At 66.1% G+C, this 55567-nt stretch carries 60 protein-coding genes and 3 tRNA genes (1 of these 63 cut by a window edge); 27 read left to right on the top strand and 36 right to left on the bottom strand.

The window, feature by feature from the left end; translation table 11 throughout:
• The 3 genes in view from hflX to VAE53_RS07190 are tightly spaced (at most 32 nt apart) and all read left to right on the top strand, a layout consistent with a single transcriptional unit that may run on beyond the window.
• Positions 1 to 782, top strand: the 3' portion of a protein-coding gene (gene hflX, locus VAE53_RS07200) for a GTPase HflX (RefSeq protein WP_322818687.1). It extends 412 nt beyond the left edge of the window; 782 of the gene's 1194 nt are visible here — the last part of the coding sequence; its start codon lies off the left edge, out of view; it ends in the stop codon at positions 780 to 782.
• 32 nt (positions 783 to 814) lie between these two features.
• A complete protein-coding gene (locus tag VAE53_RS07195; RefSeq protein WP_322818686.1) occupies positions 815 to 2098 on the top strand; it encodes a CoA transferase in 1284 nt (427 codons plus the stop codon).
• A gap of 2 nt (positions 2099 to 2100) precedes the next feature.
• Positions 2101 to 3405: a CoA transferase gene (locus VAE53_RS07190; RefSeq protein WP_322818685.1), complete on the top strand. Its 1305-nt coding sequence runs from the start codon at positions 2101 to 2103 to the stop codon at positions 3403 to 3405.
• Between the two features lie 81 nt (positions 3406 to 3486).
• On the opposite strand, the gene VAE53_RS07185 is transcribed toward VAE53_RS07190, so the two are convergent.
• From VAE53_RS07185 to VAE53_RS07130, 12 genes are all read right to left on the bottom strand, one after another.
• Positions 3487 to 4590: a cupredoxin domain-containing protein gene (locus VAE53_RS07185; protein ID WP_322818684.1), complete on the bottom strand. Its 1104-nt coding sequence runs from the start codon at positions 4588 to 4590 to the stop codon at positions 3487 to 3489.
• 38 nt (positions 4591 to 4628) lie between these two features.
• Positions 4629 to 5240: a heme-copper oxidase subunit III gene (locus VAE53_RS07180; protein ID WP_322818683.1), complete on the bottom strand. Its 612-nt coding sequence runs from the start codon at positions 5238 to 5240 to the stop codon at positions 4629 to 4631.
• Positions 5241 to 5296: 56 nt separating this feature from the next.
• A complete protein-coding gene (ctaD, locus tag VAE53_RS07175; RefSeq protein WP_322818682.1) occupies positions 5297 to 6907 on the bottom strand; it encodes a cytochrome c oxidase subunit I in 1611 nt (536 codons plus the stop codon).
• Positions 6908 to 6983: 76 nt separating this feature from the next.
• The gene (gene coxB / locus VAE53_RS07170; RefSeq protein ID WP_322818681.1) at positions 6984 to 7787 is read right to left on the bottom strand and encodes a cytochrome c oxidase subunit II; all 804 of its coding nucleotides are present in this window, start codon (positions 7785 to 7787) and stop codon (positions 6984 to 6986) included.
• A gap of 251 nt (positions 7788 to 8038) precedes the next feature.
• Entirely contained in the window at positions 8039 to 8935 is an 897-nt protein-coding gene (locus VAE53_RS07165; protein ID WP_322818680.1) for a heme o synthase, read from the bottom strand.
• Positions 8932 to 9876 carry a COX15/CtaA family protein gene (locus VAE53_RS07160; RefSeq protein WP_322818679.1) on the bottom strand — a complete coding sequence of 315 codons (945 nt, stop codon included), beginning with the start codon at positions 9874 to 9876 and terminating at the stop codon, positions 8932 to 8934. The genes VAE53_RS07165 and VAE53_RS07160 overlap by 4 nt, the downstream gene beginning before the upstream one ends.
• Before the next feature lie 171 nt (positions 9877 to 10047).
• On the bottom strand, positions 10048 to 11010 hold the full coding sequence (locus VAE53_RS07155; protein WP_322818678.1) for a M23 family metallopeptidase: 963 nt from the start codon (positions 11008 to 11010) through the stop codon (positions 10048 to 10050).
• A gap of 56 nt (positions 11011 to 11066) precedes the next feature.
• On the bottom strand, positions 11067 to 11627 hold the full coding sequence (locus VAE53_RS07150) for a hypothetical protein (protein WP_322818677.1): 561 nt from the start codon (positions 11625 to 11627) through the stop codon (positions 11067 to 11069).
• Between the two features lie 12 nt (positions 11628 to 11639).
• Positions 11640 to 12119, bottom strand: a complete 480-nt coding sequence (locus tag VAE53_RS07145) for a MaoC family dehydratase (protein WP_322818676.1) — start codon at positions 12117 to 12119, stop codon at positions 11640 to 11642.
• 64 nt (positions 12120 to 12183) lie between these two features.
• The gene (locus VAE53_RS07140; protein ID WP_322818675.1) at positions 12184 to 13356 is read right to left on the bottom strand and encodes an acyl-CoA dehydrogenase family protein; all 1173 of its coding nucleotides are present in this window, start codon (positions 13354 to 13356) and stop codon (positions 12184 to 12186) included.
• Positions 13357 to 13579: 223 nt separating this feature from the next.
• A complete protein-coding gene (gene ccrA / locus VAE53_RS07135; RefSeq protein WP_322818674.1) occupies positions 13580 to 14842 on the bottom strand; it encodes a crotonyl-CoA carboxylase/reductase in 1263 nt (420 codons plus the stop codon).
• Between the two features lie 150 nt (positions 14843 to 14992).
• Positions 14993 to 16066, bottom strand: coding sequence for a Gfo/Idh/MocA family oxidoreductase (locus VAE53_RS07130; RefSeq protein WP_322818673.1), 1074 nt, complete (start codon positions 16064 to 16066; stop codon positions 14993 to 14995).
• A gap of 250 nt (positions 16067 to 16316) precedes the next feature.
• Here VAE53_RS07130 and VAE53_RS07125 point away from each other — a divergent pair.
• Positions 16317 to 16391: transfer RNA gene (locus VAE53_RS07125), tRNA-Asn, on the top strand.
• A gap of 21 nt (positions 16392 to 16412) precedes the next feature.
• Here the strand turns inward: VAE53_RS07125 and VAE53_RS07120 are convergent.
• On the bottom strand, positions 16413 to 17018 hold the full coding sequence (locus tag VAE53_RS07120; protein WP_322818672.1) for a TetR/AcrR family transcriptional regulator: 606 nt from the start codon (positions 17016 to 17018) through the stop codon (positions 16413 to 16415).
• An 88-nt stretch (positions 17019 to 17106) separates the two neighbouring features.
• On the opposite strand from VAE53_RS07120, the gene VAE53_RS07115 reads away from it, so the two are divergent.
• Both VAE53_RS07115 and VAE53_RS07110 read left to right on the top strand, forming a co-directional pair.
• A complete protein-coding gene (locus VAE53_RS07115; protein ID WP_322818671.1) occupies positions 17107 to 17466 on the top strand; it encodes a cupin domain-containing protein in 360 nt (119 codons plus the stop codon).
• A gap of 23 nt (positions 17467 to 17489) precedes the next feature.
• Positions 17490 to 18422, top strand: coding sequence for a pyridoxamine 5'-phosphate oxidase family protein (locus VAE53_RS07110; protein WP_322818670.1), 933 nt, complete (start codon positions 17490 to 17492; stop codon positions 18420 to 18422).
• A 296-nt stretch (positions 18423 to 18718) separates the two neighbouring features.
• On the opposite strand, the gene VAE53_RS07105 is transcribed toward VAE53_RS07110, so the two are convergent.
• Entirely contained in the window at positions 18719 to 18967 is a 249-nt protein-coding gene (locus VAE53_RS07105; protein ID WP_322818669.1) for a hypothetical protein, read from the bottom strand.
• Positions 18968 to 19445: 478 nt separating this feature from the next.
• A tRNA-Phe gene (locus VAE53_RS07100) sits at positions 19446 to 19521 on the bottom strand.
• A 77-nt stretch (positions 19522 to 19598) separates the two neighbouring features.
• On the opposite strand from VAE53_RS07100, the gene VAE53_RS07095 reads away from it, so the two are divergent.
• Entirely contained in the window at positions 19599 to 20735 is a 1137-nt protein-coding gene (locus tag VAE53_RS07095) for an epoxide hydrolase (RefSeq protein ID WP_322818668.1), read from the top strand.
• A gap of 7 nt (positions 20736 to 20742) precedes the next feature.
• Here the strand turns inward: VAE53_RS07095 and VAE53_RS07090 are convergent, their stop codons facing one another.
• Genes VAE53_RS07090 through VAE53_RS07080 form a run of 3 tightly spaced genes read right to left on the bottom strand, consistent with a single transcriptional unit; the run spans position 20743 to position 22506 of the window.
• On the bottom strand, positions 20743 to 21096 hold the full coding sequence (locus VAE53_RS07090) for a nuclear transport factor 2 family protein (RefSeq protein ID WP_322818667.1): 354 nt from the start codon (positions 21094 to 21096) through the stop codon (positions 20743 to 20745).
• A 54-nt stretch (positions 21097 to 21150) separates the two neighbouring features.
• Positions 21151 to 21705, bottom strand: a complete 555-nt coding sequence (locus VAE53_RS07085; RefSeq protein ID WP_322818666.1) for a hypothetical protein — start codon at positions 21703 to 21705, stop codon at positions 21151 to 21153.
• A gap of 45 nt (positions 21706 to 21750) precedes the next feature.
• Positions 21751 to 22506 (bottom strand): response regulator transcription factor, encoded by a 756-nt coding sequence (locus tag VAE53_RS07080; RefSeq protein WP_322818665.1) that lies wholly within the window; start codon positions 22504 to 22506, stop codon positions 21751 to 21753.
• A gap of 214 nt (positions 22507 to 22720) precedes the next feature.
• Between VAE53_RS07080 and VAE53_RS07075 the strand changes: the two genes are divergently transcribed.
• The 13 genes from VAE53_RS07075 to tilS all read left to right on the top strand — a co-directional run bounded on the left by VAE53_RS07075 (position 22721) and on the right by tilS (position 31473).
• On the top strand, positions 22721 to 22867 hold the full coding sequence (locus VAE53_RS07075) for a hypothetical protein (protein WP_322818664.1): 147 nt from the start codon (positions 22721 to 22723) through the stop codon (positions 22865 to 22867).
• A gap of 107 nt (positions 22868 to 22974) precedes the next feature.
• Positions 22975 to 24630: a methylmalonyl-CoA mutase family protein gene (locus VAE53_RS07070; protein ID WP_322818663.1), complete on the top strand. Its 1656-nt coding sequence runs from the start codon at positions 22975 to 22977 to the stop codon at positions 24628 to 24630.
• Positions 24630 to 25163, top strand: coding sequence for a maleylpyruvate isomerase N-terminal domain-containing protein (locus tag VAE53_RS07065; protein WP_322818662.1), 534 nt, complete (start codon positions 24630 to 24632; stop codon positions 25161 to 25163). Before VAE53_RS07070 ends, VAE53_RS07065 begins: the two co-directional genes overlap by 1 nt.
• Before the next feature lie 18 nt (positions 25164 to 25181).
• Positions 25182 to 25598 carry a methylmalonyl-CoA epimerase gene (gene mce / locus VAE53_RS07060; protein ID WP_322818661.1) on the top strand — a complete coding sequence of 139 codons (417 nt, stop codon included), beginning with the start codon at positions 25182 to 25184 and terminating at the stop codon, positions 25596 to 25598.
• 1 nt (position 25599) lies between these two features.
• Positions 25600 to 26025: a VOC family protein gene (locus tag VAE53_RS07055; RefSeq protein ID WP_322818660.1), complete on the top strand. Its 426-nt coding sequence runs from the start codon at positions 25600 to 25602 to the stop codon at positions 26023 to 26025.
• Complete coding sequence (locus VAE53_RS07050; RefSeq protein ID WP_322818659.1) at positions 26022 to 26417, top strand: VOC family protein; 396 nt, start codon at positions 26022 to 26024, stop codon at positions 26415 to 26417. The genes VAE53_RS07055 and VAE53_RS07050 overlap by 4 nt, the downstream gene beginning before the upstream one ends.
• Positions 26418 to 26464: 47 nt before the next feature.
• Entirely contained in the window at positions 26465 to 26875 is a 411-nt protein-coding gene (locus tag VAE53_RS07045; protein ID WP_297676836.1) for a cobalamin B12-binding domain-containing protein, read from the top strand.
• A gap of 2 nt (positions 26876 to 26877) precedes the next feature.
• A complete protein-coding gene (meaB, locus tag VAE53_RS07040) occupies positions 26878 to 27819 on the top strand; it encodes a methylmalonyl Co-A mutase-associated GTPase MeaB (protein WP_322818658.1) in 942 nt (313 codons plus the stop codon).
• Positions 27820 to 27845: 26 nt separating this feature from the next.
• Positions 27846 to 28538 carry a TIGR03936 family radical SAM-associated protein gene (locus VAE53_RS07035; protein WP_322818657.1) on the top strand — a complete coding sequence of 231 codons (693 nt, stop codon included), beginning with the start codon at positions 27846 to 27848 and terminating at the stop codon, positions 28536 to 28538.
• Complete coding sequence (locus VAE53_RS07030; protein WP_322818656.1) at positions 28511 to 29038, top strand: GNAT family N-acetyltransferase; 528 nt, start codon at positions 28511 to 28513, stop codon at positions 29036 to 29038. The genes VAE53_RS07035 and VAE53_RS07030 overlap by 28 nt, the downstream gene beginning before the upstream one ends.
• Positions 29035 to 29682 (top strand): histidine phosphatase family protein, encoded by a 648-nt coding sequence (locus VAE53_RS07025; protein WP_322818655.1) that lies wholly within the window; start codon positions 29035 to 29037, stop codon positions 29680 to 29682. Before VAE53_RS07030 ends, VAE53_RS07025 begins: the two co-directional genes overlap by 4 nt.
• A gap of 2 nt (positions 29683 to 29684) precedes the next feature.
• On the top strand, positions 29685 to 30026 hold the full coding sequence (locus VAE53_RS07020; protein WP_322818654.1) for a septum formation initiator family protein: 342 nt from the start codon (positions 29685 to 29687) through the stop codon (positions 30024 to 30026).
• Between the two features lies 1 nt (position 30027).
• Entirely contained in the window at positions 30028 to 31473 is a 1446-nt protein-coding gene (gene tilS, locus VAE53_RS07015) for a tRNA lysidine(34) synthetase TilS (RefSeq protein ID WP_322818653.1), read from the top strand.
• Here tilS and VAE53_RS07010 read toward each other — a convergent pair.
• The 4 genes from VAE53_RS07010 to VAE53_RS06995 all read right to left on the bottom strand — a co-directional run bounded on the left by VAE53_RS07010 (position 31448) and on the right by VAE53_RS06995 (position 35663).
• A complete protein-coding gene (locus VAE53_RS07010) occupies positions 31448 to 32398 on the bottom strand; it encodes an LLM class flavin-dependent oxidoreductase (RefSeq protein WP_322818652.1) in 951 nt (316 codons plus the stop codon). The two genes, tilS and VAE53_RS07010, sit on opposite strands and share 26 nt — an antisense overlap.
• A gap of 16 nt (positions 32399 to 32414) precedes the next feature.
• A complete protein-coding gene (locus VAE53_RS07005) occupies positions 32415 to 33182 on the bottom strand; it encodes an inositol monophosphatase family protein (protein WP_322818651.1) in 768 nt (255 codons plus the stop codon).
• A gap of 34 nt (positions 33183 to 33216) precedes the next feature.
• Positions 33217 to 34122 carry an LLM class flavin-dependent oxidoreductase gene (locus VAE53_RS07000; protein ID WP_322818650.1) on the bottom strand — a complete coding sequence of 302 codons (906 nt, stop codon included), beginning with the start codon at positions 34120 to 34122 and terminating at the stop codon, positions 33217 to 33219.
• A 71-nt stretch (positions 34123 to 34193) separates the two neighbouring features.
• The gene (locus VAE53_RS06995; protein WP_322818649.1) at positions 34194 to 35663 is read right to left on the bottom strand and encodes a D-aminoacylase; all 1470 of its coding nucleotides are present in this window, start codon (positions 35661 to 35663) and stop codon (positions 34194 to 34196) included.
• 71 nt (positions 35664 to 35734) lie between these two features.
• On the opposite strand from VAE53_RS06995, the gene VAE53_RS06990 reads away from it, so the two are divergent.
• Complete coding sequence (locus VAE53_RS06990) at positions 35735 to 37807, top strand: thioredoxin domain-containing protein (protein ID WP_322818648.1); 2073 nt, start codon at positions 35735 to 35737, stop codon at positions 37805 to 37807.
• Here the strand turns inward: VAE53_RS06990 and VAE53_RS06985 are convergent.
• From VAE53_RS06985 to VAE53_RS06970, 4 genes are all read right to left on the bottom strand, one after another.
• The gene (locus VAE53_RS06985) at positions 37804 to 38550 is read right to left on the bottom strand and encodes an acetoacetate decarboxylase family protein (protein ID WP_322818647.1); all 747 of its coding nucleotides are present in this window, start codon (positions 38548 to 38550) and stop codon (positions 37804 to 37806) included. The genes VAE53_RS06990 and VAE53_RS06985 overlap by 4 nt on opposite strands.
• Before the next feature lies 1 nt (position 38551).
• Complete coding sequence (locus VAE53_RS06980; RefSeq protein ID WP_322818646.1) at positions 38552 to 39661, bottom strand: LLM class flavin-dependent oxidoreductase; 1110 nt, start codon at positions 39659 to 39661, stop codon at positions 38552 to 38554.
• A 90-nt stretch (positions 39662 to 39751) separates the two neighbouring features.
• On the bottom strand, positions 39752 to 40441 hold the full coding sequence (locus VAE53_RS06975; RefSeq protein ID WP_322818645.1) for a hypothetical protein: 690 nt from the start codon (positions 40439 to 40441) through the stop codon (positions 39752 to 39754).
• Positions 40442 to 40445: 4 nt separating this feature from the next.
• Positions 40446 to 41297: a DegV family protein gene (locus VAE53_RS06970; protein WP_322818706.1), complete on the bottom strand. Its 852-nt coding sequence runs from the start codon at positions 41295 to 41297 to the stop codon at positions 40446 to 40448.
• Between the two features lie 89 nt (positions 41298 to 41386).
• On the opposite strand from VAE53_RS06970, the gene VAE53_RS06965 reads away from it, so the two are divergent.
• Positions 41387 to 42544 carry an LLM class flavin-dependent oxidoreductase gene (locus tag VAE53_RS06965; protein ID WP_322818644.1) on the top strand — a complete coding sequence of 386 codons (1158 nt, stop codon included), beginning with the start codon at positions 41387 to 41389 and terminating at the stop codon, positions 42542 to 42544.
• A 16-nt stretch (positions 42545 to 42560) separates the two neighbouring features.
• Here the strand turns inward: VAE53_RS06965 and VAE53_RS06960 are convergent, their stop codons facing one another.
• From VAE53_RS06960 to VAE53_RS06935, 6 genes are all read right to left on the bottom strand, one after another.
• Positions 42561 to 42965: a DUF6285 domain-containing protein gene (locus VAE53_RS06960; protein WP_322818643.1), complete on the bottom strand. Its 405-nt coding sequence runs from the start codon at positions 42963 to 42965 to the stop codon at positions 42561 to 42563.
• Complete coding sequence (locus VAE53_RS06955) at positions 42965 to 43975, bottom strand: phosphotransferase family protein (protein WP_322818642.1); 1011 nt, start codon at positions 43973 to 43975, stop codon at positions 42965 to 42967. The genes VAE53_RS06960 and VAE53_RS06955 overlap by 1 nt, the downstream gene beginning before the upstream one ends.
• Positions 43976 to 43978: 3 nt before the next feature.
• The gene (locus VAE53_RS06950; RefSeq protein ID WP_322818641.1) at positions 43979 to 44932 is read right to left on the bottom strand and encodes a hypothetical protein; all 954 of its coding nucleotides are present in this window, start codon (positions 44930 to 44932) and stop codon (positions 43979 to 43981) included.
• A gap of 89 nt (positions 44933 to 45021) precedes the next feature.
• Positions 45022 to 47196, bottom strand: coding sequence for a copper resistance protein CopC (locus VAE53_RS06945; RefSeq protein ID WP_322818640.1), 2175 nt, complete (start codon positions 47194 to 47196; stop codon positions 45022 to 45024).
• Positions 47193 to 47768 (bottom strand): copper resistance protein CopC, encoded by a 576-nt coding sequence (locus VAE53_RS06940; protein ID WP_322818639.1) that lies wholly within the window; start codon positions 47766 to 47768, stop codon positions 47193 to 47195. Before VAE53_RS06940 ends, VAE53_RS06945 begins: the two co-directional genes overlap by 4 nt.
• A gap of 140 nt (positions 47769 to 47908) precedes the next feature.
• Positions 47909 to 49081 (bottom strand): acyl-CoA dehydrogenase family protein, encoded by a 1173-nt coding sequence (locus VAE53_RS06935; protein ID WP_322818638.1) that lies wholly within the window; start codon positions 49079 to 49081, stop codon positions 47909 to 47911.
• Between the two features lie 160 nt (positions 49082 to 49241).
• Here VAE53_RS06935 and VAE53_RS06930 point away from each other — a divergent pair, with 160 nt between their 5' ends.
• The 3 genes from VAE53_RS06930 to VAE53_RS06920 are packed head-to-tail and all read left to right on the top strand — an operon-like array spanning position 49242 to position 52431.
• Positions 49242 to 50336: a TIGR03617 family F420-dependent LLM class oxidoreductase gene (locus tag VAE53_RS06930; protein ID WP_322818637.1), complete on the top strand. Its 1095-nt coding sequence runs from the start codon at positions 49242 to 49244 to the stop codon at positions 50334 to 50336.
• A gap of 23 nt (positions 50337 to 50359) precedes the next feature.
• Positions 50360 to 52039: an alkaline phosphatase D family protein gene (locus VAE53_RS06925; RefSeq protein ID WP_322818636.1), complete on the top strand. Its 1680-nt coding sequence runs from the start codon at positions 50360 to 50362 to the stop codon at positions 52037 to 52039.
• Positions 52040 to 52071: 32 nt separating this feature from the next.
• On the top strand, positions 52072 to 52431 hold the full coding sequence (locus VAE53_RS06920; protein ID WP_322818635.1) for a DUF192 domain-containing protein: 360 nt from the start codon (positions 52072 to 52074) through the stop codon (positions 52429 to 52431).
• Positions 52432 to 52647: 216 nt separating this feature from the next.
• Here VAE53_RS06920 and VAE53_RS06915 read toward each other — a convergent pair.
• The 4 genes from VAE53_RS06915 to VAE53_RS06900 form a co-directional block, all read right to left on the bottom strand.
• Positions 52648 to 52724, bottom strand: a tRNA-Met gene (locus tag VAE53_RS06915).
• A 43-nt stretch (positions 52725 to 52767) separates the two neighbouring features.
• Positions 52768 to 53526, bottom strand: a complete 759-nt coding sequence (locus VAE53_RS06910; protein WP_322818634.1) for a metallophosphoesterase — start codon at positions 53524 to 53526, stop codon at positions 52768 to 52770.
• Entirely contained in the window at positions 53519 to 54052 is a 534-nt protein-coding gene (locus tag VAE53_RS06905; protein WP_322818633.1) for a DinB family protein, read from the bottom strand. The genes VAE53_RS06910 and VAE53_RS06905 overlap by 8 nt, the downstream gene beginning before the upstream one ends.
• On the bottom strand, positions 54049 to 54717 hold the full coding sequence (locus tag VAE53_RS06900) for a class I SAM-dependent methyltransferase (RefSeq protein WP_322818632.1): 669 nt from the start codon (positions 54715 to 54717) through the stop codon (positions 54049 to 54051). The genes VAE53_RS06905 and VAE53_RS06900 overlap by 4 nt, the downstream gene beginning before the upstream one ends.
• Positions 54718 to 54844: 127 nt before the next feature.
• On the opposite strand from VAE53_RS06900, the gene VAE53_RS06895 reads away from it, so the two are divergent.
• On the top strand, positions 54845 to 55147 hold the full coding sequence (locus VAE53_RS06895; protein WP_322818631.1) for a putative quinol monooxygenase: 303 nt from the start codon (positions 54845 to 54847) through the stop codon (positions 55145 to 55147).
• A gap of 56 nt (positions 55148 to 55203) precedes the next feature.
• A partial coding sequence (locus VAE53_RS06890; protein WP_322818630.1) for an undecaprenyl-diphosphate phosphatase occupies positions 55204 to 55567 on the top strand: 364 nt, incomplete at its 3' end.

Here is a 55567-nt window from a genome sequence, read left to right as displayed (position 1 = left end):
TTCTGCCTCGCCTTGCCGGCCAATGGTCCCACCTCGAGCGCCTGGAAGGCGCCATCGGAACACGCGGCCCAGGCGAAACCCAAATCGAAACCGACCGCCGCCTCGTCCGCAACCGCATCGCAAAAATCCGGCGCGACCTCGAAGAAGTTCGCACCCAGCGCGAACTCTACCGCCGCCGCCGAGCCCGCAACAACGCAGCCGTCGTCGCCCTCGTCGGCTACACCAACGCCGGCAAATCCACCCTCATGCGCGCCCTGAGCGGAGCCGACGTCCTGGCCGAAGACAAGCTCTTCGCCACCCTCGACCCCGTCACCCGCCGCATCGCCCTCCCCTCCGGCCAAATCGCCCTCCTCACCGATACCGTCGGCTTCATCCAAAAGCTCCCAACCCAGCTCGTCGCCGCCTTCCGCGCCACCCTCGAAGAGCTCGAAGACGCCGACCTCCTCCTCCACGTCGTCGACATCTCCCACCCCAACGCCTACCAGCACGCGCAAACCGTCGAAGCCACCCTCCGCGACCTCGGGGTCCATCGAAAACCCCAGCTCGTCGCCCTCAACAAAGTCGACCTCCTCCACCACCAAGATGGCCGGCCAGTCGCCGACTTCGACGAAGCTCGCGCCATCATCCTCGGCGCCGGCGCCCCACCACGAAACGTCGCCATCATCTCGGCCACCAAACGGTGGGGCCTCGATCTCCTCCGCCAGCGCATCGAAGAAGGCCTCGATGGCGAGTTCGCCGCCAGCGAATTCGAGCTACCAGCCCTACTCTCCGCCGCAGTTTGAACAGGCCTCCGCGACCCGGTACAACACCGGCTATGAACCCCGAACGGCCGCCAGCCCCGCTTCCCCATCCCGCCGGACCGCTCGCCGGCTACCGCGTCCTCGACCTCGCCGACGAAAAAGGACAGCTCGGCGCCCGGCTCCTCGCCGAACTCGGCGCCGATGTCATCAAGGTCGAACCCCCGCGCGAAGGCGACCCTGCCCGCCAGCATGCCCCCTTCTACCGCAACGAAGCCGGCACCGAGACCAGCCTCTACTGGTGGGTGATGAACGCCGGCAAACGCTCCATCACCCTCCAACTCAAGCTCGAACAGGGGCGCGACCTCTTCCACCGTCTCGTCGCCATTTCCGATATCGTCATCGAAACCACCATGCCCGGCGAGGCCGCCGCGCTCGGCCTCGATTACCCCACCATCGAGCGGGTCAACCCCTCCGCCATCCTCGTTTCCATCACCGGATTCGGCCAGGACGGCCCCTACGCCCGCTGGCACGCCACCGACATCGTCGGCGCCGCCATGGGCGGGCTCATGCACCTCAACGGCGATCCCGAACGTGGCCCCGTTCGCACCACCGTCCCTCAGGCATACACCCAAGTCAACGTCCAGGCCATGGTCGGTGCACTCACCGCCCTCTACGCCCGAGCCATCAACAACGGCATCGGTCAGCACGTCGACGTCTCCATGCAAGAAGCCGTCGCCAACGCCATGGACAACGCCCAGCAGACCTGGGACATCCGCCGCGTCAACACCTCCGGCCCCGGCCTGTACCGGAACAGCGCCGGCGTGCGAGCCGCCCGCTACCTCTTCGAAACAGCCGACGGATGGGTCGCTGCCCTCCAGGCCGGCGGGCTGATCGGCCTGCAAGCCAACGCCATCATCGATTGGCTCGCCGAGCACGGCGAAGCGCGAGGCCTCGATGCACCCGAATGGCGCCAAAAGCTCACCAGCCTCCAGCCGCTCACCCCCGAGGAGCGCCAGTACGTCGAAGAAACCATGGCTGCCTTCTGCCGCACCCGCCGCAAACAAGAGCTCGTCGCCGAAGCACAACGCCGCGGCGCCGGCTGGGCACCCGTCTTCGGACCTCGCGAAATCGTCGAATGCGAGCAACTCGCCGCTCGCGACTACTGGGTTCGCGTCCACCACGAAGACATCGGCGAATCGTTCACCTACCCGGGAGCACCGTTCCGCCTCTCTGCCACCCCCTGGAAGCAGCGCGGCCGCGCTCCCCACCTCGGCGAACATAACGAAGAGGTCTACTGCGGACTCTTGGGGCTCGAACCCCAAGACCTCCGCAAGCTCCGACTCAGGATGGTGATCTGACCATGTCCGAACCCCCCGAACTCCCGCCGCTCCAAAAGCCGTTCACCGGCATCCGCGTCGCCGATTTCGCCTGGGTCGGCGTCGGCCCACTCGTCTCGAAATACCTCGCCGACCATGGCGCCGAAGTCATCCGTATCGAAAGTACCACCTACCCCGAAGCGCTCCGCCGCGTCGGCCCATTCGTCGGCGATACCCCCCACATCGACGGATCCGGCTACTTCGCCAACTTCAACAGCTCCAAACTCGGCATCTCCGTCAACTTCAAGCACCCGAAGGCCCCCGACCTGGTTCGCCGCCTCCTCGCCAAATGCGACGTCGTCACCGAATCGTTCACGCCCGGCACGATGGCTCGCTTCGGCTTCGATTACGAAACCGTCCGCCAAATCCGACCGGACATCGTCATGATCTCGATGCCCCTCTACGGACAGACAGGCCCTTGGGCCCACTACTCGGGCTATGGGCACGTGCTCCAGGCCGCCGCCGGCTACAACCATTTCACCGGATGGGAAGATGGCCCCCCCATCGGCACCGGTGTCGCCTATACCGATTTCCTCGTCCCCCATTTCGCTGCCATCGCCCTCATCGCGGCCCTCGACTACCGACGCCGCACCGGTCAAGGCCAATACATCGACTTCTCCCAATTCGAAGCCGCTATCCACGGGCTCTGGACGGCCATCCTCGACTGGACCGTCAACGGACACGAGCAAACCCGCCTCGGCAACCACGACCTCGAAGCCGCCCCGCACAACGCCTACCGCTGCCGCGACGGCCGCTGGGTCGTCATCGCCTGCGAGACCGAAAAGCACTGGGAGGGCCTCAAAGCCGCCCTCGGGCGTCCCGAGTGGTGCGACATGGAGCGCATGCGCCGACGCTGGCAGCGCATCCATGAGCAGAAAGAGATCGACCGCCACCTCACCTTCTGGTTCGAAGACTTCACCCGCCTGCCCGAAGAAGCCGCCCTCCAAGCCGAAGAAGGCATCGAGGGCCCCCCCGTCCGCAAGTACACCACCGAAGAAGTCGTCCAGCTCTTCCAGTCGTTCGGAGTCCCCTGTGGCATCGTCCAATCGCCCGAAGAGATGCACCGCGACCCCCAGTTGGCCCATCGTCGCCACTACTGGAAACTCCACCACCCTGTCATGGGCGAACGAACCTACGATTCCCCCGCCTTCGAGCTCTCCAAAACTCCGGCCGAGCTCACTCGCCCCGCTCCCCTACTCGGAGAACACAACGAATACGTCTTTCGCGAGGTCGTCGGGCTCGCCGAGGAAGAATACGTCGAACTCCTCGCCGAAGGCGTTTTCGAATAACCAAACCATTCTCCCGCCAAGCCGAGAGGCCGCCCCTTGCCGGACGGCCTCTTTCGTCTCGAGCACGCGGCGCCTGGCCGCCTAGCCGGTCATGCCGCCCGCTGCTGGCGTGCCCCCGGATGGAGCTGCCGGAGCCTCCCCCGTGCCCGTCGGCCCCCCTTCCACCACCCGGAACGTGCCGAACATCTGGTCGGGGTGAAGGTCGCAGAGGAAGTAGTACTCGCCAGGACCGGGCGTAGTGAACGTCAGCGTCGTCGTCGTGCCGCCGCCATCGATGATCTCTCCTTCGGCACCCGGCGCCAGCGTCTGCCCACCCTTCTGCGTCAGGAAGTGAATGTTGTGCTTCGCGCGCCCGTTGTTCACGAGCGTGATCGTGATCTCCGCGTTCGGCCCCGCGACGATCTCCTTCTTGTCGAATCGGTTGTCCGTCGCGACCACCCGGAACGGGTTCGCCGGCACCGTCGGCTGCGGCGCACCGCCACCCGTACCAGTCGACTCGCTCGCGAAGAGATTCAGCCCGGCGCCAATCATGAAACCGCCCAGCATCAGACCGGCGATGACCGTGAAGGCCGCACCCGTACCGAACCGGAACGTCACGTCCTTCGTGTCCCGGATGACCTCCATGTCGAACACTTGGACCGTCCCCGGAACCACCTCGTCGGTATGTCGCGCGATGATGTCCAGCATCGTCTGGCGCGTCTCCTCGTAGGTCGCGAGCCCTTCCCGGTCCGACCACGTCGTCTCCACGAGCACCTGCGAAGGCCCAGTCGCCGCTGGCGACACGATGATGCGCAAATCCTGGAACCCATCGAGATCCCGAAGCTGGTTGTCGCTGCTCTCCAGGTCGTGGATGATGCCGCTCTCTCGCGCCTGCTGCAGCTTCCCCTCGGCCAACGCGAACGTCACTACCTGCGTGTAGCGCGTCGGTTTCGCCTGGCCGTGGCCACCTTCCGCCGCCTTCTTCCGCATCTGGCCATCCTCGTATGCCCACCCGAAAACGGCGATCAGCGTCGAAACGATTGCCGCCCCCAGTAGCGGACCGGCGAACGTCTGGTCATCGACGCGCGACCAGTAGATCAGCGCAGCGCCGAGAAAGAGCGCGGCGACCCCGACGACGAGCGGCCAGATGCTCGGATCCGGCAGGTGGACGTCGTGGTCGCCGTGTGCGTTCGCCTGATGGTCCATTCGGTGCTAACTCCCCGTAGTTTTCGCGCCTGTGGGCGTTACGGAATGATGTAGAGCGTGGTGAAGAGGGCAATCCACACCACATCCACGAAGTGCCAATAGAACGAGCACGCCTCTACCGCTTCGTGGTTCGCTGCCGTGAACTGGCCCGCCAGCGAGCGGGCCAGGATGATGCCCATGAAGACCACGCCCCCTGCCACGTGCAGCCCGTGGAAGCCCGTCAGCGTGTAGAACGTCGTCCCGTAAATGGTGTCGCCGACCCCGAAATGCAGCTGGCTGTAGTCGTACATCTGCATCACGAGGAAGACCAGCCCCAGCACGATCGAGATGAACGTCCAGCGGATGAGCCCCGAACGGTTGCCCCGCTGGATGCTGAAGACCGCAGCCTGAATCGTCACCGAGCTCGTGACCAGCAGGATCGTCGCGATGAACGGCAGCCAGAACTCCACCTCGAGCTTCACGCCCGAGGCGATCTGTTCCGGCGTCAACAGGTACTCCGGCGGCCACTCGTTCGCGTCCGCACGGGCGATGAAGTACGCCGCGAACAGCCCGCCGAAGAACATCACCTCCGACGCGAGGAAGAGGATGAAACCGAGCATCCCATTGCTCAGGCCCTGCTTGTGCTGCGTCGCGACCGCGTGCGATGCCATGGACTCCTCCAGTCTCCCCTGCTAAGCCCGTGTGAGCGATGGACCTTCGGCCCGGATCAATGGGCCGTCTTGCCGTGGCGTACGTCCCAGAGCGGTCGCTCCGAGTGCACCTCGGGCAGGCTATCGAAGTTGTGCACAGGAGGCGGCGACGTGGTCCACCACTCGAGCGTGTTCGCCTCCCACGGGTCGTTCGGCTGATCCTTCGGTCGCAGGAACGCCATCACCACATTGATGATGAACGGAATCATCGCCACCCCGATCAGGAACGCACCGATCGTCGAGAGCAGATTCAACGTCTCCCATCCACTGCTCTCGGAATAGGTCGCGATGCGCCGCGGCATGCCATCGAGGCCGAGGAGGTGCATCGGGAAGAACGCCAGGTTGAATCCGATGAACTGCAGCGCAAAGTGAATCCGAGCGAGACGCTCGTCCAGCCGCCGGCCCCAGATCTTCGGGAACCAGTAGTACAGCCCCGCGAACACCGCGAACACCGCGCCGCCGAAGAGCACGTAGTGGATGTGCGCCACCACGAAGTACGTGTCGTGGATAGCGAAGTCGACCGGCACGGCAGCCGAGAACGTCCCGTTGATGCCCCCGATAAGGAACATGCTCAAAAAGCCCAGGGCGAACAACATGGGTGCCTCGAAGGTGATCGATCCCCGCCACAACGTCCCGAGCCAGTTGAACATCTTCACCCCGGTCGGTACCCCGATCATGAACGTCATGAACCCGAACCAAGGCTTCAGTACCGCACCCGTCGTGAACATGTGGTGCGCCCAGACGCTGAAGCCCAAACCGCCGATACCCATCGTGGCGAAGACGAACGCCTTGTAGCCGAACAGCGGCTTTCGTGCGAAGACCGGCAGAATCTCCGAGATGATCCCCATCCCCGGCAGAATCATGATGTACACCGCCGGGTGAGAGTAGAACCAGAAGATGTTCTGCCAGAGGATCGCGTTACCGCCGCCATTCGGGTCGAAGAACGACCCCCCGAAATTCCGGTCGATGTACAGCATCGCCAGGCCCGACGCCAGAACCGGCGTCGCCAGCAACTGCAGCACGGCAGTCACGAGCATCGTCCAGCAGAAGATCGGCATCCGGAACATCGTCATTCCCGGCGCCCGCATCCGGAACATCGTCACCATGAAGTTCGCCGCGCCGATGGTCGAAGAGACCCCGAGGATGATGACCGCAATGATCCAGAGGTCCAGCCCAACACCCGAGCTGCGAGCCAGCGGGCTATAGGCCGTCCATCCCACATCGGAAGCGCCGCCGAAAAGGAAGCCGGCGAACATCAACAAACCGGCCGGCGGAATCAGCCAGAACGACAGCGCATTGATTCGCGGGAAGGCCATGTCGGCAGCCCCGATCTGCAGCGGCACGATGTAGTTTCCGAAGCCTGCCCAGACCGGAATGATGAAGAGGAAGAGCATGGCCGATGCGTGCATCGTGAAAATCTGGTTGTACGCGTCGTTGTTCACGAAGGTGTTGTCGGCTACCGCCAGCTGGGCACGCACGAGCAACGCGAGGATCCCGCCCACGGCGAAGAAGAACATCGTCGTGTAGAGGTAGAGGATCCCGAGCTTCTTGTGGTCGACGGTCGTCAACCAGTCGAGGATCCAGGGCCGTTCGGCGTATGCCGGTCGTGGAATTGCGATGCTCGTCATGCGTCCTCCCGGGCCTCCTTGCCCTTAGCGTTGCTAACTAGCCGGCAGAGCCTCCGGCGTCGAGCGCCAACCATCGTTACGGCTCGCGAACCGCTTTCGCGGCCGCCTGCTCAGCTACCCACCGGTCGAACTCGCTTCGCTCCACGACTCGCAGGTGGAACCGCATCAATGCGTGATTCAACCCGCACAGCTCCGCGCACTGGCCGGTGAACTCACCCGTCTCCTTCGCCGTGATGACGAAACGGTTGTCCCGCCCCGGCACCACGTCCAGCTTGTAGTGGAAATTCGGGATGTAGAACGAATGAATCACATCGTTCGACTTGAGGCGGAACTCGACCGGCTCGCCGACCGGAATGACGAACGTCGGCTCGTTCGCGGCAGTCCCAATGATCGAGAACGTCCCTTCCTTCGCGGGTGGCGGCGTCTCGGTTCGACCAAGATCCGCCAGGTTGTACCCGAACTCCCACGAGAATTGGAAGCCGGTCACATCCACGGTCAAGGCATCGCCCGGAGCTTTCTTCTCCACGTCGCGAAGCACGATGAACGAATACGAGAACAGCGTGATCACGATCAGGACCGGGATCGCCGTCCAGACGATCTCCAGCGCCGTGCTCCCGTGCGTCTGCTTCGGCATGGCGTCGTTCCGCTTCCGGAAGCGCACGATGGCGTAAATCAGCGCCCCTTCGACCGCGAAAAACACCGCCAGCGCGATGATCAGGGTGAACACCCAGAGGTCCTGGATCCGCTGCGCTTGGTCCGTGATCGGCGTCGGCATTCCCCAGTCCGCCAGCGCGGAGGGTACGGTAGCAATGGCCAGGAGGGCCGCGAAAATCAGCAGGTTGACCCGGCGGATGACTCGCAGTTTCCCGGTACGCGGCATACTCCTGGCTCCCCTCCCGACCCGTGAAGTCCCTCGGCTGCGGGCACACTCCGCGCCAGGGTTTCGGTTGTGAACGGCGTCGCAAACTGGTTATAGACCCGCCCCCCAGCGGTGTCAAGGAACGGAAACTCGGCCGCTTACCAACGCCCCGTTCGGCCCTTCACGAATCTCAGCCAGGCCACGGCAACGGCGGCCAGCGCCCTCATCCGTACCGGATGGAGCGCCCCCGCAGGCCATCGCCGAAGCGCGATTCACAGCGCCGCGTCAATCCCCATCGCGATGAACAACAGCCCCAGATACAGCAGGGAAAACTTGTAGACACGCAACGGCGGCACCGCTTCCGGACTCCGCCACAAACGCCACGCCATCCACGCGAACGCCCCACCCAGAACCGTCGCCGCTGATACGTAGATCGCGCCGAGGCCGGCTGCCGGAGCGAGCAACAGCGTCACCGGAATCAGCATCAGCGTGTAACGCAAAATCTGCGCCCGCGTGTAGGCCGCGCCGCTCGTAACCGGGAGCATCGGAACTCCCGCCCGCGCGTAGTCACCCTCGAGCCGCAGCGAGAGCGCCCAGAAGTGCGGCGGCGTCCAGAAAAACACGATCGCGAACATTACCCACGCCGCCAGCGGCGCATCTCCCGTCACAGCCGCCCAACCAACCACCGGGGGAAAGGCGCCAGCGGCCCCGCCGATCACGATGTTCTGGGGCGTGCGTCGCTTCAGCCACATCGTGTACACCAGGACATAAAAAAGGAGCGCCGTCAGCGCCAGTACCGCCGCTGCCAACGTTGTTGTCACCCAGAGGAACAAGAACGCGCCGCCACCCAGCACAACTCCGAACGCCAGCGCGTGCCCCGGCGGTACCTCCCCCGTCACGGTCGGCCTCACGGCCGTTCGACGCATCATCGCGTCGATATCCCGGTCGTACCAGCAGTTGATGACGTTCGCCCCCGCAGCCGAAGCGGTGCCGCCGATGAGCGTCGCCAGCACGAGCCACGTCCCCGGCCATCCCCCTGCCGCAACCACCATCGCTGGCACGGTCGTCACCAGCAACAGCGAAATTACCCGCGGCTTCGTGAGGACGACGTAATTGCGGACCGTCGCCAGCAACGAACCTCGCGTCGAAAACGCGAGCTCCGCCGTCATGCCGGCGCCTCGAGGCGCGTCGCGGCCCGAGTTCCGGCAACCGCCCGGAACGGTTCGTAGAATCCGAGGGCAGCCCCAACGCTCAGCACCCCCCAAATGCTACCAGCGACCGCGGTGTGCGTGACGGTCAGCGGGTCTGGAAAGGTGAACCATACGTTGAGCGCGCCTACCAGGACTTGGGCCGCATACAGCCCCCCCAGCACCATGACGTACACCTTCGCCCACGGCAGCACCTCCCGCCGCCGCCATGCCACCGCCACTGCAGGCACGACGATGAACACGAACCCACCCGCGAGATAGCGGTGGACCATGTGGGTGATCTCCTGGTCGTCCGCCCCCGGCAAAACACCACCGTTGCAAAGCGGCCAGCCCGAGCAGGCCGTCGACGCCCCGCTTTCCGCCATGTAGGCGCCAACCCAAAACGTCACCGCCAACCACGCCAGCCCAGCAATCGCCCACTTCCCCGGCAGCCGCCCGTGGCCGCGCGTCCGCTCGAAAAAGCCACGATGACGCTCGTCCTCCATCCACATCCCCACGGCCACGAACACGACACAGGAGAGCACGAGCATCGCCGTCACGAGATGCGTCGCCACCACTTCCGGCGGCAGCTCCCGGACCACCGTGATCGCCCCGAGGAGCCCCTGGAACCCCACCAGCGGAACGGTCGCCGTCGCTACCCACGTGATCAACGGCACGTGCCGATAGTACTTCCACGCGGCCGCCGCAACTGCGATGACCAGCAGACCGACGAGCGATGCCACGAAACGGTGCGAAAACTCGATCACCGCCTCCCGATGTGCCGGCGGAACCGCCTGGCCGTGGCACAGCGGCCAATCGGGGCACCCAAGCCCCGAGCCTGTCGCCCTGACGAATGCACCCAAACCAATGAGGAAGACCGTGAGAATAGCCGTGAGAATCGCGAGCCGCTGAGCGACAATCATGCCTGCTGAGTACCCTTTCCTGGCAGCATCGCCAGCCCCGGGCTCTGCTTCCTGCAGGCGGTCCCGCGCCTGCGTTCCCCGGCTCTCAGCGTGCCATCCTCGGCTACTCCCGCGCAAGCGACCCGGTCAAGCTGGGGCCTTCAGGTCCCCAATCGGGAGCCCGAACGGGCCTCAAAACCCCTGAGTCCCATCCAGCCAGCGCAGCCCGTCGACCAACACCCCCGCCACACTCAGCTCCCAGTGCAAATGCGGCCCGCTCGAAAGCCCCGTCGAGCCCACCTTCCCTACCACATCACCGCGCCGAACCTGCTCGCCAACCGCCACCGTCCGCTCCGAGAGGTGCCCGTAGCACGAGAGAATCCCGCCACCGTGGTCCACCACCACCAGATTGCCCCGGACGAGGGTCAGCTCCGACATCACCACCGTCCCGTGGTTCGTGGCCCGGACCGCAGTCCCAATCGGTGCAGCGATATCCGTGCCGCCGTGATGGCCCGTCCGCGGCCCCCCGTTGAACGACCGCTGTTCCCCGAAGTACCCACTCACCCACACCTCCCCGCCAAGCTCTATCGGAATCACGAACGGCAGCTCCCACCGCCGGGGCGAGACCGTCGCGTACAGCGCATCGAGGCGCGGCTGCTCCGGTTCCAGCGGCGGCCCGGGCGGCGAATTCGGGTCCGGGGGCGGCAGCCAAATGTCATCGTACGTCCACCTCGTCGCCCGAACCGCGATCGGCTCCACGAACCGGAACGTGCCGCCGACCGCATCGGTCACCGCCAGATCGAGCGCCGTTGGCCCCGGTGGGTCGGCAACCGCCACACCGACGAATCCTTCCACCCCGCCTGCCCCTTGGCTGAGCACCGCCGCCCGCCCGAACAGCTTCGCGACCCCCGCTTCGGCATGGTCGACCCGGACGTAAATCGCGCCGCCCTGGTATGGCTCTCGCTGAGAGAGGATCGCCACGGGCCGCGGCCCATCCGTCCCGACGCCGGGCAGCACCGCCCGGAAGGGCAGCGCCGATTGCCTCTCCGCTCCTGTTTCGGAGCGCCCCGCGCCCCGACTCCTCCCCCGGAACACGAGCCACGGCGCCGCGATCCCGAAGCCCACCCCGGCGATGAACTGCCGCCGCGTCGCCATGCCGTCAGGCTACCCCGCCCGCGATCCGCCGTCATCACCCCTCCGCAAAACCGGCGTCAACCAACGACGTTCGGCGAACCCAACGCCCGCCGAGCCGCGTCCCGAGCGCCATCCACCACCGCCAGCAGCCGGGCTGGCTGCGGCACCCCAGCCAGCACGAAGTTCTGAAGCGCCCCGGCGGTCTGGCACTGGACATCGCCGAAGTCGAACACCGTCTCGAGGAGCCCGTGCCGCTCGACCCGGAGGTCCTCCACGTCCACCAAGTCCGTCGAGGCCATCCGATGGTGAAACCAGTGCCGCTTCAGCGAATCCACCAGCCGCTGATTCGTCACCACCCAAATGTCGTTCTGATAGCGATACCAGGTGAAGTACCCACGCACCAGCCAGTACGCCGCCCAGGCCGCCACCACCACCCCGGCCGCCCGCCCCGGCCACCCAGAGAACCCCACCGTCAACCCCACTGCCACCAGAGCCAGCGCCGTGCCTCCGACGCCCGCGACCAGAATCCCCACCATCCTCAGGGAAAAATAGAGCCAGTGCCGACGCACCAAGGCCACCACCACTTCGCCGGCCTGGAGCGCGAACGGAAGTTTCGAGGGTCGGACATCCGCGGCCATGCGGCCGCCATCCTACCCCGCCGTGGGCCGCTTCGGCACCATCACCTTCCGGCGGAAATAACAGACCTCCTCGCCACGCTGGTTGAATCCGCGCGTCTCCACCGTCACGATGCCGCGCGTCCCGTCCGAGGTCTCCTTCTTCTCCAGTACCGTCGTTTCCGCGCGGATCGTGTCTCCGTGGAACGTCGGCTTCAGGTGTTTCAGGCTTTCGATTTCAAGATTCGCGATCGCCTTGCCAGAGACGTCGGGCACACTCATCCCCAGCACCAGCGAATACACCAGGTTCCCCACCACTACGTTCTGCTTGAAGTGCGTCTCCTCCTCCGCATACCAGCGATCGCTGTGGAGCGGATGATGGTTCATCGTTATATCGCAGAAGAGATGATCCATCGCCTCGGTGATCGTCTTCCCGGGCCAGTGCTTGTACACATCGCCCACTTCGAAGTCCTCGAAGTACCGCCCGAACTTGTCGCGTCCATCGTAAACCGTCATGCTTCGCTCCTCCTTTCACGAGCTCCACGAGCGTTCCACGGTCGATTCCTTCCTGCTACGCGCGCTAGACCGGGTACTCCTTCACGATGTTCCGCGCGATCACGATCTTCTGGATGTCGCTCGTGCCCTCCGCAATGACCATCAAAGGTGCATCCCGGTAGTACCGCTCCAGTGGAAGCTCCTTGCTGTAGCCAACGCCGCCGTGGATGCGCATCGCGTCGAGCACACACTCCTGTGCAATCTCCGTCGCGAAGAGCTTCGCCATCCCCGCATCGAGATCGCTCCGGGCACCTGAATCCTTCTTCCGAGCAGCATCCAGCGTCAGGAGGCGCGCCGCGCGAATCTTCGTGATCATCTCCGCCAGCCGCAGCTGCTGCGCCTGGTGTTCGAAGATCGGCTTGCCGAACGCCACACGCTGCTGGGCGTAACGAATCGCATCGTCGAACGCCGCCTGCGCCACGCCCACGCCGCGCGCCGCCACATTGATCCGCCCAACCTCCAACGCGCTCATCACGTGCTGGAAGCCCTGTCCTTCCTTACCGCCCAGAACCTGCGTCGCCGGTACCCGCGCATCGTCGAAGGTCAGCTCTGTCGTCTCCACGCCCTTGTAGCCCAGCTTCTCCAGCTTCCGGCCCGGTGTGAAACCCGGCGTGCCCGCATCGACCAGGAAAGCCGTGATTCCCCGGTGTCGCGGCTGGGCCTCTGGGTCCGTCTTCGTCAGCACCAGGTAGACGCCGGCCCGCTGACCGTTCGTCACCCACATCTTCTGGCCATTGATGACGTAGTCGTCGCCATCCCGGCGCGCAGTCGTCTTGATCGCCTGCGCATCCGAGCCGGCGTCCGGCTCGGTAATGCTCAACGCGCAGCGAATCTCCGGCTCCACCATCCGCGGCAGATACTTCTGCTTCTGCTCCTCGGTGCCGTACTCGCTGATTGCGTACCCAACCAGCACGTGCGTGTTGATGATGCCAGCGAGGCTCATCCACCCCCGCGCCAGCTCCATGCACACCCCGGCATAGCACTCGAAGCTCAGGTCGAGCCCGCCGTATTTCTCCGGAATCTTGATCCCGAACAGCCCCATCCCCGACATCCCCTTCACCAGCGGCTCCGGGAACTCGTCTGCATGTTCATAGTGGCTCGCGACGGGCTTCACCTCGCGATCCACCCAAACCCCCACGTTCGTCACGATCTCGCGGGCGATAGGGTCGGCGATGTCGGCTGCGTAGTCCCTGACCATGCGACAGTCCTGTTCGAATTGATGTGTCCGAAGTATCCCCTAGCGTGCGCCTAAGGACGATGTGCGCGCACACCCTCCCGCCGGATCCTCCGCCCTTCCCAACCGTCGAAGTGGAAGCGCCGGAATCGCCATGACCGCGACTCCGGGGGCGCCTAACGTACGTGCCCGGCCAAGCCTGGCCGGGCACGTACGACGTCGGTGTCCGTACGAATCGTCGCGCGCCTCAGGACGCCTTCAGCGTCTTGAGACCTTCCTGCCGCGCGCCCACCAGGATCGCCATGTTCCCGTCCGGGTGGCGGTTCTCGTACATCAGCTGATGGCAGAGACCCGTGTCCTCGAACCGGAATACCTTCGAAAGGCAGGGATCGATCTTCCCCTCGACGACGAGGTCGTTGAACGCGTAGGCCTGCTCGTCGTTCGCGAAGTGCGAACCTTGCAGCCGCTTCTGCCGCATCCACAGGTAACGCAGATCCACATCCGCGTTGTACCCCGTCGTTCCCGCGCAAATCACCACCATCCCGCCCGTATCGCATACGAAGATCGACGTCGGAATGGTGTCCTGACCCGGGTGTTCGAACACGATCCGCGGGTTCTTCCGCTCGCCGACGATATCCCAAATCGCCTTACCGAACGCCCGCGCGCCCGCCGTGAATCTCGCCATCGCCTCGTTGTCCTGCCAGTCCGGCAGCCGGCCCCAATGATCGAATGCCTTCCGATTGATGCAGCCGACTGCACCCAGCTTCATGCAGAAGTCGTACTTGGACTCGCTCGACACCACCGCGACCGGTTTCGCACCCACCTGCGCCGCCAACTGAATCGCCATCGAGCCGAGGCCGCCCGCACCTCCCCACACCAACACCACGTCCCCCTCCTTTACGACATGCGGCTCCCAGCCGAACAGCATCCGGTAGGCCGTTGCCCCAACCAGGGTCGGAGCGGCCGCCTCCTCCCACGTCAGGTGCGGCGCCTTCGGCATGCATTGGTGCGCCTGCACCTTCGTGAATTGAGCGAACGACCCCCACGTCGTCTCGTAGCCCCAAATGCGGTAGCTCGGGTGATACATCGGATCGAGCCCCGCCTTGATCTCCGGCGCGTGGACATCCCACGTCCCACAGTGGATCACTACCTCGTCGCCGACCTTCCAGTTCGTGACATTCGAGCCGACCTTCCAGATGATCCCCGAGGCATCAGAACCGCCGATATGGTGGTCCCACGGCTGCCCTTCCTTTTGGCGCGCAGCGATCACATCGATCGGCACGCCCAGGCCAGCCCAGACATTGTTGTAGTTCACCCCCGCCGCCATCACGTACACCAATACATCGTCCGGACCGATTTCCGGGACGTCGATGACCTCGACCTGGAACGCCTGGGTCGGCTGCCCGAATCGCGATTGCCGAATCACCTGCGCATACATCTTCTTCGGCACGTGGCCGAGCGGCGGCATCTCGCCGACTTCGTAGAGGTCCTTCAGCGTTTCCGTCGTCATTCCTTGCTCCTCGGGCGGGCACTCGGCCCGTCCCTTCGCGGGTCTGGCACCGATACGGGCCGAATCCGGCCTATCGTAGCCGATCGGTATCGATGGGTAAACGGTCATTCGCTCCAACCCATAGCCAAGACCGATAGCTGACGAGTCCGGCTATGCGAGCGCCACCTCGCGAGCTTCCCTCGCGCTCACGTAACACGCATCCACCACCCGATGCGCTACCAGTGCCGTGCGAAAATCGGGGAACGCCGGCGCCCTCGTCGCCGCGCACCGCAAAAACGCCACATCCTCCATCATCCCCACCCTCGCCAGCTCCGCCGAGCCCGCGTCCAACCCGGCGAGCTCCACGTACCGTTCGAAAACCTCCTCCGCGCCCAGCTCGCGCACCGGCCCGCTGCGGCCCTGCACACGGATCGGGCCCAGAAAATCGTGCTCCGTCGCGAAATACCCCCCTTCGAAGAACACCTCCAGAAAGCGCGTCGAAGGACGGTCGTCGAGCCCATGCCACACCGAAGTCAGCGTCGTCTGGTGGCCGCCCACATGCTGAAACGTCACCAGAGCCACGTCCTCGACTCCCGGGTGCCCCGGCGTCGCCTCCCTCGTATGACACCGCACGGCAGCGATATCCCCGAACAGCCATCGGAACACATCCACGTCGTGGATCGAATGCTCGATCAACGTGCCGCCGCCAGCACGCTCGAAGCTTCCCCGCCAAGTGCTGCGGTAGTGCCCGCGCACCGGAAAAAACTGATCGTCGCGCAGATGCGCCGTCAGCAATGGGCCGAGGCTCGGGTCGCGCATCAAATCCGCGAGAACCGTCAGGACCGGCGAATACCGCAACACCAGCCCCACCTGATTGACGATCCCCGCTCGCTCGACCGCCTCCACCATCCGCTCCACCTCCTCGAGCGTCCGTGCCAGCGGCTTCTCGCAAAAGACGTCGAGCCCTCGCGCAGCCGCGGCCTCCACCAGGCGCGGGTGCTCCGCAGTCTCCGTGCAGATGTACACCGCCGTCAGCCCCGGGAAGGAGAGCAACTCCTCCGGCTCGTCCGTCACGAACTCGGCGCCCGTGATCGCCGCGAATGCTTCGGCCCGTGCCCGGTCCCGGTCGCACACCGCTGGATAACGCGCCTCCACGACGCCCGCGCGAATCGCCCCCCGCAGATTGCGCGAATGGAACCGTCCAATATGGCCACAGCCGATGAGCCCGACGACAGGTACTGGCACGAAGGGGACCGCCTTGGGGAGTTTTCCGGCATTTTACGGCCGCCTTGCCCAAACCCGGTGAAAAGCTTCGCCGGTCCCAGCACACTCCAACCACGGCCGCCGGCGGGGGGATCCACCTGGGGGCGCAAGTGACTCCCCGCCGGCGGTCGTTCCATCCTCCCGCCGAGCCATCGATGTCTGGGCGCTCTTCGCAAGCCACTGGGGAAAAACCGGTTGCGCATCCCGCTCCGCCGTCAGAAACTCACCCTGTTCCCCGGTAGCTCAACGGTAGAGCGCGCGGCTGTTAACCGCTAGGTTCGAGGTTCGAATCCTCGCCGGGGAGCCATCACAAAACATATGTTCCAGCCTAGGACTCCACAGGGGTCGTCTTGGCGAGGCTCATCAGCAACTGGGCTGCTGCGGTCCTGAAGCGCCTAACCTCGCCATAGGGTCGCGCGACGAGCATTGCGCCTTCAAGAGCACCCATGACCATTCGCGCAGCGTCGGCTGCGGAGCCGGTGAAGCGCACTGTACCCTGTTTCTGTCCCAGCCCCAGGACTTGGATAAGCCAGGCTTCGTTCTGGTCAAAGAACTCGATGACCGCCTCGCGCATTGGCTTCGGTAGGGTCTCGTATTCGGCCGCCAGCATGCCGCAAAGGCAGAAGCGCTGCTCTTGCAGGATGGCGGCGTAGAGGTTGGCATAAGCCTCCAACCGGGCGCGAGCGTCAGGAAAACGGGCATCGATGCTGGCCAGCTCGTCCATGAAGCGCCCAGTGTACCGCGCGATAAGTGCCCGCCCCAGCTCTGCCTTGCCGGCAAAGTGGTAGTGGAGGGTGGCGGTGGTGATGCCAAGCTGGGCAGCGATGTCTGCGTAGCTGAACCCGTTGAAGCCCCGACGCTGAACCAGCCTTTCGGCGATGTCGAGGATCCGCGTGCGTGTATTGGAGCGTGACTGCTGCGGCTTTCTTGCCATACAAGTCAAATTTTACATGGGAGCCCACTTGACATCTACCTACTAGTAGATTAGCGTCCCTCGAAAGCGCGAGAGGAGGAAGAGCACCGTGCAAGAGACGCAGCACAAGGCCTTTCAGACCCCGGATGAGGTCAGGGAGTTTCCAAATGGCCGGGCTGAGATCCTGAACCTCGGGGGCGGCCAGGTGGGCCGGCTGATCTTCCAGCCTGGCTGGCGTTGGTCGAACGACGTGAAGCCCATCGCCGGCACGGCTAGCTGTGAAGCGCCGCACTTCCAATATCACATCAGCGGCAGGCTTGCGATCCGGATGGACGACGGCACGGAGTTCATCGCCGGGCCTGGGGACGTGACTTCCCTGCCTAAGGGCCACGACGCTTGGGTCGTCGGCGACGAACCAGTCGTCGTGGTCGACTGGTATGGCGCCAGCAAATACGCCAAGGGCGGGTAGGCCCTGACCGAGGAGCAGCTTCCATGCCACCCCTCAGATATCACGCGGGCCAGCGGTCCATCCAGGAGGAGGCGAAGACGACGCATGTCGCCGAGAAGCTAGCCCACTGGGTGGGCCCGGTCGCCGAGTTCGCCCACGATGCTGATCTCATTCTCCTGGCGACCCTTGTCGAGGCGGAGACGCTACGCTTCTCAGTGCTCTCGGGCGCGCCCCCGCTTGTGGAAGTCGTCGATGGCCCGGATGTGAGACTTCGGTTCCCTGCCGCCATATCGGATCGTCTTCCGCTGGGCCGATGTGGGGGGCTGGCCATCAGCATGGCCCGGGCGCGAAGGGCACGGCTCAACGGCGTCATGGCCAGGCAGGGCAGTACCAACGAGTTGACGGCGTCAGAAACGTTCACCCTCTGCCGCAAGTACATCGCTCCATCCCTATCTCTGGGAGAACCGCCCCAGCTGGGACCTGAGTCACGCCACCGGATAGCCCTCGATGACCCGTGGCTGACCGATCTGCTGGCGCGGGCAGAAACCTCATTCCTAGCCAGCATCAGTCCCGATGGCGGGCCGGATGTCGCCCATCGCGGAGGGCCAGCAGGGTTCCTCACGCTGAACCCAGCTACCGGTGTGCTCTCGTGGCCGGAGTATGTGGGAGACGGGATCTTCAAGAGCGCGGGGAACGTGCGCGCGACAGGCAAGTTCACGCTCCTGGTACCGGATCTGGAGTCGGGAGATGGCGTGGAGCTGGTGGGTGCCGGCAAGTACACCAACACCAGGCCGGAGCGGAAGCTCAGACTGGACCCCCTCGTGCAGCATAGGGAGCCGTTCCCTATGCAAGGGTTCATTGAAGGGCATGTGTCGGACGTGTTTCGACTCCAGCGCGTCCTCCGTCCGCGGCGCCGTATCGAAAAGGCGCTCCGGATTACGTCTTGCTCCGCGGTCGGTGAGCAGGCGCCTCAGTAGGAGCTTCACTGGCAAGCCCGGTATGCTCCAGTAGCTGCCTCTCGCATCGCTGGGGAAGCCGTGCTTGGCCGTTGGGCATCGGGCACGGTGCCCTACGCTTACGCTCCCGCCTGAATCACCGCCCGCCAGCGGGCACGGCGCTTGCGACGGTCAGCCGTGGCGAGGACGCTAAACGTCAGAAATGTTCGGGTCTTCCCCCGGTGCCGGGAGCCATTCGTTCCAATCTTCGAACCGCTGGGGGTTCGACAACCCGCACCAGACCTCCACAGTTCGTCGATCCAGGACCAGCACCTTCTTCACCATTTGGCTGACGATGTGCTTCGTTGGGGGGCCGGGTCGTCGGATAGCACCCTCTCGAAGTTCTTCACCAGCGCCGCGAACGTCTCCCGGTCGAGGGCCCGCAGCTCCTGTCGCTCGGGCCGGGCCTCGAGGTCCCGCTTCCCGGCTTCCAGCTCCTCCAGGCGGGTGCGAATGTCGCGTTTCTTCTCGTTGCAGAGCTCGGCCTGGAACGTCCCCGCCTCGAAGGCCTCGAAGTAGCGGTCCATCGCCGCTTGTGTTTTGCGGCCTGCGCCTCGATCTTCCCGATCTGCTTCTCCAGGGCCGGCTTCTCACTTCCGAGCCGCTTGTTCGCCTCCACCCAGGTGCGGGACATGAACGGCTCCTCCCGGAACATGGCTTCGATGCCCTCGGTGACCGCCGCTTCTTGACAGGGTGGATGGTCACCATGGATGAGGCTGGTGTTGAGGTCGGCGGGACCAAGCGGCAGTTGGATTTGGAGAAGACCAGTAAGGACGCTGAACGGGAATTCTTTTGCGGATGCTGCGCACGAGGCTGCAGCATGCACACGCCGCGCTCTTGGGTGCAGAATCGCTTACCGTCGCCGCGGCAATCGCGTCGTCCGCGCGGGTATGGACTGATTCCGGCCCGGGAGAGATCAGGCGCCGCTCCCCGTTCGCCCAAGCGAGGCCTCGTCCACCAACGCGACAGGCCCGGCACACTGCCGGGCCCGCGTCCACGACTCACTGGTGCTGAGGCTCGGGATCGAACCGAGGACACCGGCATTTTCAGTGCCGTGCTCTACCAACTGAGCTACCTCAGCGCTGGCTCCTCATGCTAGGTTCACTCTCGCAGACTGGTCAAGGCATCCCGCCTCACCGGGCAGTATCATTCCCCGCCATGAGCATCCGCCCCTTCACCATCCACGTCTCCGACGAAGTCCTTCATGACCTTCGTGATCGCCTCCGACGCACCCGCTGGCCCGAGCAGTTCGAAGACGCAGGGTGGGACTACGGCGCCAACCTCACCTACATCCGCCAGCTCTGCGACTACTGGGCCGAAAGCTACGACTGGCGCCTCCACGAAGGCCACCTGAACCGTCATCCCGGCTTCCTCGCCGAAATCGACGGCGTCGATATCCACTTCTGGCACATTCGCAGCGGCAAACCCGCCGCCCTCCCCCTCCTCCTCATCCACGGCTGGCCCGGCTCCATCTTCGAGTTCTACTTCATCATCGACCGCCTCGTGAACCCCGCAGCCCACGGCCACACCGACGCCGACGCGTTCGACCTCGTCATCCCCTCCCTTCCCGGATTCGGCTTCGGCGGCAAACCCCGCCAGCGCGGCTGGGGCATCTCGCGCATCGCCGCAGCCTTCCACACCCTCATGACCCGCGAGCTCGGCTACCACCAGTACGGCGTCCAAGGCGGGGACTGGTGCGGTATCGTCTCCGCCAAAATGGCCTCCGCCTACCCCCAACACGTCGTCGGCGCCCACCTCAACTTCCTCTTTGTCCAGCCACCCGCCAATCCCACCGACGACGACCGCCGGCGCATCGCCGATCGCGAAGCCTTCCAGGCCAACGAAACCGGCTACTCCCTCGTACAGGGCACCAAGCCCGATTCCCTCACCCTCGCCCAGTCGGATTCCCCCGCCGGACTCGCCGCCTGGATCATCGAAAAGTTCCACACCTGGGCCGACATCGGCGAGCACATCGAAAAAACATTCCCCAAAGACGTCCTCATCACCAACCTCATGTTCTACTGGGCCCCCAACAGCATCGCCAGCGCAGCGCGCATCTACTACGAAGCCCGCCGCGACCCGGCCGGCTTCGTCTACCCGCGCGTCGAAGTCCCGACCGGCGTCGCCGTCTTCCCCCGCGAGCCATGGCGAGTCCCGCGTCACTGGGCCGAACAGCGGTTCAACATCGTCCACTGGACCGAAATGCCGCGCGGTGGCCACTTCGCAGCCCTCGAACAACCTGCCCTCCTCGCCGCCGACGTCATCACCTTCTTCCGGCAGCTCAGGCAGGGCTGAATCGCCGCTACGGCAACGCGTGCGTGTACACCTCGTTGAACACGATCCGGTCGCCGTCGAGCACCACCAGGTCGAAACCCCGCATCCGCTTCTTCGAGCCGTCCGGCAAGGAGATCGTACAATACCAGCGACCGCAGTAGCCCCCCGGAAGCGGCCACACCTCGTCCGGTTCGTACGCCATCGGCGGCGTCGCCGCGAATAGCCCCTCCAGATACCCCCTCAGCGCCGCCAAACCCTTCAGTCCCATCGGCACCTGCGAATCCCGGTACTCCACATCCGGGGCGTAGAACTCCAGCAACCGCGGCACGTCCTTCTCCGTCCACGCCCGAAGCCACTCCGCATTGAACCGTTCGATATCCATCCGGGCCTCCGTCCGGCCGCAGCCGGGACGCGGCAGAGTCTACCCGAGCGCCAGCTACACCGTCCGCTCCAGCTCCACGATCAACGTCGCCCGCTCGTTATCGATGGCGTTGATCGAGACACGGGCCACGCCAGGCAGCGTCGAAAGTCGCTCCTGAAAGTCCAACAGCTCCCCGAACCCGCTCCCCCGCACGTCCACCTGTACCCGCCGGCTCCGCGGCTCCACCCGCTCCCCACCACCGCTCGGAGCCGCCTCCTCCCCGGCCCCACGGGCGTGGTGTTGGCCCTTCAGCCCCCCGGCCAGCCCCTCCAGCCCGGCCACCACCTGCGCGATGCTCGCCGCTGCCGCCAGGTACTCCTTCCTCAGCTCCAGCAGTGGCGCCGCGATGGCCTCGGCCAGCGTGCCAGCAACCCCCGACGCCGGTTCGCTCCCGCGCGATGCCGCGTGCAGCCGCTCCTCCAACTCGCCCAACCTATCCAGCAGCCGCTCGTAGTCCTGTCGCAGCAGGTCGTACCGCCGACGAAGCTGGCGCACCGTCGCATCGCCCGAAGCCGCTTCCTGCAGGCGCTCGAGGATCACATCCTCAGCGTCGTCGTCGTGCTCTCCCACGTCAACCTTCCAGGGAGGCCAGCGCCCGGGAGCCGTGGGCGCGCCTCAGGCCTCCCGCGCCGCCGGCATCACCCGCTGCCGACCGCCCTCGAGCCGGTAGCCGAACCCTCGCACCGTAACGAGGTACTGCGGCTGCTCTTCATCTGGCTCGAGCTTCCGCCGAATTCGGCGGACGTAGACCTTGAACACGTCCTGTGCTTCCCGAGGAAGATAGCGGTACTCGTCCGATACGGCGTTCAAGATTTCGTGGGGCCTCAGCACCCGCCCACAGTTGCGGGCCATGAACTCCACAATCCGGAACTCCGCAGCGGTCAGCGGGACCACCATCCCCCCGCGCTGCACCTCGCATCGATCACAATCGACCACCAGGTCCCCGACCTGAAGGACCCCGCAGTCACCAACTGCCGCTGCAGCATACGCGCCGGCCCGCCGCAACACCGCGTGCACCTGCGCCACAATCACCCGTGCATCGGCCCCCAGCTCCATACAGGCATCCGCCCCCGCCGCGAAAGCCTCTGCCACCAGCTCCGGCCTCGCTTCCGAAAACACCGCCACCACCGGGCGTCCGCTCGTCCCCAGCCGCGCCACGTCCACCAGCCCCGCCACCCCATCGCCGTCGAACGCCCGCACCACGATATCGAACTCCCCCGACTCCGCCATCCGAAGCGCCGACTCACCCGGCTCCCGCTCGAGCACCGCCAGCCCGCCGGCATGCAGCGCACGCACGAATGCGCGCGTCTCCAGCGAATCGCTTGCCACCAACAGACAGCTCAGGAATCGGCGCGCCGTGGATTCCGCCATCGTTTCCCTAATCTCATCCAAACCTTCACCGGCACCCAGCCGGATGGTGGCGCAGATTATATGGCCATTTGTCAAGAGGTAAAGCCCCTAACATTGCCCCTCGCATACCCCAAGTCCCCCTCCATGCGTCCCGCATGGTCCTGCCAACCACCACCGCCGCAAATCGGGCCAATCCCGCATTGCCCAACCCCCATGGCCAGCCGAACATCCACATATGGGACACGCACTGCGCATCCACACCTACGACGACGAACTCCACGAACGGCGGCGCCGCCTCGCCATCGTCCGTCCGATCGTGGATTTCGAAGAGGAGCGCCTCCAGCGCCTGCGCGAAAAGGCACGCGACACCCGCGACCCCTGAGGCCCGCCCCGCTGCCGTTTGCCGCCCCGCGCCGGCCGCTCCTATACTTCGGAGACTGCACCGCCGTTCGCCAGAACGCGCCCAAGCGTCCCCGGAGTCGCACGAGCATGCCAATCACCACCAAGCGCGAGTGGCTGCAGGGCCCCTACGCCAAAACCGTCCAACGCACACCCGAGCGCCAGCCCTCCTTCGAAACCACCGGGCGCATGCCCATCGAGCCCATCTACACCTGGGAAGACCTCGATGGCTGGGACCCCGTCCACCAACTCGGATTCCCCGGCGAATTCCCCTTCACGCGCGGCATCCAACCCACGATGTACCGCGGCCGATTCTGGACCATGCGCCAGTACGCCGGCTTCGGCACCGCCGAAGAATCCAACCAGCGCTACCGCTACCTCCTCTCCCAGGGGCAAACCGGCCTCTCCGTCGCCTTCGACCTCCCAACCCAAATCGGCTACGACTCCGATGACCCGATGGCCGCCGGCGAGGTCGGAAAAGTCGGCGTCGCCATCGACTCCATCGAGGACATGTTGACCCTCTTCGACGGCATCCCGCTCGATCAGGTCACCACCTCGATGACCATCAACGCCACCGCCGCCATCCTCCTCGCCCTCTACGTCGCCGTCGGCAAACACCAGGGCGTCCCACCCGAAAAACTCGGCGGCACCGTTCAGAACGACATCCTCAAGGAATACATCGCCCGCGGCACCTACATCTATCCCCCCAAGCCGTCCATGCGGCTCATCACCGACATCTTCGCCTACTGCAAAGATCACGTCCCCCAGTGGAACACCATCTCCATCTCCGGCTACCACATGCGCGAAGCCGGTTGCACCGCTGCCCAGGAAATCGCCTTCACCCTCGCCAACGGCATCGCCTACGTCGAAGCCGCCATCGGCGCCGGCCTCGATGTCGACGAATTCGCAGGGCGCCTCAGCTTCTTCTTCGCCTGTCACAACAACTTCCTCGAAGAAGTCGCCAAATTCCGCGCCGCCCGCCGCCTCTGGGCCCACATCATGCGCGACCGCTTCCAAGCCAAAAACCCGCGCTCGCAAATGCTCCGCTTCCACACCCAGACCGGCGGCGCCACCCTCACCGCCCAGCAGCCCGAAAACAACATCGTCCGCACCACCGTCCAGGCGCTCGCCGCCGTCCTCGGAGGCACCCAATCGCTCCACACCAACTCGATGGACGAAGCCCTCGCCCTCCCCACGGAAAAGGCCGTCCAGATCGCCCTCCGCACCCAACAGATCCTCGCCTACGAAAGCGGCGTCGCCGATGTCATCGACCCCCTCGGCGGCTCCTACTTCGTCGAAGACCTCACCAACCGCCTCGAAGCCGAAGCACGCGACTACATCGCCACCATCGATAACATGGGCGGCGCCCTCGCTGCCATCGAAAAAGGCTTCCAACAAAAAGAGATCCAGGAAGCCGCCTACCGCTACCAAATGCAGGTCGAAAACAAAGAGCGCATCATCGTCGGCGTCAACGAATTCGTCGTCGCCGAAGAAGAGCACCCCGAAATCCTCCGCGTCGACCCCGCCATCGGCCAGCGCCAGGTCGAAAAGCTTCGCCGCCTCCGCGCCAACCGCGACAACGCCGCCGTCGAACACCTCCTCACCCGCATCGAACACGCCGCCCAAGGCACCGAAAACCTCCTCCCCCTCATGATCGAAGCCGTCGAACACCGCGTCACCCTTGGCGAAATCAGCCACCGCCTCCGCAAAGTCTGGGGCGAACAGCGCGAGCCGGTGTTCATCTAATGAGCGACGACGATATCCGCACCCGCGCCGACGAACGGCGACGCCTCCTCGCCGAGCTCGAACTCGAGCGCAACCAGCTCATCCGCAACATCGAAACCTGCCGAATCCGCGATATCGAACGCCCCTTCATCGGCGAATGGTCCGTCAAAGACATCGTCGGCCACGTCGCCAGCTGGGAGGCCGAAGTCGTCACCGCCATCCGCGAACTCCGCGAAGGCCGCCGCCCCGAGCTCTACGACTTCAATCGTTCCCGCCTCGACGAATGGAATCGCGAACACGTCGAGCGCAAGCGCAGCCTCGACTTCTTCTCCGTCCTCGACCAGCTCAAAGACGGTCGCCACCGCCTCCTCGAAGAGCTCGCCAACGTCCCCGACGAAGAGCTCGTCGACGAAGGCTCCAGGTATCGCAAACTCCTGACGGCCGTCATCGACCACGACCGCGAACATTGGCACGCCATCGCCGCGCGCCTCGCCGGCATGGAAGGCGCTCGTCGTACCGGCGCCCAGTCCATCATCGAAGAAGCCACATCCTGAGAGGTACCGCCCGCCACCATGCTCACCAAAATCCATCACGTCGGCATCGTCGTCCATTCCGCCGATAAAGCACTCGAGTTTTACCGCGACGCCCTCGGCCTCCCCGTAACCGCCGACAAAGTCATCGAAGACCAAGGTGTCCGTGGCGTCCTCCTCCAGATCGGCAACTCCGAAATCGAACTCCTCGAGCCCACCCGTGACGACACCGGCGTCGCCCGCTTCCTCGCCAACCGCGGCGAAGGTATGCACCACATCTGCTTCGAATCCGACGACGTCGCCAAAGAACTCGAAGCCGCCCGCGAAAAAGGCATCGAGCTCATCGATCAGGCTCCCCGCCTCGGCCTCGCGGGCATGATCTGCTTCCTCCACCCAAAATCCAACCACGGCGTCCTCGTCGAATTCGCCACCCCCATCCAAGGCCAGCACACCCACTGATATGACCGGCATCGGCGCCACCCACATCGACCACATCGTCATCACCTCCAACAACTCCGGGGTGGTCGCCGAAACATTCCGCCGAAACCTCGGGCTCGAAATCAAGCGAACCATGACGAGGCCCGGCACCGGCGCCCAGCTCGCCTTCGCGAAACTCCAGGAGATCGTCCTCGAATTCGCCGGGCCCCCCGAGCCCGATCCCATCGCCGAAGTCACAGCTCGCCTCTGGGGCATCGTCCTCGCCGTGCAGAACATTCAGGCCGCCGTCCATCACCTCCGCTCGCTCGGCTACGACGTCGGCGAACCGCGGCCCGCCGTCCAGCCCGGCGCCCTCATCGCCACCATCAAGTCCGGCACCTCCGGCGTGCCCTTTGCCATCATCCAATACAACGCCATCTCCACCACCGGCCCAGGAGCCCAGCCATGAAAGCCCTGCGCATCGACCACGTCGGCATCGTCGTCAAGAACATCCAAGAAGCCACCGCTACCTACGCCCGACACTTCGGCCTTCAGGTCGACCCCACACGGGGCGGCAAACTCCCCGCCCTCGGCATCGAGAACGCCTTCATGCCCATCGGCGACAGCGCACTCGAATTCATCCAGCCCCTCACCGACCAGGGCCCAGTCGCCCAGTTCGCCCGCGAGCGCGGCGAAGGCCAGTACCTCCTCTCCATCGAAGTCGACGATCTCGTCGCCGCCGTCGAGCACCTCCGCAGCCTCGGCTACCGCGTCAGCGACCCCACGAACGGCGTCGCCTTCGTCTCCCCCAAATCCTCCCACGGCGTCAATCTCCAACTCATCCAGCGGAGCGGCGGCTAGATCGCTACCATAACGACTACCGGAACCACCACCTCCAGAGGGGAGCCATGTCGACAGCAACCGCAACCGGCAAAATCCGCGTGCTCATCGCCAAGCCAGGGCTCGATGGCCACGACCGCGGCGCCAAAGTGGTCGCACGCGCCCTCCGCGACGGCGGCTGCGAGGTCATCTACACCGGTATCCGTCAGACGCCAGAAATGATCGCCGAGGCCGCCCTCCAAGAAGACGTCGATGTCGTCGGGCTCTCCATCCTCTCGGGCGCCCACCTCGAACTCTTCCCCCGCGTCGTCGAAGAGCTCAAAAAACGCGGCCTCGATGACGTCCTCCTCTTCTGCGGAGGAATCATCCCCGAAGAAGACACCGAAGCACTCCAAAAACTCGGCTTCAAAGCCATCTTCCGCCCCGGGACGAACACACAGGACATCGTCAAGTTCGTCTACGACAACGTGAAGAAATAACCGTGGACGAGCTGGTCCAGCGATTCCTCGCGGGCGACCGCCGCGCGCTCGCCCGCATCATCACCCGCGTCGAAAACGGCACCCTCGAAGGGCGCGATTACGTCCGCGCCCTCTATCCCCACTCCGGGCGCGCCCACATCGTCGGCATCACTGGCGGCGCTGGCTCCGGCAAGAGCACCCTCACCGGCGCCCTCGCTACCGAGCTCCGCCGGCGCGAAAAAACCGTCGCCATCATCGCCGTCGATCCCTCCAGCCCCTTCACCCATGGCGCCCTCCTCGGCGATCGCATCCGCATGCAGGACGTCACCATGGACCCCGGCGTCTACATGCGCTCCATGGCCGGCCGCGGCGCCCTCGGCGGCCTCGCACCCGCCATCGCCGACGTCGTCGCCGTCGTCGACGCGTTCGGCTTCGACTACGTCATCATCGAAACCATCGGTGCCGGCCAAGACGAAGTCGAAATTGCCGGCACCGCCATGACCACCGTCCTCGTCAACAACCCAGGCACCGGCGACGACATCCAGGCCCTCAAAGCCGGCATCATCGAAATCGCCGACATCCTCGTCGTCAACAAGGCCGACCACCCCGGTGCCGATATCCTCGTCAGCCAGCTCCAAGCCCTCCTCGCCCTCTCCCCCGCCGACCAGCGCCGGCCGCCTATCCTCAAAACAACCGCCACACGAAACGAAGGCCTCGCCGCCCTCGCCGACGCCATCGACGAACACCGCGCCTACCTCGAATCCTCCGGATTGCTCGCCTCCCACCGCTCCGAAGACGCCCGCCACCAACTCCTCGCCATCACCCAACAGCTCCTCCTCGAAGAGATCCGCAAGGCTGCGCCCGAAGCCGTCATCGAAACCCTCACCAGCCGTATCGCCAGCCGCCAGCTCGACCCTCACACCGCCGCCGAAGAGCTCGCCGCCCTCGTCCTCCCACGGAGTTGACACCGCCCCGTGCTACCATCCAACCCGTGAGCAGTCAGCAACGCATTCGCACCTGGTTCCGCAAAGGCGAACGCGTCAAATACATCTCCCATCTCGACGTGCTCCGTTACTGGGAACGCGCCATCCGCCGCGCCGGCCTCCCGCTCGCCTACTCGCAAGGATTCACCCCCCACCCCAAGCTCTTCTTCGCCTCCCCCCTTCCCCTCGGCTTCACCGCCGAACGCGAAGTCATGGATGTCATCCTCGACGGCCGCATCGACCCCGCCGAGTTCCAAGCCCGGCTCGCGCAACAAGCCACCGACGACCTTTCCCTCGTTGGCGCCCGCGAGGTCCCGCTCGGAGCCCCACAGCCCCAAGCCGCCATGCTCTGGTCCGATTACCGCGTCATCGTGCCCGGCCTCGACCCCGCCGACGCCCGTCAACGCGCCGAATCCTTTCTCGCCAGCGATACCCTCACCTGGCGCGAAGAACGCGGAGAACGAGAGCGAACCTACGACCTCCGAGCCGCAACCGCCTGGCTCACCACCCGCCCCATCGACGGCGGAACCGAACTGGCCATGCGCCTCCAAAGCGACCAGCACATAACTGCACGTCCGGAGGCTATACTGGCGGCGCTCTTCCCCGGCTTCGAGCCGCAGAGCTTCGTGCGGACGGGCATCGTCCTCGACGACCGTTCGCCAGCGAGGGAGCTATGGCGTCGCTACGGCCAGTACCTCTGACCGCCTTCGGTGTCCGCCGCGCCGTCCCAGCCGACGCCGACCAGCTCTTCCCCCTCTGGCAGCGCGCGCGTGAACATAACGCAAAGATCGACCGGCGAATCACCCTCGCTCCCATCGACCCTGAACAGTTCGCCGTGGCCCTCCACACACACCTCCAGCGGAAATCTACCATCGTCCTCGTCGCCGAAACCGCCCGAGCCGAGCTCGCCGGGTTCATCAGCGGCGCTATCGAATCGGCCGGGCCCGACAGACTGCCCGAACGCCATGCCACCATCGGCTATCTTTGGGTCGAACCGCCCTTCCGCCGCCGCGGCATAGCCCGAACCCTCGTCGCCGAAGTCGCCCGCTGGGCAGCCACGATCGACGGCGTACGCCACTTCGAAATGCCAGTCCTCGCCGCCGACCAGGACGCCGCCCGCTTCTGGGCCGCCCTCGGCTTTCGCCCATTCATCGCCCGGCTCTGGGCACCCCTCCAGCCGAGCGACGAGGACGCCCCATGAGCCTCATCTACCTCGTCCGCCACGGAGAAACCAACCATAACGCCGAGGCTCGCGGGCTCGGCCGCGCCGATGTCCCCCTCTCTCCCCTCGGAATTCAGCAGGCAGCCGCCCTCGCCCGTCGCTTCGAACGCGTCCCGCTCGACGAGATTGCCACCTCGCCGCTTCAGCGTGCCCTCGCCGTCGCACGCGCCATCGCCGCCCCCCACGGCCTCCCAGTCGAAATCCTGCCCGAGCTCACCGAACTCGACGTGGGCATCACCGAAGGGCTCACCTACCCCGAAATTCGCCAACGCTTCCCCGAATTCTTCGCCGCTTGGTCCGGCGACGACCCGACCAGCGTCTGCATGCCCGGCGGCGAATCGCTCGCCGACCTGGCGGCCCGCCTCGAGCCCCTCGCAGCCGACCTCATCCACGGCCCAGAACGCGTCCTCGTCATCGTCTCCCACAACTTCACCCTCCGCGTCCTCGTGTGCCTCCTCCTCGGCATCCCCATCGTCAACTTCCGCAACTTCCGCCTCGACCTTGCCTCCATCACCACCATCTCCATTCAGCACCGCCGCGCAGCCATCCAGGCGCTCAACGACACGAGCCACCTCGAATCCACCTTGAACCTTGCCGGCCCCGCGCGTAGCGTCTCCACCTGACAATGGCACCGCCCCTCGTCAGCCGCTCCCGCCTCGTCATCATCGCCAGCCTCGCCATCGGCGGCTACTTCCTCTATACCGCCGCGCTCGGCCTTTACCGCTCCCAGCAGCTCGCCGATACCCGCGCCGCCGAAGAACGTCAACTCGCCCAACTCCAAGAACAGAAAGCCTACCTCGAAGCCGTCCGCGCCTACGTCGCCTCCGACGCCTACGTCGAACAAGAAGCCCGCCGCCGCTACGGCTACATCCGAGAAGGGGAAATTCCTTTTGTCGTCATCAGCCCCCCAGCCGACGAGCAGGAACAACCAGCCGGCCCCTGGTGGCAACGGCTCTTCCCCCGCTGACGTGACGCACCCTGCCGCCGGCTGGGCGCCATACCCTGGCGCCAAAACCGTCGAATCGGGACCGCACCGCTCACCGGCGGCCGTCCGTGCCGCCCTCCAGCGAATCGCCCGCTTCGCCGAATCCGAGCACCTCTTCCGACGCCGTCGCCGCCTCCTCGTCGCAGTCTCCGGCGGCCCCGATTCCCTCGCGTGCCTCCACCTCCTCCTCGCGCTGCGCCAACAGTTCGGGTACGAGCTGCTCGTCGCCCACTTCGACCACCAGCTTCGCCCCGAATCCGCAGCCGACCGCGAATTCGTCCGTCAGCACGCCGCCGCACTCGGCCTCGAAGCCATCACCGGAGAAGGCCCCGTCCGCGAGGTCGCGGCGCGCCAACACCGGGGCATCGAAGAAACCGCACGAACCATGCGCTACCAGTTCCTCGCCTTCGCCGCCGAGAAAGAACGCTGCGATGCAGTCGTAACCGGCCATACTGCCGACGACCAGGCCGAAACCGTCTTGCTCCACCTCCTCCGCGGGTCCGGCGTGCGCGGGCTCCGCGGCATGCTTCCCACCAGCCCACTCCCCGGCAGCCCTGGACAAGTCGTGCTCCGCCCCCTTCTGTCCCTTCGACGCCAGGATACCCTCGCCGTGTGCACCGCACTCCAGCTGCACCCACGGTCCGACGCCTCCAACCGCGACCCTTCGTTCCTGCGCAACCGCCTCCGGGCAGAGCTCCTCCCTCGCCTCAAAACCATCAACCCATCCATCGAGGAGGCCCTCGTCGGCCTCGCCACCAGCGCACGCGAAGCCTTCGCCCTCATCGAACACCGCTCCTACGAAGCCCGCCCCGAAGAGCGCGGATCCCTCGGTTCCATCTTCCCCGTCGCCGTACTCGCCGATCTGCCCGGCGAAGCACTCGCGCTCGTCGTCGAACGCGAGGCAGCCCTCCTCCAGCGCGAACCCGCCATCAACCGCACCCGCCTCCAAAACCTCCGTGCCATCCTCACCCGAGGGACCGGCAGCGTCGCCTTCGGCCACCTCGTCGTCGATGTCTCGGCCGCCAAGGTCCGCATCGGACCACCCCTCGAGCCGCCCGACCCAATCCCACCTGTGCTCCTCGAAGTCCCTGGGAGCCGGCGAGCCGGCACCTGGCGGGTCGACGTCGCAGCAACGCCCCTCGAACCAGCGCCGCATGCCCCCGTCGCCGCACTCGGCCGCGCGAACCTCCGCGGCGCGCTCCGCGCCCGGTCCCTCCAACCCGGTGACCGACTCCGCTGGCGCGGTTACCTGCGCAAAATCTCCGATATCTTCGTGAACGAAAAGATTCCCGCCTGGCAACGACCCCGTACCGTGGTCATCGCCGATGCCGAAGGCCCCGTCGCACTCTTCGTCGCCGACCGAACCTTCGTTCGCGACATGCCCGACGAGCCCGAACTCTGGATCAGGCTCGTGCCCCTTCCCCGCTGACGCTCGCGGTCGCTAGCCGCGGCACAACCTCCTCCAGCATCCGCCGCGTCTGCACCTCCAAGTCGGCATCGCCCTCCGCGATAGGGCGGACCACGAATTTCGAGGCCCCAGCCGCGATGAACTCCCGAAAACGCCCAGCGATCAGCTCGGCATCGCCGACCGCCACCAGGCGCGAAGGATCCCCGATGCCTGGGAGCCGGCTCAGCGCCGCGAGCTGGCGCTGCACCGGCGGATCCTCCAGGCGCCCGAACCGGTAGGCAAAACCCGCCCCGTAGTGGTCCTCGTCGATCGTCCGACCCAACTCCGCGGCCGCGGCCTTGATAGCGCGAATCACCGGACCGACCTGCTCGGGCGTCTGCAACCCCGCCAACCAACCCGTCCCGACCCGTGCCGTCCGTCGGATGGCCGCCTCGGAACTCCCCCCGACCCACAACGGAAGTGGTTGCTGAACCGGCCGCGGCGAAATCGAAGCATCCCGGTACCGAAAGAAACGACCTTCGAATGTCACCCGCTCCTCGCTCCACAGCCGAACCATCAGTTCCAGCGCCTCGTCCGCCAGCGCTCCCCGCCCTTGCGGGTCGCGGCCCGTTGCCCGCCATTCCGGGGCCCGCTCATCGCCAACCCCGAAGGCGGGCAGCAAGCGTCCCCCGCTCAAAAAGTCCAGCGTCGCGCACTCCTTGGCCAGCACCAGCGGATCGCGCAGCGAGACGACCACTGCGTTCATCCCTGCCTTCAACCGCGTCGTCCGTCCGAGCGCAAACCCGATCGCCGCCATCGGCTCCAGGGTCGGCGAAAGCGACACCAGCCGCTCGCTGAACCACACCGAGTCCGCCCCCAGCTCCTCCAGCAGGTCGATCCAGGCTCCGAACGCCCGCGCAGACGAAAACGGAAACCCCGTCACTCCGAACCCTACACCAATACCCATCCGGAACCTCCCTAGGCTATGCCCGAGCGAATGGTGCGAAAAAGCGCACGAGCCGTTCGTGCAGCCCCGGCTCTGCCGCCAGAAGCCCGCGGACGAACGGCCGCGGCTGGTTGAATCGCAGCGGGTCCCCCAGCACCCCCGTCACCCGGAGCCCAGCGGCCAGGCAGAGAGCCGCCCCCGCCGCTACGTCCCACTCGGCCCGTCCGAACCCCGTCAGCGTCGCATTGCCATCCCCGCGCGAAAGCAGCGCGAGCCGATACGCCACGCTCCCGACGGGCCGGACGATTGTCCCCTCCGGCAGCGGCGGCAGATCGTCCCACGCATGTTCCCCCCGACCCACCAGCGCCTCGAATGCCAGCCCCGTCGGCTCCGTCGGCGGCCGCTCCTCCGCACCCCAGCAGCGGTCGGCGAACAGCTCCCCCGTCGCCGGATTGTGCACAACCCCGAGGACCGGCGAGCCATCGGCCACCAGCGCGATCGACACCGCATACTCCGGAATGCCCAGTAGATACTCCCTCGTGCCATCGATCGGGTCGACCACCCACACCCTCGCCGCCCCCAGGCGCTCGGGCGAATCCCGGTGCTCCTCGCTCAGCCAGCCATCGCTCGGGAAAGCGCTTCGCAGCCGCCGTTCCAGCAGAGCCGCAGCCTCGAGGTCCGCTTCGGAGACCAGCTCGCGGCCCGCCTTCCGTCCATACCTCACACCTTCCCGCCGAAAGCGCTCGACCACTTCCCCAGCCGCCAGAGCGGCCTCGCGGGCGATCTCCAGCTCGCGTTCGAACACACAACACATTCTAGGCGCCGCGCCCTCCGGGCGGTCAGGCAAAGGCAGCGAACAGCTCCTCGAACGCCTTCACCTGTCCGCCCTTCGTCGAGGATGGCACCACGATCGGTGTCTTCACGCCGGCCGCGTACCACCGCTCCAGACCATCCAACACCTGTTGCCGCGTTCCGAACAGCGTGCAGTCCGAAAGCCAGCGCTCGTTCATCAGCCCGGGCAAAGCCTCCCGATCGCCACGTGCCAGCGCCGCCTCGATCGCCTCCATCTCCTCCACGTACCCCGCCTCCTTCCAGTAATTGCGGTAATTCGGCAGCATCACGTAGCCCGTGAGCACCCGCTTCATCACGTTCGCCGCGGCTGTCGGGTCCTCGTCGTCGATGCACATCGGGATCATGTCCCCGATGAAGAAGTCCCCTTCCCGCTTCTCCGCCGGAATGTGCGAAAGCGACTCCGGCATATGTGAACGGGCAGCGTTCGCCCAAACGGCTCCCTCCGCGATCTCCACGGCCAGGTCCACCATCCGTCTCCGCAAGGTCGCCAGCACGATCGGCGGCAGCGGCCCTACCTGTTGCGAGGCCGAGCGCATCGCCTCCACGTACTGCCGCATATCGCTCAATGGCTTGCCCGGCTTTGCCCCGATCCGGGCATTCGAAGGAGCGTGGCTCACGCCGATTCCGAGGTAGAACCGACCGTCGCTGATCTCGTGGATGTACGCCGCCGACTGCGCCAGATCGAACGGCACCCGGTAGTAAATCGGAATGATCGATGTCCCGAACTTGATCCGATTCGTCGCATGGGCGATCGAAAGGCACAGCCCCATCCCATCCCCGAAGCTCGCGCAGTAGATGCCGGAAAACCCGGCGTCTTCCAACCTCTTCGCCGTCTCGACCGTCCACTTTCTCCGGCCCACCGCAGCGGCGAGCGCAACCGCCGGCTTTTGCATCGCGCAGTCCTCCTCGCTGGATTCTCGTGCCCGCGACTATACGGCCCCGGGGCCTTACCCGCCCTGTACCCTCACGCCTCTTGCCCATACCGCAACATCCGCCCAGCCCCCACGCCCGTGTGCAGCCCGTCCTCGAAAGCGACTTTCCCGTTCACCACCACCATCCGGATACCCTGCGGTTCCTGCTTCGGCCGCTCGTACGTTGCCGTATCCGCGATGGTCGCAGGGTCGAACAGCACCAAGTCCGCGAAATACCCCTCCCGCACCAACCCCCGTCCCGCGATGCCGAAGCGCTCGCATGGTGCCGAGGTCATCTTCCGCACCGCCTCCTCCAACGACAACACGCCCCGTTCGCGCACGTACCTCGCCAACACCCGCGGCATCGTCCCGAAAAGCCGCGGGTGCGGATTCCCCTTCAGCACCGGAATCCCGTCCGACCCAACGAACATGCGCGGATGCCGAAGATTCGTCTCGATGTCCGCCTCGGAGATGATGAACTGAATGCAAATGACCTCCTTGCCGCGTTCACCCTCGACGATGCGGCGTACCGCCTCCTCCACACTCCAACCCTCCGACCGCGCAATCTCCGGCACCATGCGGCCCTCGAAGTCCCTCCGGTCCGGGCAGGACGCGATCATCACACCCTCCGCCCATTCCCGATCGATCGCGTCGAGGTTCACGTACTGCCACATCGGACCGCTACCGGCCGTGTACGGGTACACATCCAGCGTCACGCTCGTTCCCGCCTCGTTGGCGGCATCCACCTTCGCCAGCGACTCGCCGACGCGGCCCCAATTCCGCCGTCCCGCCGCCTTGTGGTGCGAAATGTGAAGCCCCACCCCCGCCTGGCGAGCGACCGTAATCGCCTCGTCCACCGCCTCGAGCAGCCGGTCCGCCTCGTTCCGCATATGCGTCACGTAGAGGCCCCCGTAGGGCGCCACCGCACGCGCGAGCCCCACGACCTCCTCCGTCTCGGCATACCGCCCAGGCGCATAGATCAGCCCCGTCGAAAGCCCAGCTGCACCCTGCTCCATCGCCCGCGCCACGTGCCCCCGCATCTCGGCCAACTCCTCCGCCCTCGGCGCCCGATGCTCCAGCCCCATCACATGAGCCCGTACCCGATTGTGCCCGACGAGCATCAGGTTGTTGATAGCCGGCCCCTTTGTCATGCAGGCCGCGAAATAGCTCGCGAGGTCCGTCCACTCCGCTCCGGGCCCCGAAATATCGCCCGGCATGTACTCCCGGCCGGGCTCGTTCGGCACCGTGCTGAAACCGCAGTTGCCGCTGACGTCCGTCGTCACCCCTTGCGCCAACTTGAACCGCAAGTCCGGGTGCCGCAAAAACGCGCCGTCGTCGTGCGAATGGGGATCCACGAAACCCGGACAAAGCACCAACCCCCGCGCATCCACCTCCCGCCGTCCAGCCCCGGCCTCTCCAACTGCAACGAGCCGGTCACCCGCCACCGCCACGTCCGCAACGAACCCAGGCGCCCCGGATCCATCGACGACCGTTGCTTCGCGAAACACCAAATCGGCTACCACGCGCCGCATTCTGCCCTGCCCGCCCAGCCATGTCGACAGCAACGCCAGCGCGAATCCTGTACCGTGGAAGCATGCCGAATCGCCTCGCCAACGAAACCAGCCCCTACCTCCTCCAGCACGCCGACAACCCCGTCGATTGGTACCCATGGGGCAGCGAGGCGTTCGAACGGGCCCGTGCCGAAGACAAGCCGATCCTCCTTTCGGTCGGCTACAGCTCCTGCCACTGGTGCCACGTCATGGCGCACGAATCCTTCGAGAACCCCGCGGTCGCCGAGCTGATGAACCGCCACTTCATCAACATCAAGGTCGACCGCGAAGAACGCCCCGACGTCGACGCTGTCTACATGGCCGCCGTCCAGGCCATCTCCGGCCAGGGCGGCTGGCCCATGACCGTCTTCCTCACCCCCGAAGGCGAGCCGTTCTACGCAGGTACCTACTTCCCGCCCGAAGATAGCCACGGCCGTCCCGGTTTTCCCCGCGTCCTCGAGTTCCTCGCCGAAAAATGGCGGTCCGACCGTCAACGCATCCTCGAATCTGCCCGCGGCCTCACCGAGCACCTGCGCACCGCCGCCTCTCGCCCCGCCGGCCCCGGCGACGGCATCGACGCGGCCACTACCGCCCGCGCCGTCGAGGCCTTCGCCGAGTCCTTCGACACCAAATGGGGCGGATTCGGGATGGCTCCGAAGTTCCCCTCGCCGTCCAACCTCGAATTTCTCCTCGCCTATTCCGCTCTACACCCCGACACCCAAGCCGGGCAGGGAGCTCGCGCCATGGCCCTCCACACCCTCCGGGCCATGGCCACCGGCGGAATCTACGACCAAATCGGCGGCGGATTCTCACGCTACAGCGTCGACGAAGCCTGGATAGTCCCCCACTTCGAAAAGATGCTCTACGACAACGCCCAGCTCGCCCGGCTCTACCTCCACGGCTACCAACTCACCGGCGACGGAGGCTTCGCCCGAGTCGTCCACGAAACCCTCGAGTTCCTCCTCCGCGAGATGCAAGATCCCGCCGGCGGCTTCTACGCCGCACTCGATGCCGACAGCGAAGGCATCGAAGGCAAGTACTACCTCTGGACCACCACCGAGCTCGAGCACGTCCTCGGCGAGGATGCTGAACTCGCCATCGCCTGGTACGGCGTCACCCCCGAAGGGAACTTTCACGACCCCCACCATCCCGAAATCACCGGCCGCAACGTCCTCACCGCCCGTCCCGACGTCGAGGACCTCGAGCGACGCTTCGGCCCCCTCGACCACATCCTCGACCGCATGGAAACCATCCAGGAGCGCCTCTTCTACGCCCGCCAAGAGCGCGTGCCCCCAGGACTCGATGACAAAATCCTCACCGACTGGAACGGCCTCGCCCTCGCCGCCCTCGCCGAGGCCGCGCGCGTGCTCGGCGAACCAGCCTACGGCATCGCCGCCAAGCGCCTCGCCGAATTCCTTCGCGAGAGCCTCTGGCGCGACGGCCTGCTCTACCACACCTGGAAGGCAGGTCAGGCCCGCATCCCCGGCATGCTCGACGACTACACCTACCTCGGACTCGGCCTCGTCGAGCTCTACAAAACCACCGGCGACCTCCAGTGGCTCCAGTGGGCGCGCGAACTATGGGAAACGACCCTCGCCCGTTTCCACGACCCCCAGAGCGGCACCTTCTTCGACACCGCGAGCGATGCCGAACCGCTCATCGTCCGGCAACGCAGTTTCTTCGACGCCGCCACACCTTCCGGCAACGGCTCCGCCGCACTCCTCGGCCTTTGGCTCGGCCGTTACTTCGGCGTTGCAGCTTGGGAGCGCACCGTGGATTCCGTTGTCGCAGCCGTCGCCGACCATCTCCTTCGCGCCGTCACTGGGTTCGGCACGATTCTCCAGACCATCGAGTTCACGCTCGCGCCGCATCGCGAAATCGTCATCGTCGGCCAGCCAGAAGCACGCGGGCCCTTCGAATCCATTCTCGCCGACCGCTACCTGCCCTTTACCGTCATCGCACCAAGCTCCGACGCCCAAGGGCTCGCCCTCTTCGAAGGCCGCGAACCGGACGACGACCGCGCGCTTGCGTACGTCTGCGAGAACATGGCGTGCCGAACGCCCGCCACGACGCCCTCCGAACTCGCGGCCCAACTCGGGCCAGCGACCGTCCCCTAGATTCGCTCCACCGCGGCCAGCGGCGGCTTGGCCGGGTCGACCAAATAACGCAGCTCCGGCATCGCAACATCAGCCACTGCGTACGACGCGCTGACTGGCCAGTACGGGTCCGCTCCGGGGAGCCCGAAAGCATCACCGTCGAATACCAGCAGCTCCGGCACCCCCCGCTCGGCGCCATGAAACTGATATTCAGGGTCAACCTGGATGAGTCGCGGAACCACCCGCCCCTCACGTTCCACCCGCGCCGCGTTCAGCGTCGCCAGATACTGGATGTCCCCTCCACTGATCGCCAACGGGTCGACGAGGTGGGCCTCCAAAACCAACGCGCCCGCCTCGGCCACCCTCACCCAACACCGGTCGTAGCGCCGAGCGAACCCGATATCCGCTGGCGCCAGCGGATAGCCCCATCGTGCAGCTAGCGCCTCGCGCGCCTCCGGCGAATCGCAGAACGCACGTACGCTCAGCGCGCGTGGGCGGGCCCCCGAACGGCAGCCGACCTTCGCTTCGACGAGCGTGAACGGCCCGGCTGGGCTCTCCGGCACTCGCCACGCGGTGACCACCAGCGTCGGCGGAATCGTCGGGTGAAGCGCAGGTGGCAACAGGCTCGTCATGCCAGATTGGTCGATCTCGTACATCAGCTGCAGAATTTGGACACCCGACAGCCGCCATGGCTCCTCGGCTGGCGGGTCGAGCAGCGGGCCGCTCGCAAAATCGCTCGATGGACGCGTTCCTACGAGCGGCATCTCAATCCCCTCCCACCGCGACCGTCGCCTTCGTCGGCTTCTCCGCGAACTTGGGCATCACCTCCTTGGCGAACAGGCGCAAGCTTGCCAGCACCTCTTCCTGCGGCACCGTCTCGATCGCGTTCAACAGGAAGTTGATCCGGTCGACCCCGACCGATTCCCACTTCCTCACGACCTCCACGATCCGGTCCGGGTTGCCGATGCAGAGCCCCTCCGGGATCTGCCCCTCCGGTGCGCTCGTCGCCTCCCGGCGGAGCGCCGGCAGCAACCCAAGGTTCGGGTACGAACGCGTCGGATACGCCTGCCGCGCGGCCAGCAGCTGCTCCGCGAGATAGTTGAACGTCCCCGCGAGCCGCTGCCCCGTCTTCGCCCCGTACTCGTTGTCTTCATGGCAGAACAGGAAATTCACCGTATTCACCTGCTCGTTCACGAACGAACCCACCGGATCGCAATACCGGATGCGCCGCCGGTATTCCGCGATCTTCTTCTCCTGCTCCGCGAACCCACCGAACGTCAGCCCGAGGCTCCCCATCCCACGGTCGGCCGCATCCAGCTCCGTTCCCGGGCTCGTCACCGCCACCCACATCGGCGGGTGTGGCTTCTGCAGCGGCTTCGGCAGCACCGCGCGCTGCGGCATGCTGAACGCTCGCCCCTGGTAGCCAAACCGCTCCTCCGTCCACATCTTCGGGATGACGCGAACCCACTCGTCCCAAGTCTTCTTCGTTTCGTCCGGGTCCGCCCCCATCCCACCGAGCTCCGTCCAGGTCGCCGACCGACCAGTCCCGAACTCTAGCCGCCCTCCCGACACGATATCCATCGTCGCCGCGACCTCCGCGGCCTTGATCGGGCTATTGAACTCGGGCACACAGACCACGATTCCCCGACCGATACGGATGTTCTTCGTCACCATCGCGCACGCCGTCAGGAACACCTCGGGGGCGGAACAGTGCGAATACTCCTCGAGGAAGTGATGTTCGACAGCCCACACCTGATCGAAGCCTAGCTCGTCCGCCAGCTTCACCTGCTCCAGACAGTTCTGGTAAACCTCGTACTCCGTCGTGGGCCCCCATGGCCGCGGGACTGAAATTTCGTAAAAGATGCCGAATTTCATGTTCTCGGAACCCTCCTCCTTCGGTCTGCCTGCCCGTGGGGCCGAATCTAACACAGCCGCCGGCGTCCTGCCCGTTGCACAGGCGGCTATCTAGGACAGCACCATCGGCGCCGGCACCTTCGCCGGCCCTATCGCAAGCCGACCCTCCGCCATACACGCCGAAATCGGCAACAGCGTTCGCAGCTGGTACCACGGGTCGGCGCGATCGAGCCCCCTTGCTGGCGTCATCGCGGCCCCCTTCGAAAGCCACGCAGCCGTCGCACCGACTTCGACCGGCGCCTCCGCCAGCACATCCCTCCCTCCTTCCGACGCATAGACCACCCATCCATCCCACCGCAGCATCGCCGGGTCGATCGCATACGGCCTCGGGAAGCTCGCCTCCACCAACAGCTTCCCCTCCCGGCTGATCTGGACCGCGAAATCCTCGCCGACTCGCCCGACGTCCACCTCGCCCGATCGGAGCGGCCCCCAAAGCGCCGGCAGGCGGGCGCTCCCAACGCTCACCGCCTCGACCAGCACGTTCCGCGGGATCATGCGAAACCGACCGCCGACCGAAAGCACAGCGAACTCCAGCCGCCCGCGCTCACCCTCCCCAAGTACGACCAACAACCGCCCGTAACACGGAATCGGCCGCGTCACGTCCACAGGCATCCAGCGCAGCGCCGCGTCCCGGTCCACCTCGAACGTGAGCTGCAACCATCGCCCCTCGATAACGAGGGGCCCAGCGTCGAACCCTTCCGGCGCGAGCCCCTCGATCGTACGCAAACCACGGTCTGGCACCTTCCTACCCTCCTGCGCCAACCGGCGCAATGCCAATCGCGACCGCGCCTGGTCCAACCACCGCGCCGATCGCCATCGAGAGCTCCGTCACAAAGAGCCGCTCCACCGAGTAACGCGCCCGCAGCCGGTCGGCCGCTTCCTCAGCGAGGCCCGGGGCCCCGGCGTGCGCAACGACGCCGTTCAGCACCGAATCTCCGGCCCGCTCGCCAACCTTTCGGATCGCAACCTCCAGCGCCTCCTCGTGCGTCGATGCGCGGGCCACCCCCGTCACCCGCGTCCCGATGCGCACAACCGGCCAATCGCCATCCAAGTCGCCCAGCCGCTCCTCTACCATGGCCAGCCGACCCGCCGCCCCCAGCCAGCTGGTCGTCTCGGGCACCACGAGCGCATCGGCACGGGGCGCGAGTTCCTCCAGTTGCGCCAGGAGGGCGTCCAGGTCGGTGCCGGCAAGCGCTAGCTCGGCCGCCGTCGCCAACAGCGCGCCGAGCCCCGCGTGCCCGACACCCGGGTTCGAAATCTTGATCCGGGCCGTCGGGACCTCGTCCTGCACCGTCAACATCGCCGCCGAAGCCGTCGTGAAGCTCGGGCTCACATCGAACGGCGTCACCAGACAAAGCACCGCTTGCCCACGCTCGGCCGCCGGCCGGAAATGCTCCAAAAACGCCGCCTCGGCCGGTGCGAAGGTACGGGGCACTCCCGCCCCGGCCCGCATGCGGTCGTACGCCGCCCGCCAGGCCAGCTCATCGTCCACGACCCGTTCGTCGGCGAAGGCGAAACTCCCCCGCGCGACCGCGATCCCAAGCTCCGCAGCCGCCGTGCCACCCAGACACGTCGTCGTGTCCGTCACCAGTCGCACCTTCGCCAAAGGCACCCTCCGGAGCCCGGTGGCAGGATGCTAGCATAATCGTTAGCCTTCGGCTTACGACCTCCCGGGGTGATGCGCCAATGAAATTCGGCATCTTCTATGAGCACTCCGTCCTCAAGCCATGGGATGACCACTCCGAGCACCGCGTGCTCCACCAGGCCGTCGAACAGGTCGTCCTTGCCGACGAGCTCGGGTTCGATCAGGTGTGGGAGGTCGAGCATCACTTCCTCGAAGAGTATTCCCACTCCTCCGCGCCAGAAGTTTTCCTCTCCTACTGCGCAGCCAAGACCAAGAACATCCGCCTCGGGCACGGCATCGCCCTCATGCTCCCGCCCGTCAACCACCCGGCGCGCGTCGCCGAGCGTGCCGCCACCCTCGACATCCTCAGCAACGGTCGCCTCGAGTTCGGAACAGGCCGCGCCGCCACCTGGACCGAACTCGCCGGATTCGGCTGCGAGCCCGACCTCACGAAAGAAATGTGGGACGAGTGCACCCGCGCCGTCGTCAAAATGTGGACGGCCGACAACTTCTCCTGGAGTGGCCGCCACTTCTCGATGCCCCAGCGGAACGTCATCCCGAAACCCCTCCAGAAGCCCCACCCGCCGCTCTGGGTCGCCGTCCAGTCGCCCGAGACCGCCGTCCAAGCCGGCGAGCGCGGCATGGGCATGCTCGGCGTCACGCTCGGCGCCCCCCTCGATTACCAACAGATGGTCAAGGATTACCGCCGTGCCATCCGCACTTGCGAGCCGATCGGCGAGACCGTCAACGAGCAAGTCAACGGCGTCGCCTTCATGTACTGCGACGAGGATGACGCGCGCGCAAAGGCCATCGGCGGAATGGCGGCGTTCCAGTTCGGACTCCGCGCGGCCCACCTCGTAGGGGTCGGCAGCATCTACCCCTCGCCCGCTTACCACGCCCACGCCAGCGCTGCCCCGCTCCGCAACCGCCCCGGCGACGTCGTCGGGCCCGTCCGCGAGGGCACCCCGATCGGCGACCCGCAAGCGTGTATCCAAGCCCTCAAGTGGTGGGAAGAAGTCGGCGTCGACCGCATGGTCTTCCTCATCGATACCGGCGAAACCATCCCGCAGGAGCAAGTGCTCGCCAGCCTCCGACTCTTCGCCCAAGAAGTCATGCCAGAGTTCACCCGGAAGGAACGAGCCGAGGCGAAAAGGCTCGCCGAGGCCGCGGCACGCGAAGCCGCCCTTCGCCAAGCCGCCAACATCCCGATGCCTACCTGACCCACCTCGATCAGGATCAGGCGCGGTCGCGGTACTCCTCAGCCAGCGCCGGATTCGAGACTGCCAGCTTGTCCAGCGTGACGGTCCGCAAATGGCCGAGCACGGCCAGCCGCCACGGCCCCTCGTCCGCTTCCCCTTTCCGGATCCGGTCGCAGAGCGCTTCGTTTCGGCGCTCGAGTGCCTCGCGCACGTTCGACAGGCGTGGCGGCATCGGCTCCACGCCCAGGAGATGGTCGAGGCCATCCCACTCCCGCGCGAGGTGCTCCTCCATCGTCGCCAGCTCTCGCCGGAGCATTTCCACAACGTTCATCGCCACCCGCGCATGAAAGCTCAGCCGCCCCTGTGTGTTCGGCATCACATCGTCGCGGAGGTAGCCCGCCACCGCCTCGAGCAGTTCGTCGTACGTCGGCCGGTCCTGCATCAATCCCACCTCCCCTCGAGGAGCTCGAGTAGCACGATCTCCGTCTCCGCCGTCCGCCGGCCGATCGCTGCCAGTTCGACGCTTCGATTTCGCCCGGTCAGGTAGGTCGCTGCTTGCGTCATCGTGATCACGCCCCACTTCAAATTGCCGAACATCTCGAACCACAGGAAGTGTTGGCGGTTCACCGTCCGCCCGCCCGCAGCCTCGTACGCTTCGATGAACGCCTCTCGTGTCCCGACCCCGGCGATAGGCAGCTTCCCCCCGAAGCGCCACGACTTCACCGCCAGCCAGCCGAGGTCCTCCATCGGGTCGCCCCAGTGCGCGAGCTCCCAATCGAGAATGCCGCGAACCCCCGTCTCGTCGAAGATGAAATTCCCTAACCGGAAGTCACCGTGGACCAGCACCTCCTCGCCCAGCGGCGGGAGGTGCTGCCTGAGCCAGCGAATCGCAAGCTCGAACACCGGATGCGGGTCCAGTTCCGCCGTTCGGTAGCTGTTCTCGTAATAATCGAGCTGCGCCTCCGCTGCGCTCTTGCCCGCCGGCGGCCGTTCCAGGGCGCTCAGCTCGGGGTGGTCGCCTTCCCGAATGCTGTGAATCCGAGCCAGGTCCCGTGCCAGCTGCATGGGGATAACCTCGCGCGCCTTCGCGTATTGCGGGCCGCGAATCAACCGAGCGCCCAGCGTCTCTCCTGGCACCCGCCGCATCACGAAGAACTTCACCGGAAACGTCTCGTCACCGTCCCAGAGCGGCTCGGGCACGGTGACCCCCGCATCCCAGGCAGCCTTGATGAGGTGAAACTCCAACTCCCGCCCAGGAATGGTCGGCGCCCCGGGCACCGGATCGGCCCTCAGGATACCCTCGATCCTCCCCGCCGGTGTTTCCGCGTCGAACGCCCACGTCTCCCGCGATGCGCCCCCGGAAAGGCGGACGAGATTCGAAACCGTAACTCCACCGCCGGTCCGCGCCGCCAGGAACCGCTCCAACCCGAGCTGGACTTCCTCCCGTTGCACGGCCTACTCGACCTGGTCGAGGTACTCGCTGAGGCCGTACCCTCTCCGCTCACCGTCCAACACGTACTCGGTCATCCCCTCGCCGATGTGCGTGAATTTGCCCGCACGACGATTCCGCAACGGGATGAATCCGCGCACCGTGCCCTCGATCTCGTGGACCTCGCCGTTCGCCAGCGTCACCGTCGCTTTCAGCGCTCGGTGGTAATTCGTCCCCTCCTCGTACTCCGTCTCGAGCGCAATGTCCTTGACATTGATGATCGTATCGGGCCCCTTGTGGAACACCCCACCGATCCGTTCGCCAACGATCGAAAGCACCATCCCCAGATCGTCGCCGAAGTTACCAGTGATCCATCGATAGGAAGGAGTCGATTGCCAGTAGCGAGGGCCCCAGGAGTGGTCCCGCAATCCGTAGCCCGTGATCGGGAGCTCCGGCCCATCGCCCAGTTGCAGCGTCCCCGTCACCCGCATGTGCTGTTCGTAATGCGCACGCGCGAACTCGTTTTGCGAATTCGCATCCGCCACGTGTCCGTAAATCGGCCCGACTCCCTCGTGCACCAGATCCAGCCGAATGCGCTGATGTGGATTCTCCTTGAACGCCACGCTCGGCTCGCGCATCTCCCGAGGATCCTTCAGGTAGACCACCGAGCCCTCGTAGGTCGTCCGCAACCGCTGCCCGGGTTCTAGCACTTCGACCTGGAGCCCGCCAGCATTCCAGCCATCGTTGCTCGAAATTTGCGGCCGCTTGTAATTGAAGAGCGCCGATCCGTCCGGCTGATAGACGATGACCGTGACCTCCGCATACCCCTCGTTCGCCCGGTTGCCAATGCGCAGAAAGCCGCCCATCTGCCGCTCCCGGTCGAAAAAGTTGAAGTAGACCGATTCGTTGAAGTTCTCCTCCGGCCCCAACGGATGGGTGAAATCGTCCTCGGGGCGCACATTCCCGATGATGGTGACCATCGTCTCGAACCTCCTGCCGGTGCTGTCTCCCGGCAGCCCCGGATCATACCCGAGCTGCCGCGCCCTCGCCCGGAGGCCGATCACGCGGCCTACTGCGTCACTGGCGCCAGCGTCCGTAGATAGTTCACGAGATGCCAGATCTCCTCGTCCGTGAGCCCCTGCTCCCTCCACGCCGGCATCGCCGTTCCCGGGATCCCGTCTGCGATGAATCGATAGAGCTGCCCGTCCGGGTGCTGCGGAACATGGACCGTCAGGTCCAGCGGGTAGGGCTCCAGGTTCAGGCCGGGTGGAGGAACGCCCGTGCGACCGTGGCATTTGACGCAGTTCGCTTCGTACAGCGCCCGCCCGCGCGCGATCGAATCCGCATCCGGAAACACCGGGTTCGTCGGTAGCCCCGCCTGCGGCTCGTGAGCATGCACCCCAAACAGCAGGAGCGTTCCCAGCCCCACACCCGCCAGCGTCCCGGCGCTCGTCGCCCACCCGAGGCGGTGGTGCAGCTGGCGTGCCCAGCCACGCGCCAAGGCAAGTCCCATCCCGGCCAATAGCGCCACCAGCCCGCCAAACTGGTTCCAAGAAACCCCGGCCGCCGGCAACGACCACCCCCCGCCACCAGGCGGGGCCGTGGCGGCGAACGCCCCCGACGGCCGCACATCGAAAAAGGTCCGCACATCGTCAGCATCCGCCCGCCGGACCTCCACCTCGACGCGCCAGCGGCCTTCCAGCGGCAGATAGGGACCCCGTGCGACGAACTCGCCGCCCCCTTGCGCAGTCAAGGTCAGCACCGAGGGGCCGAGCGTCTGGTCCTCCTGGTAACGGAAAACCAACCGCACGAGCTGCGCGTCGACGGCCTCTCCGGTCGCCCTGGCCAGCCGTACCCGGAAATCGTTCAGCCCCGTGCGATTCGGGTCGACCCTCAGCGTCACCGCCAAGTCACCGGCGGGCGCGGTCATCTCGAATGGGCGGCGCTCCGGCTCCAGCACGATCGAGCGGCTCGTCGTCGTCTGGCTCAGCAACGCCGCTGCAGCGACCACGAACAGCCCCACCGCCAGTTCTGCCGCCGCGCCGAACAGAAATCGTCGCGGTTCACCACGGCGCTCCTCCATCAGCCGAACGCGCCCCAGGCGCGCGTTGTACAGCCCGATAGCGAGCAACGGCGCCACCAGCGCCACCTTGGCCAGCAACACCAGGCCGTACCGGGTCTCCATCAGCTTCGCTCCGGCGTCGACGTGGACCAACGCCGCCAGCAAGCCGGTCGCCAGCAGCACATAGACCAGTACCGAAGCGAGCCGTGTGAAGCGTCGCATCAGGGGCCGCCACGGGTCCCGCCGCTCCCCGAACCGGGCGGCGACGACCGCCCCCGCCACTGCGCCCATCCAGCCGATCGCCGACCCCGCATGCACGACGTCGATGGCCATCGCCCAGTTGCTCCCGGGCACGGCTGCCGCATGGCTCGTCGCGGTGAACGTCCACAGCTGCCCACCTGCCGTTCCGAGCACCACCAGCGGTGCCGCCCGCGGCGCTCGCCGGAAGGCGGCCGCTGCTCCCAGCATCGCTCCTACCAAGACCAATCGGGCGAGCCAATACCGACCCACCCGCGTTTCGAGCACCGCTGCCCCTGGCGCGAGCCCCTGGTACGTATCCAGCAACAGCGTCAGCGAAAGACCGGCTGCGACGAGGCTCGCTGCCCCGCCCAGCAGTGCCGCCTGCCCGAGGCGGATCCGAATGCCCCCCGGCGCCTCGGGCCAGAGCAGTGCCAAGACCGACGCGCCAGCAGCCAGGATCAGCCCCAGAAGCGCCAGGAACCTCACTGCCGTCCCGTCCGCGCGCCCGGGCCGGTCGGCATCGCTACTCATCAGGCCAACCACGTTGGTCGCGTCCGGGACCGAACCGTCCGGATTCAGCACCGTGAACGGAAACGAACCGGAAAGCGCATGGCCGTCGACCAGCGACACGTTGGCCCACACCACGTTGTAGACGCCCGGCAGGAGCTCCGGAACCGACGCACGCATCCTCGCCCCGGCGATGACGGGCGCCCCGACCGCTACTTCGTTCCCCCGTCCGTCGAGCAACCGCAATTGGCTCGCCCGTGCGTCGATTGGCTCCGTGAAATCGAGGATGACTTCGTTCGGTGTTTGCCGGAGAAACGCATTCGCCGCCGGCTCCGACGCCCTGAGGGCTGCGTGCGCCGATGCGTGCCCCGGCCGTCCAAACAGCCCACCGAGGGTCACGGCGATCACCAGCAGCAGAAGCGCCCGCCGCTTCATGCCCCGCGCCTGCTCACGATCACGCCCGCACCAATGCCCAACAGCAGCCCAATCGCCCCCAGCGCAGCCACCAGTACCCAGCCGGTGCCACCGTTCCCAGCCCCAGATTCGAGCCTCGGCGAGGCTCCCGTCTCCACATCGGGACTGCCGCCGAGCAGGCTCTCCCCCAAGACCTCCCGCCCCGGATGGGGCGTTGCCCCAGGGTCGACCCTGAATCGGAGCTCCCCGCTCGCCGCGTCGCCGTCGTCAGCGCTCAACGTCCTCCACCGCACGAGGTACTCCCCGGGTGGAAGGTTCGGAGGAAGCGCTACCGAAAGCCGTCGTCTGTCGTTGGCGTCGACCTGTGCATCTTCCGCCGTTACCTCATTGCCGCTCCCATCGAATACGTCGATCGCGTTGGCCCCTGGCCGACGCACCATGTCCTGCGTCATCACCAATACGACCTCGGTCGGCGGCGCGTCGAGCACCGCTCCGTCGCCCGGCCTCGCCCTGCTCGGCTCGGCATGCGCCGACGCCACAATCACGACTGCCAACGCCGCCATGAGAGCTGCCGCACCTGCAGCGAAACGCATCGGCACCAAGTCTACGGCCCCCTCCTCGCACGACAAGCACCAAAGGGGCCACAGAAACCCCGGTTTACCGCAGCCCGATCGAAGCGGGGGCCCGAGTTCCCACCCGAGCCCCCGCGTAGGTCGATAGAAAACTGCGCGCCTCAGCCGCGCGGGAGCCCCAGGCCGCGGGTCGCGATGATGTTCCGCTGAATCTCGCTCGTGCCTCCCGCGATCGTCGACGAGACCGTCTGGAGGTAGCTCCCCGGGGCCCTCCCCTTCATCGGAGCCTCGCGTCCCGTCAACAGCGCCGACGTCCCGAGCAGCTTCATCGCCGTCCGCGCGATGCGCTGGCTCAGCTCCGTATTGAACAGCTTCGCGATCGACGCCTCGTGATTCGGCACCCGCCCGGATGCCTGAATGCTGATGACCCGATAGCTCAACATCTTCGCGGTCGCCGCTTCGATCCAGCGGTCCGCGAACTCGCTCCGGAAGGCCGCACTCGCGCTCGCCGTGACTGGCTGCCCCTTGTGCTCGTGCCAATACCGGAGGTAGTACTCCAACGTCTGCCGCTGGCCGACCGCGTTCCCGATGGAGGAACGCTCGAAGTCCAGCGTCGTCGTCCCGATATACCATCCGCGGTTGATTTCTCCCACCACGTTCCGCGCCGGCACCCGCACGTCCTCGAAAAACACCTCGTTGAACTGGTGCCCGCCGGCCATGTTGATCAACGGCCGGACCGTAATGCCCGGGCTCTTCATGTCCACGAGAAAGTACGTGATACCCCGGTGCTTCGGCGCATCCGGGTCCGTCCGCGCCAGCATGAACATCCAGTCCGCATTGTGCGCCCCGGATGTCCAGATCTTCTGCCCATTGATGATGAAGTCATCCCCATCGCGCACAGCGCGCGTTTGCAGGCTCGCCAGGTCCGATCCCGAGCCTGGCTCGCTGTACCCCTGGCACCACTGCACCTCCCCACGAAGGATCGCGCCCAGGTGCTCCCGCTTCTGCTCGTCGTTGCCGTGGATAATGAGCGTCGGCCCGATCATCGAGACGCCCATGCCGCCCACCTGCGGCGCCCGCGCTTCCGCGAATTCCTCGTTCATGATGAATTGCTCCATCACGCCGAGCCCCGCCCCTCCGTACTCCTTCGGCCAGGCCGGCGCAATCCAACCCTGCTTCGCGAGCTTCTCGCGCCACTCCCGCAGTGCGCCACCACGCTCACGCGCCAGCTCCATCAGATTCGCATCCGGATCGACCTTGGGCCGTTCCTTCTCGAGAAATGCACGCACCGCGGCGCGCCACGCCGCCTGCTCCGGAGTATCTCGAAAGTCCATCGCCTTCTCCTACCCTATCGTTCGAAGCTCCGCGCACACTAACAAACCGCAACCCTGACGTAAAGGGAAAGGTACTTCGCCTCGCCCCCGCCGCATAGCAGCGCATCTGTCTTCGGCGTAGACTTCGCCCCAATCCCACCTTCCCCGAAAGGACACCCCGATGAAAGTAGGCTCAGGCTTCGGCGGGTCATGGCTCACCGCCGTCCCCGAACAAGCACGCCGCGCCGAGGAGCTCGGCTACGACTTCGCATCCACCCCGGAAACCCAACACGACTCCATCCTCGCCGCTACCATCGCCGCCTACACCACCGAAAAGCTCGAGGTCCAAACCAGCGTAACCATCGCCTTTCCCCGCTCCCCGACCGTCCTGGCCATGGAAGCCTGGGATATCCAGCACCTCAGCAAGGGCCGCTTCGTCCTCGGCCTCGGCTCCCAAGTGAAAGGCCATAACCAACACCGCTTCAGCGTCGACTGGCCCGGGGCTCCGGCCACCCGCATGAAGGAGTACATCAGGATGCTCCACGCCGTCTGGGACTCCTTCCAGGACGGCAAGAAACCCGAGTTCATCGGCCGCTTTTACCACTTCACCCTCATGACCCCGAACTTCAACCCCGGGCCGATCCCGTACCCACGCCCGAAAGTTGGTCTTGCTTGCGTCGGCGATGCAATGGCTCGCGTCGCCGGCGAAGTCGCCGATGTCGTCATGCCACACGGCTTCATGACCGATAAATACATGCGCGAGGTGGTCCTACCGAACGTCGCGATCGGCCTCAAGCGCTCCGGCCGAACCTGGCAGGACATCGAAATCGCCGGCGGCGGATTCACCGTATTCGGCGAAACCGAATCCGAAATCGAACAAGGCCTCGAACGCCTCCGCCAGCCCATCTCTTTCTACGGCTCCACCCGCTCCTACCACGAAGTCTTCGAAGTCCACGGGCTCAAGAGCCTCGGCATGCAGCTCCACGAGCTCTCGCTTCAGGGCAAGTGGGACGAAATGCAGCGGGTCATCCCCGAAGACGTCCTCCGCGTCTTCGCCCAGACATCCACCTACGACCGCCTGCCCGACTTCATCGCCAACCACCGCGAGTACGCATCGCGTATCACCCTGCCGCTTCCGGCCGCCACGCCCGAACAGCGCGAGCGCGCGAAGTACATCATCGAGCAGGTCAAGAAGGTCCAGGTGCCCAGAGCCCCACGGGGCCTCGAAGACCTCGCCGCCGTACCCGACCGTCCAAAGGCCGCCGCCCAACGCTGAGCCGAAGGCCTTTCCCCGGCGCTATGGCCGCACCCCGTGCCACCCGGATTCTTGCCGTCGTTCTGGCGCTCGTCGGCCTGGCCGCGATTCTCATCGCCAGCTTCGAGAGAGCCGGTGAACCCGCCCTCCTCGAACGCCCCTGGGAAGCGTCCGCCCTCTCTTGGGCCGCCCTCGTCTCCCTCTTCGGCACGGCTGCCTTTGTCCGTCGCCCCGCCTTCGCCAGCTTCCCTTGGCTTGCCACAGCCTGGTCCGTCGTCGCCGTCGCCTGGCTCGGAAGCGTCCCCCTCGTCGGGATAGCTGGGGCCTCGGTCCTTATCCTCGCCGCGGCCCTGTCGCTCGCACCAGCCGTCGCCAGGAGCCCACGTCCGGTGCTCACCAGGCTCGCCGGGTTCGTCGCACTGTGCACACTGCTCACAGGAGTCGGCGTTCGGGTCCACCAGGCCTACCTCGGCCCAACCCACCCGGCCTCGCCCCTGCGTCATCTTCCCGTCGAACTCGTCGAGTGGGCTTGGTCGGGCGCCGTAACCCAGCAGTCATTCGCCGTCACCGCCCGACTCGCAAGCACCGCCAGCGGCATCACCCCCGAGCTCATCGTCCGGGCGTCCGATGGCAGCGAGGTCGCCCGCGTACCCCCGACCGCCGTGAGCCCAGCCCGAATCGCCCGCTTCGAACCGACCGGACTTCAACCAGCCACCCGCTATCGATGGTCAATCGCCATCGGCGGACGCGAGGACAGAAGCCGGACTGGCACCGTCCAGACCTACCCCGATGGCGCCGCGACCTTCACCCTCGCCTTCGGCGCCTGCGCCCGAACCGGCTCCAGCGGACAGGTCTTCGACCGCATCCGCGAAGCCAACCCCCTCCTCTTCGTCCACACCGGCGACTTTCACTACGCGGATATCGACGAACCCGATCCCAAAGCCATTCGCGACGCCTTCACCCGCTCCTTGCGCGCGCCCGCCCAGCAGGCGCTCTGGCTCGACGTGCCGGTCGCCTACACCTGGGACGACCACGACTACGGCGGCAACGACAGCGACCGTACGACCGCCTCGCGCGAAGCGGCTCGCGCCGTCTATCGCGAGATCGTCCCGCACTACCCATTGCCGCTCGATGGCCCCATAGCCCAGGCGTTCACCATCGGTCGCGTCCGCGTCATCCTCACCGACACGCGCTCCGAACGCGCCCCTTCCCACCTCCCCGATGGGCCGTCCAAGTCCATGCTCGGAGCGCCCCAACTCGCATGGCTGTTCGACGAGCTCCTCGCGGCCCGCGACTCCGCGGCCCTCACGATCTGGGTCAATAGCGTCCCGTGGATTTCCAACGAGACCCGCAGCGACAACTGGGGCGCCTACGCCGAAGAGCGCCGCCGCATCTCCGACTTCCTCGTAGAAAACGGAATTCGCAACCTCGTCATGATCTCGGGCGATGCCCATATGCTCGCCGCCGATAGCGGCGCCAACAACCTGTACGCATCCAACGGAGCCGGTCCAGGCTTCCCCGTTTACCACGCCGCCGCCCTCGACCGCCGGGGATCGCTCAAAGGCGGCCCCTACACCGAGGGCGCCCACCCCGGCGGCGGCCAATTCGGCCTCCTGACCATCGAGGACCGAGATACCGAAATCCTCGTCACCTTCAGCGGCCGCAACTGGCGCGGCGAAGAACTGATACACCACAGAACTGTCTTCCCAGTGCCCCGCCGATAGCCCGACCGGCGCTGCCGAGGTACCCTCCCGTCGTGCCGCGTATCGTTCGCCTCGTGCACGAGCCAACCGGCCGGGTCCTTGGTGACCGTATCCAAGTCGCGGACACCTTCTGGACCCGCTTCCGCGGGTTGATGCTTCGCCGCCCACTCCAGCCCGGCGAGGGGCTCCTCATCGAACCATGCTCCTCTATCCACATGCTCCTCATGCGGTTCCCGATCGACGCTGTCTTCCTGGATGCCGATGGCGCAATCATCAGGGTCGCGGCGCGGGTCAAACCGTGGCTCGGCATCGCTACCGCCAAAGGCGCCCGCGCCGTCGTCGAACTCCCCGCTGGCGCAGCAGCCGCGCTCCAGCCCGGCGACCTCCTGCGCCAAGAGCCACCGACCCCATGAGCCGCCTTACGTCACGCGCACGCCGCCTACACCGTGTCGCCCCTACACCCGTTCGAACGATGCCAACATCGCGACCCACGACTGGCTCGCTCCGCGTGTCGAATGCGGAGCTCGAACGAAACGCGCCCCGGAGAACCCCGACGATCGCCTTGGAGTACCGGCCCGCCCACACATCGCCCCTCCGCCGCGCCCCACATCGGCCACGCAGCAAGGCCGTGGTAGCAGGGGGGAGGCTCGAACTCCCGACCTCACGATTATGAGTCGTGCGCTCTGACCGGCTGAGCTACCCTGCCACGCCCACCCTCAATCTACCACGGCAAGCCCTTAGCCGGCAGCCTACCGATCCACTCGCTCCACCCACCAGCGCACGCCTCCCCCGTCGAAGTCCACCACCGTGCACAGCCCTGCCCGACGGTTCGCCTCGCTCAACGCCATCGGTGCCCCGGAATATACTGCCGTCACGCCGCCGCAGCTCACGTCTGCGTGCGGCTCCCAATGCCCCAGCGCGATGTAGTCCCAGCGACCGCGGGCCCCGGCGATCTCCCGCTCGTGGATTGGCAGCGAACGGTGATTCTCCCCACCCTCTGGCACGAAGTGCCCGTGGGCCAGAGCCAGATGCCACCGCCTATCCAGCCGGTCCGGAAGACCCTCCAGTGGCCGGAAGTGCCAGTCGCTGTCCAAATAAGCCCGCCCCCAGACCACCAGGTCCAGCCCCTCCGGCTCGACCAGTTCACCGCGATGCTCCCGAACGATCGTCAGCCGCCGCGCGATGGCCTCCATGTCGTGTCGCCAGTAGATGCCCCCGGGATCCATCGGGTCGTGATTCCCCGGGATGAGAAACGCCTGGCCCTCGAACCGCGCAATCTGTCGCGCCGCCCACTCCACCGTCTCCGCCGACACCCGGTCGTTATCGAAGATGTCGCCAGCCAGCAAGAGCACCTGCGCACCGACCCGGTTCGCCAGGTCGATTACCCTGCAAAACGCCGCCTCCATCCGCTGCCGCCGCTCGACCCAGATGGGGGTATCGTTGCCCGCGTAGGCACCCAGGTGCACGTCAGACGTGTGCACCACCCGCAGTGGTCGCGGCTCACGCACGGAGAGCATCCCGCATGGCCGTCAGCTGGCGAGCATGGTCCAGCGCGTGCAGCCGCAAAAAGAGCAGCCACTCGCGCCAGTTGAGCATCCCGAAGAACGGGTGCTCCCAACGAACCTCGAGAAACGACCCGGGATCGGCAGCACGCACGTGCTCATAGAGCGAAACATTCGCTTGCCTCATCGCCTCGATCAGCGCCTCCCGCTCTGATGGCACTCCAGCGTCGTCCGGCGGCAGCGCGCCAGCAGGGATAGGTCCCGCCACCACCTCCCCGGTCAGCGCCGCGTGCAGCACCGCCCGTGCGACTTCGGAATTCCAATGCACCGTATGCTGCAAGCAATCCAGCGGGCTCCATTCCTCACCCGGCGGCCGCTCCCCGAACCGATCCCTCGGAACCGCCTCGGCAGCCGCGCACAACTCCGCCATGCCAGCCTCCACCCGCTCGATCAGCTCCTCGACGGAACTCGTTCCGGCCTTTTCCACCAGGTAGGCGCGGATTCTCTCCCGTTCGCTCGCTGGCAGCGTCACCGTTCACCTCCTTCGCCGGCGGCGCGCCGGTAAAACCGCAACTCGGAAAAACCAGCACCGCGGCGGGCTTTCAACCGCAGCGATCCAGATTCCGGCCAGCGGTGCCAGCGATGCTCCACCGTCACCACCGAACCGCCCGGTCGCACAGCCGCAGCCATCGCCTCGAAGGCAACTCCCCGCTCGTCAGGCGGAAGATGCCCGAGATAATGCGCTGCCACCACCGCATCGAAAACCCCCATCGCGCGCGAAAGGTCGCGCGCGTCGCCATGGATCACCGCGCCATCGCCGAGCCGTCCCCGCGCCATGCCCACAAAATACGGGGAAAGCTCGATGCCACGAAACTCCAAAGCGGGCAACCGGTTCCGCAAGCTCGCCAGCAGCCGCCCCGGCCCCGGTGCCACTTCCAGCACCCGCCGAGCCCCCGTCCGCTCGAGCCACCGCGCAATGAGCCTCGCCCCGCGTGAGCCGTTGCCCGTCCAGTACACGGGCCGCACCACCCGGTCGTAGAGCACCACACTCCGGTCCGAAAGGTACCCCTCGGGCAGACAGTGCCATCGCCGGAGATACCACGCCGGGTAACGAACCCCCGGCTCGGCCGCCGGATGGCGAAGCGCCGCCTCCAGCAGCTTCGCCGCCCTCCCACTTGGCAACGTCTGCAGCCACATCTCCGGCATTCTCGGCGGGCAGGTCCGTCCTGTCACGCAACTGGCCACGTCGCCGACCCATCGCGGCCACGACGCGCTCGCGCGAGCATCCCGTAGAATGCCAGCTCATCCCCTCGGAGGTCCGCCCTTGATCACCGTCGTCGCCAAGCTTCAGGCGCAGCCCGGCAAAGAAGCCGAACTGCGCTCCGCCCTCACCGAAATGGTCGCCGCCGTCAAAGAAAAAGAATCCGGCGCAGTGCCGACCTACTCCCTCCACGTCTCCGATAGCGACCCCACCACCTTCCTTTTCTACGAAAACTACCGCGACGCCGCGGCCTTCGAAGCCCACGGTAAAACCGACCACATGCGTGCCCTCGGCCCGAAGCTCGCCGGGCTCCTCGCTGGCCGCCCGGTCATCGAGCGCTACACCAGAATTGCCAGCGTCGACTGAACCAGCCCTAATCCTTCCCTGTTGCCCCTTAGCCCAACGCGCCTGAACGTTCCCACGTGGACCTCGTTCGCGCCGTTCTCCTTGGGCTCGTCCAGGGCCTCGCCGAATTCCTGCCCATCTCCAGCTCCGGACACCTCATCCTCGTCCCGGCGCTCTTCGGATGGGAAGACCAAGGGCTTGCCTATGATGTCGGCCTCCACGGCGGCACGCTCCTCGCACTTCTGGCGTACTTCTGGCGCGATTGGTATGTCATGTTCCGGACTGGAATCTCCGACCTCCTACGGTATCACACGCGGATCGCCGCCTGGCGCACCGATACCCGGCTACTCTGGCTCCTCGCACTCGGGTCCGTCCCCGGCCATCACGCCGGAACTGGTCAGTGCCGCCTCGCCGCTGGTCGGCAGCAGCGGTCAACTCCTG

Source organism: Tepidiforma sp., from assembly GCF_034432735.1.
GTDB lineage: Bacteria > Chloroflexota > Dehalococcoidia > Tepidiformales > Tepidiformaceae > Tepidiforma.
The sequence above is the reverse complement of the archived record's forward strand: the minus strand, read 5'-3'. Positions and strand labels throughout refer to the sequence as shown.

Bases quoted from the DNA above. Each gene is read 5' to 3' on its own strand.
- VAE53_RS07195 (WP_322818686.1), top strand. From the start codon at position 815: ATGAACCCCGAACGGCCGCCAGCCCCGCTTCCCCATCCCGCCGGACCG.
- VAE53_RS07190 (WP_322818685.1), top strand. From the start codon at position 2,101: ATGTCCGAACCCCCCGAACTCCCGCCGCTCCAAAAGCCGTTCACCGGC.
- VAE53_RS07185 (WP_322818684.1), bottom strand. From the start codon at position 4,590: ATGGACCATCAGGCGAACGCACACGGCGACCACGACGTCCACCTGCCG.
- VAE53_RS07180 (WP_322818683.1), bottom strand. From the start codon at position 5,240: ATGGCATCGCACGCGGTCGCGACGCAGCACAAGCAGGGCCTGAGCAAT.
- ctaD (WP_322818682.1), bottom strand. From the start codon at position 6,907: ATGACGAGCATCGCAATTCCACGACCGGCATACGCCGAACGGCCCTGG.
- coxB (WP_322818681.1), bottom strand. From the start codon at position 7,787: ATGCCGCGTACCGGGAAACTGCGAGTCATCCGCCGGGTCAACCTGCTG.
- VAE53_RS07165 (WP_322818680.1), bottom strand. From the start codon at position 8,935: ATGACGGCGGAGCTCGCGTTTTCGACGCGAGGTTCGTTGCTGGCGACG.
- VAE53_RS07160 (WP_322818679.1), bottom strand. From the start codon at position 9,876: ATGATTGTCGCTCAGCGGCTCGCGATTCTCACGGCTATTCTCACGGTC.
- VAE53_RS07155 (WP_322818678.1), bottom strand. From the start codon at position 11,010: ATGGCGACGCGGCGGCAGTTCATCGCCGGGGTGGGCTTCGGGATCGCG.
- VAE53_RS07150 (WP_322818677.1), bottom strand. From the start codon at position 11,627: ATGGCCGCGGATGTCCGACCCTCGAAACTTCCGTTCGCGCTCCAGGCC.
- VAE53_RS07145 (WP_322818676.1), bottom strand. From the start codon at position 12,119: ATGACGGTTTACGATGGACGCGACAAGTTCGGGCGGTACTTCGAGGAC.
- VAE53_RS07140 (WP_322818675.1), bottom strand. From the start codon at position 13,356: ATGGTCAGGGACTACGCAGCCGACATCGCCGACCCTATCGCCCGCGAG.
- ccrA (WP_322818674.1), bottom strand. From the start codon at position 14,842: ATGACGACGGAAACGCTGAAGGACCTCTACGAAGTCGGCGAGATGCCG.
- VAE53_RS07120 (WP_322818672.1), bottom strand. From the start codon at position 17,018: ATGGCAAGAAAGCCGCAGCAGTCACGCTCCAATACACGCACGCGGATC.
- VAE53_RS07110 (WP_322818670.1), top strand. From the start codon at position 17,490: ATGCCACCCCTCAGATATCACGCGGGCCAGCGGTCCATCCAGGAGGAG.
- VAE53_RS07105 (WP_322818669.1), bottom strand. From the start codon at position 18,967: ATGGACCGCTACTTCGAGGCCTTCGAGGCGGGGACGTTCCAGGCCGAG.
- VAE53_RS07095 (WP_322818668.1), top strand. From the start codon at position 19,599: ATGAGCATCCGCCCCTTCACCATCCACGTCTCCGACGAAGTCCTTCAT.
- VAE53_RS07090 (WP_322818667.1), bottom strand. From the start codon at position 21,096: ATGGATATCGAACGGTTCAATGCGGAGTGGCTTCGGGCGTGGACGGAG.
- VAE53_RS07080 (WP_322818665.1), bottom strand. From the start codon at position 22,506: ATGGCGGAATCCACGGCGCGCCGATTCCTGAGCTGTCTGTTGGTGGCA.
- VAE53_RS07075 (WP_322818664.1), top strand. From the start codon at position 22,721: ATGGGACACGCACTGCGCATCCACACCTACGACGACGAACTCCACGAA.
- VAE53_RS07070 (WP_322818663.1), top strand. From the start codon at position 22,975: ATGCCAATCACCACCAAGCGCGAGTGGCTGCAGGGCCCCTACGCCAAA.
- VAE53_RS07065 (WP_322818662.1), top strand. From the start codon at position 24,630: ATGAGCGACGACGATATCCGCACCCGCGCCGACGAACGGCGACGCCTC.
- mce (WP_322818661.1), top strand. From the start codon at position 25,182: ATGCTCACCAAAATCCATCACGTCGGCATCGTCGTCCATTCCGCCGAT.
- VAE53_RS07055 (WP_322818660.1), top strand. From the start codon at position 25,600: ATGACCGGCATCGGCGCCACCCACATCGACCACATCGTCATCACCTCC.
- VAE53_RS07050 (WP_322818659.1), top strand. From the start codon at position 26,022: ATGAAAGCCCTGCGCATCGACCACGTCGGCATCGTCGTCAAGAACATC.
- VAE53_RS07045 (WP_297676836.1), top strand. From the start codon at position 26,465: ATGTCGACAGCAACCGCAACCGGCAAAATCCGCGTGCTCATCGCCAAG.
- VAE53_RS07030 (WP_322818656.1), top strand. From the start codon at position 28,511: ATGGCGTCGCTACGGCCAGTACCTCTGACCGCCTTCGGTGTCCGCCGC.
- VAE53_RS07025 (WP_322818655.1), top strand. From the start codon at position 29,035: ATGAGCCTCATCTACCTCGTCCGCCACGGAGAAACCAACCATAACGCC.
- VAE53_RS07020 (WP_322818654.1), top strand. From the start codon at position 29,685: ATGGCACCGCCCCTCGTCAGCCGCTCCCGCCTCGTCATCATCGCCAGC.
- VAE53_RS07010 (WP_322818652.1), bottom strand. From the start codon at position 32,398: ATGGGTATTGGTGTAGGGTTCGGAGTGACGGGGTTTCCGTTTTCGTCT.
- VAE53_RS07000 (WP_322818650.1), bottom strand. From the start codon at position 34,122: ATGCAAAAGCCGGCGGTTGCGCTCGCCGCTGCGGTGGGCCGGAGAAAG.
- VAE53_RS06990 (WP_322818648.1), top strand. From the start codon at position 35,735: ATGCCGAATCGCCTCGCCAACGAAACCAGCCCCTACCTCCTCCAGCAC.
- VAE53_RS06985 (WP_322818647.1), bottom strand. From the start codon at position 38,550: ATGCCGCTCGTAGGAACGCGTCCATCGAGCGATTTTGCGAGCGGCCCG.
- VAE53_RS06980 (WP_322818646.1), bottom strand. From the start codon at position 39,661: ATGAAATTCGGCATCTTTTACGAAATTTCAGTCCCGCGGCCATGGGGG.
- VAE53_RS06965 (WP_322818644.1), top strand. From the start codon at position 41,387: ATGAAATTCGGCATCTTCTATGAGCACTCCGTCCTCAAGCCATGGGAT.
- VAE53_RS06960 (WP_322818643.1), bottom strand. From the start codon at position 42,965: ATGCAGGACCGGCCGACGTACGACGAACTGCTCGAGGCGGTGGCGGGC.
- VAE53_RS06950 (WP_322818641.1), bottom strand. From the start codon at position 44,932: ATGGTCACCATCATCGGGAATGTGCGCCCCGAGGACGATTTCACCCAT.
- VAE53_RS06945 (WP_322818640.1), bottom strand. From the start codon at position 47,196: ATGAAGCGGCGGGCGCTTCTGCTGCTGGTGATCGCCGTGACCCTCGGT.
- VAE53_RS06940 (WP_322818639.1), bottom strand. From the start codon at position 47,768: ATGCGTTTCGCTGCAGGTGCGGCAGCTCTCATGGCGGCGTTGGCAGTC.
- VAE53_RS06935 (WP_322818638.1), bottom strand. From the start codon at position 49,081: ATGGACTTTCGAGATACTCCGGAGCAGGCGGCGTGGCGCGCCGCGGTG.
- VAE53_RS06930 (WP_322818637.1), top strand. From the start codon at position 49,242: ATGAAAGTAGGCTCAGGCTTCGGCGGGTCATGGCTCACCGCCGTCCCC.
- VAE53_RS06925 (WP_322818636.1), top strand. From the start codon at position 50,360: ATGGCCGCACCCCGTGCCACCCGGATTCTTGCCGTCGTTCTGGCGCTC.
- VAE53_RS06900 (WP_322818632.1), bottom strand. From the start codon at position 54,717: ATGTGGCTGCAGACGTTGCCAAGTGGGAGGGCGGCGAAGCTGCTGGAG.